Source organism: Nitrospina sp. P1_D6 (genome assembly GCF_052156615.1).
Classification (GTDB): Bacteria; Nitrospinota; Nitrospinia; order Nitrospinales; family Nitrospinaceae; genus Nitrospina.
Map to the genome: position 1 here is coordinate 1 of NZ_JBQKUN010000010.1, position 57372 is coordinate 57372.

53 protein-coding genes (1 of these 53 only partly in view) are annotated in these 57372 nt (G+C 57.8%); 28 read left to right on the plus strand and 25 right to left on the minus strand.

Annotated features, from left to right (window positions below; all coding sequences use genetic code 11):
* Window positions 1-135, minus strand: a 135-nt coding sequence (tatA, locus tag ACTRXA_RS13525; protein WP_442427768.1) for a twin-arginine translocase TatA/TatE family subunit, incomplete at its 3' end; no start/stop codon positions are given.
* A 357-nt stretch (window positions 136-492) separates the two neighbouring features.
* On the opposite strand from tatA, the gene ACTRXA_RS13530 reads away from it, so the two are divergent.
* Entirely contained in the window at window positions 493-2475 is a 1983-nt protein-coding gene (locus ACTRXA_RS13530; protein WP_442427699.1) for a tetratricopeptide repeat protein, read from the plus strand.
* A 28-nt stretch (window positions 2476-2503) separates the two neighbouring features.
* Here the strand turns inward: ACTRXA_RS13530 and rpe are convergent, their stop codons facing one another.
* Complete coding sequence (rpe, locus tag ACTRXA_RS13535) at window positions 2504-3151, minus strand: ribulose-phosphate 3-epimerase (protein WP_442427700.1); 648 nt, start codon at window positions 3149-3151, stop codon at window positions 2504-2506.
* A gap of 243 nt (window positions 3152-3394) precedes the next feature.
* On the opposite strand from rpe, the gene ACTRXA_RS13540 reads away from it, so the two are divergent.
* Together ACTRXA_RS13540 and ACTRXA_RS13545 are read left to right on the plus strand one after the other, a co-directional pair.
* Window positions 3395-5155, plus strand: coding sequence for a chloride channel protein (locus tag ACTRXA_RS13540; RefSeq protein WP_442427701.1), 1761 nt, complete (start codon window positions 3395-3397; stop codon window positions 5153-5155).
* A 7-nt stretch (window positions 5156-5162) separates the two neighbouring features.
* A complete protein-coding gene (locus tag ACTRXA_RS13545) occupies window positions 5163-6179 on the plus strand; it encodes an FAD:protein FMN transferase (RefSeq protein WP_442427702.1) in 1017 nt (338 codons plus the stop codon).
* Here the strand turns inward: ACTRXA_RS13545 and ACTRXA_RS13550 are convergent, their stop codons facing one another.
* Window positions 6180-8666, minus strand: coding sequence for a heavy metal translocating P-type ATPase (locus ACTRXA_RS13550; protein ID WP_442427703.1), 2487 nt, complete (start codon window positions 8664-8666; stop codon window positions 6180-6182).
* Window positions 8667-8775: 109 nt separating this feature from the next.
* Here ACTRXA_RS13550 and ACTRXA_RS13555 point away from each other — a divergent pair, with 109 nt between their 5' ends.
* Window positions 8776-9576 (plus strand): cyclase family protein, encoded by an 801-nt coding sequence (locus ACTRXA_RS13555; RefSeq protein WP_442427704.1) that lies wholly within the window; start codon window positions 8776-8778, stop codon window positions 9574-9576.
* Window positions 9577-9588: 12 nt separating this feature from the next.
* Here ACTRXA_RS13555 and ACTRXA_RS13560 read toward each other — a convergent pair whose 3' ends face one another.
* Complete coding sequence (locus ACTRXA_RS13560; protein WP_442427705.1) at window positions 9589-9996, minus strand: hypothetical protein; 408 nt, start codon at window positions 9994-9996, stop codon at window positions 9589-9591.
* A 287-nt stretch (window positions 9997-10283) separates the two neighbouring features.
* Between ACTRXA_RS13560 and ACTRXA_RS13565 the strand changes: the two genes are divergently transcribed.
* On the plus strand, window positions 10284-11039 hold the full coding sequence (locus ACTRXA_RS13565; protein ID WP_442427706.1) for a formylglycine-generating enzyme family protein: 756 nt from the start codon (window positions 10284-10286) through the stop codon (window positions 11037-11039).
* 31 nt (window positions 11040-11070) lie between these two features.
* On the opposite strand, the gene coaBC is transcribed toward ACTRXA_RS13565, so the two are convergent.
* Window positions 11071-12276: a bifunctional phosphopantothenoylcysteine decarboxylase/phosphopantothenate--cysteine ligase CoaBC gene (gene coaBC, locus ACTRXA_RS13570; protein ID WP_442427707.1), complete on the minus strand. Its 1206-nt coding sequence runs from the start codon at window positions 12274-12276 to the stop codon at window positions 11071-11073.
* Between the two features lie 193 nt (window positions 12277-12469).
* Between coaBC and ACTRXA_RS13575 the strand changes: the two genes are divergently transcribed.
* The 10 genes from ACTRXA_RS13575 (at window position 12470) to ACTRXA_RS13620 (ending at window position 21898) form a co-directional block, all read left to right on the plus strand.
* On the plus strand, window positions 12470-13474 hold the full coding sequence (locus ACTRXA_RS13575) for a galactose-1-phosphate uridylyltransferase (RefSeq protein WP_442427708.1): 1005 nt from the start codon (window positions 12470-12472) through the stop codon (window positions 13472-13474).
* Window position 13475: 1 nt separating this feature from the next.
* Complete coding sequence (gene glgA / locus ACTRXA_RS13580; RefSeq protein WP_442427709.1) at window positions 13476-14945, plus strand: glycogen synthase GlgA; 1470 nt, start codon at window positions 13476-13478, stop codon at window positions 14943-14945.
* Window positions 14946-14970: 25 nt separating this feature from the next.
* Complete coding sequence (locus ACTRXA_RS13585; protein WP_442427710.1) at window positions 14971-16914, plus strand: GAF domain-containing protein; 1944 nt, start codon at window positions 14971-14973, stop codon at window positions 16912-16914.
* Window positions 16915-16977: 63 nt separating this feature from the next.
* The gene (locus tag ACTRXA_RS13590) at window positions 16978-17343 is read left to right on the plus strand and encodes a response regulator (RefSeq protein WP_442427711.1); all 366 of its coding nucleotides are present in this window, start codon (window positions 16978-16980) and stop codon (window positions 17341-17343) included.
* Between the two features lie 57 nt (window positions 17344-17400).
* A complete protein-coding gene (locus tag ACTRXA_RS13595) occupies window positions 17401-18039 on the plus strand; it encodes a deoxynucleoside kinase (protein ID WP_442427712.1) in 639 nt (212 codons plus the stop codon).
* A gap of 242 nt (window positions 18040-18281) precedes the next feature.
* The gene (gene panB, locus ACTRXA_RS13600; RefSeq protein WP_442427713.1) at window positions 18282-19133 is read left to right on the plus strand and encodes a 3-methyl-2-oxobutanoate hydroxymethyltransferase; all 852 of its coding nucleotides are present in this window, start codon (window positions 18282-18284) and stop codon (window positions 19131-19133) included.
* 19 nt (window positions 19134-19152) lie between these two features.
* Window positions 19153-20019: a pantoate--beta-alanine ligase gene (panC, locus tag ACTRXA_RS13605; RefSeq protein ID WP_442427714.1), complete on the plus strand. Its 867-nt coding sequence runs from the start codon at window positions 19153-19155 to the stop codon at window positions 20017-20019.
* Window positions 20001-20390: an aspartate 1-decarboxylase gene (gene panD, locus ACTRXA_RS13610; protein ID WP_005009469.1), complete on the plus strand. Its 390-nt coding sequence runs from the start codon at window positions 20001-20003 to the stop codon at window positions 20388-20390. The genes panC and panD overlap by 19 nt, the downstream gene beginning before the upstream one ends.
* Window positions 20387-21172, plus strand: a complete 786-nt coding sequence (locus ACTRXA_RS13615) for a tetratricopeptide repeat protein (RefSeq protein WP_442427715.1) — start codon at window positions 20387-20389, stop codon at window positions 21170-21172. The genes panD and ACTRXA_RS13615 overlap by 4 nt, the downstream gene beginning before the upstream one ends.
* A gap of 204 nt (window positions 21173-21376) precedes the next feature.
* On the plus strand, window positions 21377-21898 hold the full coding sequence (locus ACTRXA_RS13620; RefSeq protein ID WP_442427716.1) for a helix-turn-helix domain-containing protein: 522 nt from the start codon (window positions 21377-21379) through the stop codon (window positions 21896-21898).
* A gap of 58 nt (window positions 21899-21956) precedes the next feature.
* On the opposite strand, the gene mutL is transcribed toward ACTRXA_RS13620, so the two are convergent.
* Window positions 21957-23888 carry a DNA mismatch repair endonuclease MutL gene (mutL, locus tag ACTRXA_RS13625; protein ID WP_442427717.1) on the minus strand — a complete coding sequence of 644 codons (1932 nt, stop codon included), beginning with the start codon at window positions 23886-23888 and terminating at the stop codon, window positions 21957-21959.
* Window positions 23889-23998: 110 nt separating this feature from the next.
* Here mutL and ACTRXA_RS13630 point away from each other — a divergent pair, with 110 nt between their 5' ends.
* Window positions 23999-24604 carry a TPR end-of-group domain-containing protein gene (locus ACTRXA_RS13630; RefSeq protein ID WP_442427718.1) on the plus strand — a complete coding sequence of 202 codons (606 nt, stop codon included), beginning with the start codon at window positions 23999-24001 and terminating at the stop codon, window positions 24602-24604.
* Window positions 24605-24637: 33 nt separating this feature from the next.
* On the opposite strand, the gene rnd is transcribed toward ACTRXA_RS13630, so the two are convergent.
* Window positions 24638-25819, minus strand: coding sequence for a ribonuclease D (gene rnd / locus ACTRXA_RS13635; RefSeq protein WP_442427719.1), 1182 nt, complete (start codon window positions 25817-25819; stop codon window positions 24638-24640).
* 156 nt (window positions 25820-25975) lie between these two features.
* Window positions 25976-26188 carry a hypothetical protein gene (locus tag ACTRXA_RS13640; protein WP_005009460.1) on the minus strand — a complete coding sequence of 71 codons (213 nt, stop codon included), beginning with the start codon at window positions 26186-26188 and terminating at the stop codon, window positions 25976-25978.
* A 476-nt stretch (window positions 26189-26664) separates the two neighbouring features.
* On the opposite strand from ACTRXA_RS13640, the gene tsaB reads away from it, so the two are divergent.
* Together tsaB and ACTRXA_RS13650 are read left to right on the plus strand one after the other, a co-directional pair.
* Entirely contained in the window at window positions 26665-27348 is a 684-nt protein-coding gene (gene tsaB / locus ACTRXA_RS13645; protein ID WP_442427720.1) for a tRNA (adenosine(37)-N6)-threonylcarbamoyltransferase complex dimerization subunit type 1 TsaB, read from the plus strand.
* A gap of 33 nt (window positions 27349-27381) precedes the next feature.
* Complete coding sequence (locus ACTRXA_RS13650; RefSeq protein ID WP_442427721.1) at window positions 27382-27609, plus strand: YdcH family protein; 228 nt, start codon at window positions 27382-27384, stop codon at window positions 27607-27609.
* Window positions 27610-27622: 13 nt separating this feature from the next.
* On the opposite strand, the gene ACTRXA_RS13655 is transcribed toward ACTRXA_RS13650, so the two are convergent.
* From ACTRXA_RS13655 to ACTRXA_RS13670, 4 genes are all read right to left on the minus strand, one after another.
* Window positions 27623-28915 (minus strand): NAD(P)/FAD-dependent oxidoreductase, encoded by a 1293-nt coding sequence (locus ACTRXA_RS13655; protein ID WP_442427722.1) that lies wholly within the window; start codon window positions 28913-28915, stop codon window positions 27623-27625.
* Between the two features lie 18 nt (window positions 28916-28933).
* On the minus strand, window positions 28934-29653 hold the full coding sequence (locus ACTRXA_RS13660) for a methyltransferase domain-containing protein (RefSeq protein WP_442427723.1): 720 nt from the start codon (window positions 29651-29653) through the stop codon (window positions 28934-28936).
* A gap of 19 nt (window positions 29654-29672) precedes the next feature.
* Window positions 29673-30170 carry an FxsA family protein gene (locus tag ACTRXA_RS13665; protein ID WP_442427724.1) on the minus strand — a complete coding sequence of 166 codons (498 nt, stop codon included), beginning with the start codon at window positions 30168-30170 and terminating at the stop codon, window positions 29673-29675.
* 76 nt (window positions 30171-30246) lie between these two features.
* Window positions 30247-31020, minus strand: a complete 774-nt coding sequence (locus ACTRXA_RS13670) for a c-type cytochrome (RefSeq protein ID WP_442427725.1) — start codon at window positions 31018-31020, stop codon at window positions 30247-30249.
* A gap of 130 nt (window positions 31021-31150) precedes the next feature.
* Here ACTRXA_RS13670 and ACTRXA_RS13675 point away from each other — a divergent pair, with 130 nt between their 5' ends.
* On the plus strand, window positions 31151-32494 hold the full coding sequence (locus ACTRXA_RS13675) for a radical SAM protein (protein ID WP_442427726.1): 1344 nt from the start codon (window positions 31151-31153) through the stop codon (window positions 32492-32494).
* A gap of 337 nt (window positions 32495-32831) precedes the next feature.
* Here ACTRXA_RS13675 and ACTRXA_RS13680 read toward each other — a convergent pair whose 3' ends face one another.
* The 4 genes from ACTRXA_RS13680 to ACTRXA_RS13695 all read right to left on the minus strand — a co-directional run bounded on the left by ACTRXA_RS13680 (window position 32832) and on the right by ACTRXA_RS13695 (window position 35266).
* Window positions 32832-33527: a hypothetical protein gene (locus ACTRXA_RS13680; RefSeq protein ID WP_442427727.1), complete on the minus strand. Its 696-nt coding sequence runs from the start codon at window positions 33525-33527 to the stop codon at window positions 32832-32834.
* A 29-nt stretch (window positions 33528-33556) separates the two neighbouring features.
* Window positions 33557-33871, minus strand: coding sequence for a hypothetical protein (locus tag ACTRXA_RS13685; RefSeq protein ID WP_442427728.1), 315 nt, complete (start codon window positions 33869-33871; stop codon window positions 33557-33559).
* A 27-nt stretch (window positions 33872-33898) separates the two neighbouring features.
* Window positions 33899-34297, minus strand: coding sequence for a hypothetical protein (locus tag ACTRXA_RS13690; RefSeq protein ID WP_442427729.1), 399 nt, complete (start codon window positions 34295-34297; stop codon window positions 33899-33901).
* 609 nt (window positions 34298-34906) lie between these two features.
* On the minus strand, window positions 34907-35266 hold the full coding sequence (locus tag ACTRXA_RS13695) for a hypothetical protein (RefSeq protein ID WP_442427730.1): 360 nt from the start codon (window positions 35264-35266) through the stop codon (window positions 34907-34909).
* A 278-nt stretch (window positions 35267-35544) separates the two neighbouring features.
* Here ACTRXA_RS13695 and cysK point away from each other — a divergent pair, with 278 nt between their 5' ends.
* From cysK to ACTRXA_RS13725, 6 genes are all read left to right on the plus strand, one after another.
* Window positions 35545-36480: a cysteine synthase A gene (gene cysK, locus ACTRXA_RS13700; protein ID WP_442427731.1), complete on the plus strand. Its 936-nt coding sequence runs from the start codon at window positions 35545-35547 to the stop codon at window positions 36478-36480.
* A 13-nt stretch (window positions 36481-36493) separates the two neighbouring features.
* Window positions 36494-37732 (plus strand): threonine synthase, encoded by a 1239-nt coding sequence (gene thrC, locus ACTRXA_RS13705; protein WP_442427732.1) that lies wholly within the window; start codon window positions 36494-36496, stop codon window positions 37730-37732.
* A 16-nt stretch (window positions 37733-37748) separates the two neighbouring features.
* Window positions 37749-38027 (plus strand): MoaD/ThiS family protein, encoded by a 279-nt coding sequence (locus ACTRXA_RS13710; protein WP_442427733.1) that lies wholly within the window; start codon window positions 37749-37751, stop codon window positions 38025-38027.
* Window positions 38028-38340: 313 nt separating this feature from the next.
* Window positions 38341-39336 carry a PLP-dependent cysteine synthase family protein gene (locus ACTRXA_RS13715; RefSeq protein WP_442427734.1) on the plus strand — a complete coding sequence of 332 codons (996 nt, stop codon included), beginning with the start codon at window positions 38341-38343 and terminating at the stop codon, window positions 39334-39336.
* Window positions 39337-39359: 23 nt separating this feature from the next.
* The gene (locus tag ACTRXA_RS13720; protein ID WP_005009439.1) at window positions 39360-39683 is read left to right on the plus strand and encodes a (2Fe-2S) ferredoxin domain-containing protein; all 324 of its coding nucleotides are present in this window, start codon (window positions 39360-39362) and stop codon (window positions 39681-39683) included.
* Window positions 39684-39726: 43 nt separating this feature from the next.
* Window positions 39727-40617 (plus strand): SDR family oxidoreductase, encoded by an 891-nt coding sequence (locus tag ACTRXA_RS13725; protein ID WP_442427735.1) that lies wholly within the window; start codon window positions 39727-39729, stop codon window positions 40615-40617.
* Between the two features lie 15 nt (window positions 40618-40632).
* Here ACTRXA_RS13725 and ACTRXA_RS13730 read toward each other — a convergent pair whose 3' ends face one another.
* Entirely contained in the window at window positions 40633-41313 is a 681-nt protein-coding gene (locus ACTRXA_RS13730) for a septal ring lytic transglycosylase RlpA family protein (protein ID WP_442427736.1), read from the minus strand.
* A 156-nt stretch (window positions 41314-41469) separates the two neighbouring features.
* Here ACTRXA_RS13730 and ACTRXA_RS13735 point away from each other — a divergent pair, with 156 nt between their 5' ends.
* Window positions 41470-43230: a DUF2339 domain-containing protein gene (locus tag ACTRXA_RS13735; protein ID WP_442427737.1), complete on the plus strand. Its 1761-nt coding sequence runs from the start codon at window positions 41470-41472 to the stop codon at window positions 43228-43230.
* A gap of 30 nt (window positions 43231-43260) precedes the next feature.
* Here ACTRXA_RS13735 and ACTRXA_RS13740 read toward each other — a convergent pair whose 3' ends face one another.
* The 5 genes from ACTRXA_RS13740 to ACTRXA_RS13760 form a co-directional block, all read right to left on the minus strand.
* On the minus strand, window positions 43261-45036 hold the full coding sequence (locus tag ACTRXA_RS13740) for an ABC transporter ATP-binding protein (protein WP_442427738.1): 1776 nt from the start codon (window positions 45034-45036) through the stop codon (window positions 43261-43263).
* Window positions 45033-46784: an ABC transporter ATP-binding protein gene (locus tag ACTRXA_RS13745; protein WP_442427739.1), complete on the minus strand. Its 1752-nt coding sequence runs from the start codon at window positions 46782-46784 to the stop codon at window positions 45033-45035. Before ACTRXA_RS13745 ends, ACTRXA_RS13740 begins: the two co-directional genes overlap by 4 nt.
* A gap of 73 nt (window positions 46785-46857) precedes the next feature.
* Window positions 46858-47580, minus strand: a complete 723-nt coding sequence (locus ACTRXA_RS13750) for a ZIP family metal transporter (RefSeq protein WP_442427740.1) — start codon at window positions 47578-47580, stop codon at window positions 46858-46860.
* A 100-nt stretch (window positions 47581-47680) separates the two neighbouring features.
* Window positions 47681-48841, minus strand: a complete 1161-nt coding sequence (locus ACTRXA_RS13755) for a HEAT repeat domain-containing protein (RefSeq protein WP_442427741.1) — start codon at window positions 48839-48841, stop codon at window positions 47681-47683.
* Window positions 48825-49733, minus strand: coding sequence for a glycosyltransferase family 2 protein (locus ACTRXA_RS13760; RefSeq protein ID WP_442427742.1), 909 nt, complete (start codon window positions 49731-49733; stop codon window positions 48825-48827). The genes ACTRXA_RS13755 and ACTRXA_RS13760 overlap by 17 nt, the downstream gene beginning before the upstream one ends.
* Before the next feature lie 263 nt (window positions 49734-49996).
* Here ACTRXA_RS13760 and ACTRXA_RS13765 point away from each other — a divergent pair, with 263 nt between their 5' ends.
* Window positions 49997-51010, plus strand: coding sequence for a polyprenyl synthetase family protein (locus ACTRXA_RS13765; protein ID WP_442427743.1), 1014 nt, complete (start codon window positions 49997-49999; stop codon window positions 51008-51010).
* Window positions 51011-51091: 81 nt separating this feature from the next.
* Entirely contained in the window at window positions 51092-51610 is a 519-nt protein-coding gene (amrA, locus tag ACTRXA_RS13770; RefSeq protein ID WP_442427744.1) for an AmmeMemoRadiSam system protein A, read from the plus strand.
* 74 nt (window positions 51611-51684) lie between these two features.
* Here the strand turns inward: amrA and ACTRXA_RS13775 are convergent, their stop codons facing one another.
* The 3 genes from ACTRXA_RS13775 to ACTRXA_RS13785 all read right to left on the minus strand — a co-directional run.
* A complete protein-coding gene (locus ACTRXA_RS13775; RefSeq protein ID WP_442427745.1) occupies window positions 51685-54399 on the minus strand; it encodes a CoA-binding protein in 2715 nt (904 codons plus the stop codon).
* A gap of 31 nt (window positions 54400-54430) precedes the next feature.
* On the minus strand, window positions 54431-55699 hold the full coding sequence (locus tag ACTRXA_RS13780; RefSeq protein ID WP_005009427.1) for an ATP citrate lyase citrate-binding domain-containing protein: 1269 nt from the start codon (window positions 55697-55699) through the stop codon (window positions 54431-54433).
* A 378-nt stretch (window positions 55700-56077) separates the two neighbouring features.
* Window positions 56078-57372, minus strand: the 3' portion of a protein-coding gene (locus ACTRXA_RS13785) for a glycosyltransferase family 87 protein (protein WP_442427746.1). 112 nt of this gene lie beyond the right edge of the window; the window shows 1295 of its 1407 coding nt (coding positions 113-1407); its start codon lies beyond the right edge, outside the window; its stop codon occupies window positions 56078-56080.

Consider the following 57372-nt stretch of genomic DNA (forward strand, 5'->3'; position numbering starts at 1 on the left):
TTCCTTCATTGACGTCTTGAAATTTTTGATACTCCGGCCGAAGGCGCTTCCAATTTCGGGCAGTTTTCCCGCGCCAAAAATAATCATAATGATGACCAGAATGATCATCAGTTCCGGAAACCCAATTCCCATCATGATTCGATTCCTCCCGTGGAGATTTAATGGTTCTGCACCGGCCACACCCTTCCCGAACCTGGGCGAGGGTTGAACCTGTTGAGTTAGCACAGTTTACATTGTTTTTACTGACACTGACAAGGACAAACCATGACCCCTGTAAGGAATTGTTCCGAAAGGCCCCCGGCAATTTTCCCCTGGATTCGTCTGAGTGTTTCCCAAGAAGAAAACAGCGGGATTTCCACCCGGTTTCCCGGCGGGGCCATTTTTTTGCCCCCCTGCACTCATAAAAAGTTGAAAGTTTGGATACAATTCAAGTAGAAAGCTAAGGTCACAACGACACATGAATCACGCATTGCCGCAGGACGCCCTGTTTCCATGAACTTTCAGGAAGAAGAATCTTTAAAGCAAATCATCCGGCAGAACCCCGGCGACCCGGACCCGCATTGCGACCTCGGTGATTATTACGTCGAACTCAGTCGGTACGAAGAAGCGGAGGCGCATTACAACCAGGCCCTCGGATACGATGCCGATTGCGCAGAAGCGTTGCTCGGTCTCGGCATCGTACGTCACCGACAGCAACGCTACCCGGACGCCGAGAAATATTACCGGGCCAGCCTGAAACTGGACACGGAAAATTCGCGCACGCTCAACAACCTGGGTAGCCTGTACCACGACCAGGAACGCTGGGAGGAAGCAGAACGCGAATATCTGAAAGCGCTGGAGATCGACCCGGACTACGCCCTGCCGCACAACAATCTCGGACTGCTGCATGCCCGCCGGCAGGATTTCGAGTCGGCTCGCACCGCTTTTGAAACCGCAATGCGGTTGGACCCGGAATACGACCAGGCCCATTACAATCTGGGCAACCTTTACTTTGATCACCAGCAATATGATTTGGCCGAAAAAGCTTATAAGGAATCCCTGCGTCTCAATCCGGATTCCGCGTTCACGCACCATGAGCTGGGCAACCTGTATCATCATCTCGGCCGGTTTGAAGAAGCGGAGCAGGAATTTCAGGAGTCTTTGTTTCTCGATCCCAAACTCGAAGCGGCCCATGTGAGCCTGGGCAACCTGTATGTCGACACCGATCGCTTGAACGATGCGGAAAGCGCCATCAACAAGGCGCTCGCCATTGATTCCAACTCCGTGGACGCCCGCCACAGTCTGGCACTCATTCATTTCCAGAGCGGTCTGTTTGAGCAGGCCGAGAAAGAGTGGCGCGCGTGCCTGCAACGGGAACCTGATAACGCTTCTTTTTACAATAATCTTGGAAACAGTCTTTCGTCAATGGAGCGGTACGAGGAGGCCATCGAAATCTACCGGAAGGCCTTTGCTCTGGAGCCGGACAATCCCCTTCCCCTGTTCAACCTGGGTTTGGTGTATGAAGATCTGGACCGCTTCCAGGAAGCGGAAGACCATTACCTGCATGCCTTGCGGTTGAACCCACAGCACCTCTCAGCCCTTGTCAACATCGCCAACCTGTACTCCAACCTGGGACGCAGTGAGGAGGCCATTCCTTATTTGAGGCAGGCGCTGGAACTGGACTCGAGACACGCCAAGGCCCATTTCGGGATGGCCTGTATTCTGGAAGACGAAGGAGATTTCCTGCAGGCGGAACAACATCTCCGCAACGTGCTGGACCAGGAACCGGACAACCAGTTCGCCTGGCGCAAGCTGGGGTCCGTTCATCTTGAATCTGGAAACCCGCAGGCGGCGCTGAGGGCATTTCTCAAGGCGTCCGAACTCGACCCGCACGAGCCGGTGCATTATTTTTATCTCGGTGTCACCCATCAGGACCTGGACGACCCGCGAAGCGCGGAGACGGCGTATCTCAAAGCCCTGCACCTGCAGCCGGACAACGCCTCGGTCTGCAACAACCTGGGCCTGCTTTATTCACAGGAAGAACGCTACGAAGAGGCGGAACGCCTGCTGCGCGAGGCTTTATTGCATGCGCCGGAGGACATCAACGCCCTGTACAACCTGGGGCTGGTGCTGGACCGCATTGGAAGGTTTGATGAGGCAGAGACCGTTTACCGGCGCGCGCTGGAGGTTTCCCCCGACGACGCGCAGATCTGGAACAATCTCGGTCTTGCCCGCTTCGCCCGCAACCGCCTGCAGGAGGCGGAAGAGGCATTGAAGGAGGCGGTGCAACGGGATCCCACCTATCCGCTCGCGCACTTCAACCTGGGACTGGTATACGAAGCGCGCATGAAAAACCAGGAAGCGGAAAATGAGTTTCAGGAAGCGACACGGCTCGATCCCACCCTGGCGGAGACACGCACCCTCGTACAACAGGCGCGCAAGCACCAGAAATCCGGCGGTTTCATCGAACGGCTGTTCCAGTTTCTGAAAAGATAAGGAAGAAAAAAGCGCTCCCTCACCCCACTCAATTGTTTCGCAGGGCGTCGATGGCTTTTTTGTAATCGGGTGCGTTGAAGATAGCGGAACCGGCGACGATCACATTCGCTCCCGCTTTTTTCACGATGTTCACGTTTTCCGGATTCACTCCCCCATCGACCTGGACATCGATGTCCGCATCCGACTGGTCCAGCGTGTTGCGGAGCAGCTGGATTTTTCCCAGCACCTGCTGGATGAATTTCTGCCCGCCGAATCCCGGATTCACCGACATCAATAGAACCATATCCACGTCCTCGATGATTTCATCGAGTGCGAACAGCGTTGTCGCAGGATTGAGAACCACCCCCGCCTTGATTCCGTGTTCCTTGATCGTTTGAACGGTGCGGTGGAGATGCGGGCACGCCTCCACGTGAACGGAGATGATATCCGCTCCGGCGGAAACGAAATCGGCAATGTACTTGTCCGCATTTTCGATCATAAGATGGCAGTCGAGCGGCAAATCTGTGACCTTGCGCAGGCATTCGACCACCGGGGGGCCGATGGTGATGTTCGGCACGAACGCGCCGTCCATGACATCGACATGAATCCAGTCCGCGCCCGCTTTCTCAACCGCTTTCACCTCTTCTCCGAGACGGCTGAAGTCGGCGGACAGAATGGAAGGTGCAATTTTCACCATAGTCACCTCAACCTATTCAATTCGTTCAACATACGTTATAGTGGAATGCCACGGCAGGCTGACCAGTAGGAATGACCGGGCGGGTTTGGGGGTCCCAAAACGGTTTTGAGCATAGCACAATGTGCATGGCCGGGCAATCGGCTTCCCCCGCCCCACGCCCTTTCCCGGGCGATCACGCTTAATTCAACCGATTTCGCGATGGCCCAGGCGGCTGACACGTAACCGGTGCAACTACCCAATTGCATGGCAGCGGAAACAACGGCATTTACCGAGCGCACGCGGCAGTTTTTTGCGAAGGAATACAACCTCCTCATCCTCGCGGCGGTCATCGGTGTGCTGGCGGGGGCGGCCTCCACACTGTTCCGCGGCATGATCGAACTTTTTGAACGCGTGTTTTCTTCTTCGGGCATTCTGAGCGGCGTGCCCGAGTCGGTGGTGCCGTGGCTCCTTCCGCTCATGCCCATGCTGGGGGGACTGATTATCGGTTGCGGCTGGAAGTGGTTGCCTAAAAGGATGGAGGAAAACGGCATCTATAAAGTGACCGAAGCGATGGCCCTCCGTGACGGCAAGGTGCCGGGAAGCACCATCGTCATGTGCGCCACCGCATCGTCGATCACGCTCGGCTCCGGCGGTTCGGCGGGACGCGTCGCGCCCACGGTTCAGATCTGCGCCGCCATCGGGTCTTTGGTTGGGCAACTGTTCCGGATGTCCACCAACCGCCTGCGCGTGTTCGTCGGTTGTGGCGCGGCGGCAGGCATCGCCGCCTCATTCAATGCGCCGCTCGCGGGCGTGATTTTCTCCATGGAAATCATCCTTGGTGAGTACGCCATCCAGTCTTTCAGCCCCATTGTCATCGCGGCCGTATTGGGAACGGTAACCGGCCGCGCGCTGCACGGCAACGAACTGACGTTTCTGACGCCGGTGCATGAGGTGGTGACGCCCTGGGAGATATTCTTTTATCTTATCCTCGGCGTACTGTGCGGACTGGCGGCGCAATTGTTCACCTGGACCTATTTCAAAATCCAGAAACGCTTTGAAGAAAAGAAAAACATCCCGGTCATCCTGAAACCCGCACTGGGCGGGTTGCTGGTCGGGCTTCTCGCCGTTGCCCTGCCACAGGTTAAAGGAAACGGATTCGACATCCTCGAGCAGGCGCTGAATGGAGAATTGATCTGGTACTTGACCTTTCTCCTCATTTTCGGCAAAACTCTGGCGACCGGGATCACTTTGGGTTCGGGAGGCATCGGCGGCATTTTTTCGCCCAGCCTGTTTGTTGGCGCCATGACGGGCGCCACGTTCGGCTTCGCGGTCCACGGCCTGCTTCCGGAATGGACCGCCACCAGCGAAACCTATGCCCTCGTCGGCATGGGGGCGACCGCGAGCGCCGTGGTCCAGGGACCTCTGACCGCCATCCTCATTCTGTTCGAGATGACCAACGACTACACCATCATACTGCCCAGCATGGTGTGTTGCATCGTCGCCGCCTACACGTCGCGCCGTTTTAACAAACATTCGCTGTACGTTCAGGCCCTGCTCAACAAAGGCGTGGATCTCAAGCAGGGTCGGCTGGTGTCGGTTCTCCGTGCCATCTATGTTCGTGATGTCATGAACAAGGAAGCGGTTATTTTTGATGAAAACACACCATTCAAGGAAATTGTCGATCGTGTGGCACAGGTGCGCGACCTGCATTACCCGGTGCTGAGTGCCGAAGGAAAACTGACCGGAATCCTCGCGTTCAGTGACATCCGCGAGGCCGTTCTCAATCCCGACGGCACGGTGAACAAAGACACGCTCACCGCAAAGGACCTCGCAACACCCAACCCGGTGACCCTGGTGCCGCACAATAATTTGAACGAAGCCCTGGAAAAGTTCACAGAACTCGACGTCGATCAGATTCCCGTTGTCGGCGTGAGCGATCCCAACCAGATTCTCGGCATGCTCGACCGTGTCGACGTGGAAGCGGTGTACAACCGTGAAAAATTAATTCAAAACATGGAAAACTGAAATGGTCATGATTCCTGCTCGCTTGTTCTTCATATGTATTTTGTTGTGCATCGCCTTGTCAGGCGCTGCCTGCTCGCAGTCCAGCACGGCCGAACCCGTGCGCCGCACCCAATTCATCATGGGCACCCTGGTGGAAATCACCGTCGTTAACGCCGACGAAAACGTGGTGCAGGCCGCGACCAGCCAGGCATTCGACGAAATGAGTCGCATCGAGAAGCTGATGAGCACCTATATCGCCGACTCGGAAATCTCGCGCATCAATGACGCGGCAGGAAAAGAGGCCGTTCCGGTATCCGAGGAGGTGCTGGAGATCATTCAGGCAGGCATCGCGTGGGGCGATAAAACCATGGGTACCTTCGACATCACCATCCACCCGCTGGTGGAGGCCTGGGATTTCGACGGCGGCGGCGAGACGGTGCCCTCACAAGCACAACTCAAAACCGCAACGCGCCTCGTCAACTTCCGCGACATACGCATCCAGGGAAACACGGTTCGGCTGGCGCGCGAAGGCATGGCGATCAACCTGGGCGGCATTGCCAAGGGGTATGCGGTGGACCGCGCCATAACGATTCTGAAAGGACTGGTGCCGAGCGGCATCATCAACGCCGGGGGCGACCTCTATGCCTTCGGCCAGCGCGAGCGCAATAAGCCGTGGGTGATCGGCCTTCAGCATCCCCGCAAACCGCAGGGCGTGCTGGCTTCGTTTGCGCTTGCTAACCAGGGAGTTGCAACCTCCGGCGATTACCAGCGCTATTTCATGAAAGGCGAGACCCGGTATCACCACATCCTCAATCCCGCAACGGGCCTGCCTGCGGAGGGACCCATCTCCGTTACGGTGATGGCCCCCACCGTGATGGACGCCGACGCCTTGTCCACGGCGGTGTTCATCATGGGAAAAGAGAAAGGGATTGAGTGGATCGAGTCGATGGACAACGCGGAAGTGATGGTGATCGATGAAACCGGAGCCGCGCACTTCAGCTCCGGTTTCAGCAAACTGCCGCAGTTCGCGATGAATGCGTTTTGATCACGTACTGCGGCTGGAGGTGAACCGTTTCAACAGCAAGGAATTGCTGACCACGGAAACGGAGCTGAACGACATCGCCGCCGCCGCGAACATCGGTTGCAGCAACACACCGTTGAAGGGATACAGCACCCCCGCCGCAATGGGAATCCCAAGCACGTTGTAGAAAAACGCCCAGAACAGGTTCTGCCGAATCTTGCTCATGGTCCGGCGGCTGAGCTCGATGGCGTCCACCACCGCGTTCAGGTCGTGCGTCATGAGCGTGATGTCGGCGGTCTCGATGGCAACGTCGGTGCCCGATCCCATGGCGATGCCTATGTTCGCCTGCGCGAGTGCGGGCGCGTCGTTGATGCCGTCACCCACCATCGCCACGAAGCGGCCTTCATCCTGGAGCCGCTTCACCTGCTGGGCCTTGTCGGCGGGCAATACCTCCGCCAGCACACGGTCGATACCGAGTTCCCCGCCCACTGCCTCGGCGGTCTTCTGGTTGTCGCCGGTGATCATCACGATCTCCAGCCCGCGCTGTTTCAAACTCTGGATGGCGGATTTCGATTCCGGCCGGACGCGGTCGGCGGCGGCAATGATCCCCACGATGCGGCCGTCGACCTGCACCAGCATGGCGGTCCTGCCTTCGCCGGCGAACGTCTCCGCTTTCTCGCGCACGGCCTCCACATCGAGTCCCGCATCCTGCATCATGCGCAGGTTGCCGAGGGCGACGTCGTGTCCGTCCACTTTGGCCTTCACACCGAATCCCGGCAGGGCCTCGAATCCTTCCGTCGACTTCAACGACACGTTTTTTTCTTTCGCGTGCTCGACGATGGCCACACCCAGTGGATGTTCGGACCCCTTCTCCAGGGACGCCGCGTACATCAACAGGGTGTCCTCGTTCAGGCCGGCGCCTTCCGCAACCCACACATCGCGCACCACCGGTTTGCCTTCGGTGAGCGTGCCGGTTTTATCGAACACGATGGTGTTGAGTTTCTGTGCCTGCTCCAGCGTCTCGCCGCCCTTTATGAGCACGCCCATCTCCGCGCCTTTCCCGGTGCCAACCATGATGGCCGTCGGCGTCGCCAGGCCCAACGCGCACGGGCAGGCGATGATCATGACCGAGATGAAAATCATCATGGCGAACAGTCCGGGTTCGGTGGGCAAAGCCGCCACCGACGGTCCCGCCAGCCACCAGAAGCCGAATGCCACCAGCGCGATGCCGATGACCACCGGCACGAAAACGCCCGCGACTTTGTCCACCAGCCTCTGCACCGGTGCCTTCGATCCCTGCGCTTCCTGCACCATGCGGATGATGTGGGCCAGAACCGAGTCCCTGCCCAGCCGCGTCGCTTTCATTTTGAAGTAGCCGGTCTTGTTGATGCTGGCGCCGATCACATCGTCGCCTTCCTTCTTTTCGACCGGAACGCTTTCTCCGGAGATCATCGACTCGTCGATCGCGGTCTGCCCTTCGGTGATGGTGCCGTCCACCGGCACCCGTTCGCCGGGGCGCACGGAGACAATGTCGCCCACCTCCACCTGGTCGATGGGGAGATCATGCTCTTCACCGTTGCGCTCGACTCGTGCCGTCCTGGCCTGCATGCCCATGAGCTTGCGGATGGCATCGGAAGTCCGTCCTTTCGCCCGCGCCTCCAGCATGCGGCCCATCAGCACGAGCGCGATGATCATCGCCGACGTATCGTAATACACCGCCAGTTCCGTGCCGAAAGATGCGGCGAGTTCAGGCAAAACGGTCACCGCGACGCTGTAGGCATAGGCCACCGTGGTGCCGACGGCGATCAGCGTGTTCATGTCGGCGTACCCGTGTTTGAGTCCGGCCCATGTGCCTTTGTAAAACTGCCAGCCTCCCCAGAACTGCACCGGCGTCGCCAGCACGAACAACAACCAGTGGAGAGTCGAGGTGTTTTCAACCCAACCGGTCATGCCCAGTGTCATGATGGCGACAGCCAATCCCAAGCTCGATGCAAACTTGAACTGCAACGCGCGGTACTCGCGCTGGTGCCTGGCCTCTTCCGCTTCCTGCGTTGCCGTCTCTGCTTCCGATTCCACATCGGGCACGGAGTAGCCGATGTCCGCCAGCGCCGTGCGGAAATCCGGCAGGCCCACTCTGGCTTCCATGTAATTCACCGTGGCGCGTTCGCTGGCGAGGTTGACGCTCACATCGACGACGCCGTCGAGTCCGCGCAGTTTCTTCTCCACGCGCCCGACGCACGAGGCGCAGGTCATGCCCTCGACGGGAAACGTTTTCTGCACCGACGGCACGTCGAACCCGATTTTCTGAATAGTGGAAATGATCGCGTCGGGCGTGGCGGTTTCCGGGTCGTAATCCACTGCCGCCCGTTCCGCCCCGAAATTGACGCTGACCTTGCTGACCCCCGGCACCTCGCCCACCTTTTTCTCAATGCGCGCGGCACAACTGGCGCAACTCATTCCCTGTATCGGTAACGAAAGGCTCTTGCTCTCTTGAGTTTTCGTATCTGGCATTTTGTCGTATCCTTTGAAAGGAAGTTGGTTCCTTTGAGATGTTGCCGCGTGTGGGTTGGATACGGTCCGTCCACAAATATTTTTTGGCCCCGGTCTGGGAGACCCCAAAATGCTTGATTTGAAACGCCGATGGTACGGAGTGCTCATTTTCATTGTACTATGGATCGCCGGGTGCGCGCAGGCGCCGTCTTCCCCGGTGTCCCCCTCCCGGCTGGCGGACCTGACCCACCCGTTCGACGAGACCACCATCTACTGGCCCACCAGCAAGCCGTTCGCCCTGTCCGAGGTGCACAAGGGACTGGTGGACGATCATTACTGGTACGAGGCCAACAATTTTGAAGCGGCGGAGCACGGCGGCACGCACATGGACGCCCCGGTGCATTTCGCAAAAGGACGCTGGACCGCCGACGCCATTCCCCTGGACCGGTTGATCGCCCCCGGTGTGATGGTGGACCTGAGTGCACAGGTCAACGGCAATGCGGATTACCTGATCTCCAGCGAAGACCTGCTACAGTGGGAGGCCCAACACGGGCGCATCGAGGCAGGATCGATCGTGCTCGTGCGGACTGGATGGGACACCCGCTGGCCGAACAAAAAACGGTACCTCGGAACCGACCAGCCGGGCGACACGGACAACCTGCATTTTCCCGGTTACAGCGAGGGTGCCGCCCGGTTTCTGACCAAAGAAAGAAACGTGGTGGCAGTGGGACTCGACACCGCGAGCCTCGATTTCGGCCAATCCAGGGAATTCAAGGCCCACCGTGTGTTCGGCGCGGCCAACGTGCCGGGATTTGAAAACCTGGCGCGGTTGGGCACCCTGCCCGCACGCGGTTTCCGCGTCATCGCGCTTCCGATGAAAATCGGCGGCGGCAGTGGCGCGCCACTCCGCATAGTGGCAGAAATTCCGTAAATGCTTTGTAATTTACTGTTTGTTGCGGAACAGGCCGCGCAGGGTGAAGACGCCGTACCCAAGAAGAAGCAGGGCGATGAGTCCGTTGGAAAAGGAATTTTCCGTGATGGAATGGGAGAAGAAGTAGACCCCGGTGAAGCTCAAAAAGATGCCCAGGCTGAAATAACCAAGCCCCTTGCCCCAGGTCATGCCCCGGTGACCTCGCTTCAGGTTTTCCCGTTTCTGGCGCAACTGGTAACGCCAGCGCAGAATGTAGTAACTCTGGCGAAGCCACGAGAAAAATCCGTTGTCCTCAACCAGGCTGGCGCTGCAATACATGCAAGCCGTGTCCGCCTGGCGATTGGGGAAGCCGCAATTGAGGCACAACCGGTAATCCTGGCGGTTATGCAGTGCAATGGGTTCTTTTTTGGGCTTGTCCACGCGGGTCCCGCAATCCGCCTGCGGCCCGAAAACCTGTCGGCACCGGAAGCATCTTTGTTTATAATGAGGTAAAGCGATTCTATACCCATTAAAATTACGTGTCAATCCTGATAGGCGGACTCCCCTCAGCCCCGGCGCGACACCCCGCAACCTTTACTGATTTGCCCGAACTTATGAAATTCAAAACAACCGCAGTATCCATAATATGCATTATCCTTATTTCAGTGATCGCCCTCCCGGTGGCCGCTGCTTTTGCTGAAACCAAAGCACCCCGGCCGCCAGAAGGCATGGTGCTCATTCCCGAGGGCGAATTCGTCATGGGGAGCATGCACTCGTTGAGGGAACTCGATCCTACCGGTATTTTTCAGAGTGACCGCCATATGCTGGGTCCGGAAGACCCGGCGCACGATGTCTATCTGAGCGCTTATTACATCGATATTCACGAAGTGACAAATGAAGAGTATTTTGAATTCATGAAAGCCAAAGAGCATGGGAAGCCCCCGCGCTACTGGAACGATCACGAATTCAATCAGCCCAAGCAACCGGTGGTGGGGATCACCTGGAAGGAGGCGCAAGCCTTTTGCCAATGGAAGGGCAAACGCCTGCCTACCGAAGCGGAATGGGAAAAGGCGGGAAAAGGAACCGCCACGATCAAATACCCGTGGGGAGACTCGGCACCGACTCCCGACAAACTGAACTTCAACAACACCGTTGGCAAAACCGCCTCCGTCGGTTCGTATGAAGCCGGCAAGTCCGTTTACGGGGTGTACGATCTTTCCGGCAATGTTGCCGAATGGGTAAAGGACTGGCACTTTGCGGAATACTATCTGTTCTCACCGAAGAAAGATCCACAAGGGCCGGATCGGGGAATGTATAAAGTCATTCGTGGCGGACATTGGCACAACAATGCGGAGGACGTGCGCCTGAGTTACAGAAACGCGACCGTGCCCACGCTCAGGCAGGACTCCGTAGGCTTCCGGTGCGCGAAAAGCGTGACGCAGAAAGAATCCCCGCAGACGACGGAAGACAATTCCGGAAAATGAAGAAAACGGTGAACAACGGCTAAGCGCCGGGCTATTTGGAAAGGTCGCGAATGCGGTCGAGCAGGATGCCCGCTATTTCCCGTTTCGGCAGGCGCGGCAGGGTTTCGATGTTGTCCGACCCACGGATCAATTGCACCTGGTTGAAGTCGGATTGAAACCCGATTCCCGGTGCGCTGATGTCATTGGCCACGATAAGGTCGAGTTGCTTGCGCTGGAGTTTGTCGAGCGCGCTCTGCACCACGTTTTCACTTTCTGCGGCGAACCCCACCACCGTCTGATGCGTTTTCTTCGCGGCCACTTCCTTTAAAATATCCGGAGTCGGTTGCAGATTGAGCAACAGAGGCTGGTCGCCGGATTTTTTGATCTTTTCCTTTTGAATGTCGGCGGGAGCGAAGTCCCCCACCGCCGCCGTCATCACCAGCACATCACAACTTTCCAAATGTTCCATTACCAGGTCGCGCATCTCCGAGGCACGCTGGCAGGAGACCACCTCCACCCCGGCGGGGGTGCCAAGCGACGTCGGGCCGCTGATGAGCGTCACCACCGCGCCCCGCTTTTGTGCTTCCTCCGCGATGGCATACCCCATCTTGCCCGAAGAATGGTTGGTGATGAAGCGTACCGGGTCGATGGGCTCGCGCGTGGGCCCGGCGGTGACCAGCACGCGGCGTCCCGCCCAGTCCTGTTTCTGCTCCAACCGTTTCCACACCGCATCGAAAATGACCTGCGGTTCGGCCAGACGGCCCAGCCCGATGACCCCGCAGGCCAGCTCGCCCGAGTCCGGTTCCACCACGTCGACGCCCCGCACTTTTAATTTGAGCAGGTTGTCCTGCACCGCTTGATTCGCCCACATTTGATCGTTCATGGCAGGTGCGACGATCACCGTGCCCGGGAACGCCGCGTATAAAGTAGAAAGCGGATCGTCGGCCAGGCCGTTGGCCATTTTGCCGATCGTGTTGGCGGTGGCGGGGGCGACGACCATCAAATCCGCATTTTCCGCTGAACGGATGTGCTCCATCGACGCCGACCGTTCCGAATCGAAAATCTTGTGGTACACCGGGCGGCCCGAAAGCGCCTCGAAGGTGAGCGGCGTGATGAACTGCTTGGCGTTTTCGGTCATCACCACGTACACCTCCGCTCCTGCCTTGGTCAGAAGGCGCAACAGTTCCACCGCCTTGTAGGCGGCGATGCCGCCGGAGACGCCCAGCACGATTTTTTTGCCTGCCATGGGAGAACTCATGTCCGCATTCCGCCCTTAAGCTATGATGATCGGTTGTGCCTCGATTATAGTTTGCAAGCCTTTGTCATTCAATTGTTTTCGGAAATCTCACCAGCGACGAAAAACCGGCGGCTAAAATTGACTTTTGAAGGGCCATTGCTTAGTATTCAGACCATTATCATGGCTGGTGAAAAAAGAAAGAACGAAACCGGATATGCCTGAATTGAGGAAGGACCCCATCGTCGACCGGTGGGTCATCATCGCCCAGGAGCGCGGCAAGCGTCCTGCGGATTTTGCCAGCCCGACGGTCAACTCCCAGGCCGGATTCTGTCCCTTTTGTCTTGGCAACGAAGGCAAGACCCCGCAGGAGATCCTGGCCCTTCGGCCGAATGGATCGGGGCCGAACGAATCCGGCTGGTCGCTCCGCGTGGTTCCCAACAAGTACCCCGCCCTCACCATCGAGGGCGGCATCGACCGCGTTGGTGAAGGGATGTACGACAAGATGAACGGCATCGGCGCCCATGAAGTGATCATCGAGGGTCCCTGCCATGAAGTGGCGCTCGAAGAACTGCCGGAACGCGCCGTGCAGGAAACGTTGTGGGCGTTCCAGCAACGCATCGTCGACCTGAAACGCGACCCGCGGTTCCGCTATATCCTGGTGTTCAAAAACCACGGCGAGGCGGCGGGAGCGACGCTCGAGCACACGCACAGCCAGCTGGTGGCGCTCCCCATCGTGCCGGAGCTGGTGCTGGAAGAACTGGACGGGGCAAGGCGGCATTATGAATACAAGGAACGCTGCATTTACTGCGACATCATCGCGCAGGAACGGGGCGACGGCCGCCGGGTAGTTATGGAGAACCATGACTTCATCGCCGTCTGTCCTTATGCCCCGCGGTTTCCTTTTGAAACCTGGATTCTGCCGAAATACCATTCCGCCCATTTTGAGCACGATTCAACGGAAGCGCTGGCAGGGGCGGCAAACATTTTAAAGGACGTGCTTTTGAAATTGCGCATGGTCTGCAATCAGCCGCCGTACAACTTCGTCCTGCACAATTCGACCGTCCAGAGTAAACACAGCACGTACTTCCACTGGCACATCGAGATCATGCCGAAGCTCACCAAGCTGGCGGGATTCGAGGCCGGAACCGGGTTTCACATCAACCCCGTGAGCCCCGAGGAGGCCGCCGATATTCTGAGGTCGTGCACCGTGCACCCGTGACATGGCGCGCCCACTGAAGATCCTGTCCGTCGCCGCCGAGGCGCATCCCTTCGCCAAGACCGGAGGATTGGGGGACGTCTGCGGCGCCCTGCCCCTGGCACACCACCGGCTGGGGCATGACGTGCGCTGCGTGCTTCCCCACTATTCCTCGATCACACCGGCACTTCACCGGAATGGGATCGAGAACACGGGACGCACCCTCTCCATACCGGTGGGCATCGCCAATCCCCAGGCCACCCTTCATTTGGCGCACCTGCAAAACAGGGTCCCGCTTTACCTTATCGGAAACGACTTTTATTTCGGGCGCAAGGGATTGTACGGTGAAGGGGGAGCCGATTACCCGGACAACGCGTCGCGCTTCTCCTTTTTTTGCCGGGCGGCACTCGAGTGGTGCAAGGCCACGCGGTTTCAGCCGGATATCATCCACTGTCACGACTGGCAGGCAGGGCTGGTGCCTGCCTATTTGAAACTCGTTTACCAGCACGATCCTTTCTTCAAAAACACGCGCACGCTGTTCACCATCCACAACCTCGGTTACCAGGGAAACTTTGATGCTTCCGCCCTGTCCACGGTTCACCTGCCTGCCGACGCGTTTCACTCGCAGGGTCTGGAGTTCCACGGCCACTTCAGTTTTCTAAAAGCGGGGCTGGTTTATTCCAACCTGTTGACCACGGTGAGCAAACGTTACCGGCAGGAGATCCTGCTGGCCGAAAACGGGTTTCAGATGGACGGAATCCTTCGGGACCGCAAGGAAGACCTTTACGGTGTTTTGAACGGCGTGGATTACGAAGAATGGAACCCGGAAAACGATCCATGGATCCCCGCGCCGTTCGATTCGGGAAACCTTAAAGGCAAAGCTCTGTGCCGGGAGGCCTTGCTTAAAGAACTGGCGTTGAAGGTTCCCGCCCGGCAACCGCTTGTGGCGATGGTGACCCGCCTGTCCTGGCAGAAAGGAATTGACCTCGTCCAGGAGGGGTTCGACCAGATCATGAAAGAAGGCGTCGGCCTCGTGCTGCTCGGCGTCGGCGATCCGCCGTTTGAGGCATTCTTCACCGCACAGGCCAAACGTCATGCCGGACGGTTCGCCTGCAGGCTGGCTTTTGACGAGGGACTGGCCCACCGCATCATTGCCGGAAGCGACCTGCTTCTCATGCCGTCGGTGTACGAGCCCTGCGGCTTGACCCAGATGTACGCGCTCCGTTACGGCACCGTGCCCGTGGCCCGCTCGGTGGGAGGACTGGCGGACACGGTGAAGAATTTCAATCCCGAATCCGGCCGCGGTACCGGTTTCAATTTTCGCCGCTTTGAATTAAAATACCTCCTGCAATCCCTCCGCAAAGCGACCGGACTGTTTGCCGACCGGACGCAATGGCGCCGCCTGATGCAGAATGGCATGTCGCAGAACCTGAGCTGGAAACGCGCCGCCACGGAATACATCCGACTTTACCGGAAAACACTCCGAGAAACCTGACCACGCCGGTCCTGGGGACATGCATATGGTGGATGACAGCATCGTAGGACTGGAAGTTCTCCGCGAGATCGCCCGCATTTCCACTTCCCCCCTCAATCTGGACGAAATCCTCGGGCAGACCATCGAAATCATCAAGAATAAAATGCGCATCGACGCCTGTTCCATTTACCTCATGGAGCAATCGTATTCCGGTGAGGTGCGGTTGAAACTGAAAGCCACCAGCGGCCTGCCCCCCTCCGCCGCCACGCGCATCTACCTGGAACCCGGCCGCGGCGTGACCGGATGGGTGGCGCAGAACAAGACGGCGCTGGCTTTGAGCGAAGCCATGCAGGACCCGCGTTTCGTTTACTTTCCCGAGATCGAGGAAGAAAAATTTCCGTCCATGCTGTCAGTGCCGCTCGTCGATCACGACCAGTGCATCGGCGTCATCAACGTGCACACCCTTGACCGTCGCCAGTTCACATTAACCGAAGTGTCCATTCTGGAAACCCTCTCCGCACAGATCACCGGGTGCATCCGCAACGCCCTCGAATACCAGAAGAGCCAGGCCCTTCTTGGCGAACAGACCCTCCTCTACACCATCAACACCGCAGTCCAGGAAACCCCCAAGCTCGACCACCGCATCTGGATTCTCATGACCGGCATCACGTTTGGCGGGGCCGGGGGATTCAACCGCGCCATCCTGTTTTTACTGGATGATAAAACGGGCCACCTTGTCGGGTACATGGGACTGGGGCCCGACTCCGCGGAAGAAGCCGGGCGCATCTGGCGCGAGCTCTCGGAGGACGGGGAGTTCACCCTCACCCGCCTGCTGGAAAATCCCCACTGGGAAAGATTTCGTGACACCCGACTCAACCATTACGCGCGATCGCTCAAGTTTCCGCTGTCTTCGGGTAATGTGCTGTCGGAAACCGCTCTCAATAAAAGGCCCTACATTGTCAACGACACGTCGAACGACGAGCTGGTGCCGGGAGACCTGGCCGAGGCCCTCGGATCGCCGAGTTTCGCAACGGTGCCGCTGATGCCCCACCGGGAAGTTCTGGGGGTGCTGCTCGTTGACAATCTGTACAACCACGCACCCATCACCGATTCCAATTTGCAACTGGTCGGCCGGCTGGCCACGCACCTGGGATGGGTCATCGAAAACTCGCGGCTGGTCAACAAGCTTCTGGAATCCAACCGCGAACTGTTGAGCACCAAGGAACAGCTGATCCAGTCCGAAAAACTGGCGGCGCTGGGAGAGTTGTCGGCGGAGGTCGCGCACGAGATCAAAAATCCACTCGTCTCCGTTGGCGGATTTGCACGCAGGCTGCGGGACCGCATCGGAGACCTGAAGGACCAGGAAAACGGTACGATGCCCCCCCTTTCCGACCTGAGAGGGTTGTACCGGTATGCAAGCATCATCGTCAATGAAACCGAACGTCTGGAGCGGTTGCTGCAGGATATTCTGCTGTACTCGAAAGCCGAAGAACTCGAAGTCGAGCCGTGCCGGTTCAACGAACTGGTGTGCGAGGTGATCGACTTTTTCGAAGTCGGGATTGAGGAAAGAAGCATCGACTTTAAAAAGAACCTCATGGACCCGGACGTGGAGCTTTACATCGACAAAAAGAAGATCAAGCAGGTCATCATGAACCTGCTGTTCAACGCCATCGAGTCGATGCCGCACGACGGCCACCTGACTGTGTCCACCTACCGGGGTCTCCGGGCCGGGCAAACAGAAGGAGACAAGGATTCGTTGACCCTGTGCATCGAGGACACCGGCGGAGGCATTCCACCGGAATTGTTCGAAAACATCTTCAATCCCTTTTTCACCACGAAGGAAACCGGCACCGGGCTGGGGTTGTCCATTTCCCGGCGCATCATTGAGGAGCATGGCGGTACCCTGCATGTCAATAACAACATCAACAAGGGTGTCACCGTTTACGTTTATTTACCGTTGCAAAAAATCAGCAATTATAATAAAACCTGATTGATCCAAAACCCGGAAAGCGGCCCGCACCGGGCTCCCTGCATTCCATAACCGTCGCAATTCATGTCCAAAAAGAAAATTCTCGTCGTCGACGACGAAGACAACATCCGCCTCCTCTACAAGGAAGAGTTGCAGGATGAAGGCTATGAAGTGGCCTGTGCCCGGAGTGCCGAAGAGGCATTGAAGATGATCGAGGGCCAGGAACCCGATCTCATCACGCTGGATATCAAGATGCCCGGGATGAACGGTATCGATTTCCTTCGCCTCCTTAAAGAGCAGAAAAAAAACATCCCCATTATCCTCTGCTCGGCGTACGGAACGTACAAACAGGATTTCCAGGTGTGGGCATCGGAAGCGTACGTGGTGAAATCGGCCGATTTACGGGAACTCAAGTTGACCATCAAGGAAGTGCTCAGTTTCGGTTCCTAGGGCAGGCGGCGTCCACCCGCGGCGCCTTTCGGGAACCCACTCTCGAACCCCAATCTCATGAACGAACCCAGGTTCATCGCAATTGAAGGCGGCATCGGCGCGGGGAAAACCACGCTCGCCAGAAGGCTGGCCCAGGAATTCGACGCCAAACTGGTGCTCGAGGTGGACGAGGACAATCCCTTCATCGACAAGTTCTACCAGGACCGCGAAGCCAACGCCTTCCAGACCCAGGTTTTTTTTTTACTGAGCCGCTTCAACCAGTACCGGGAACTCGCCCAGCGCGACCTGTTCAGCAGCGTCGTCGTCACCGACTACCTGTTCCAGCGCGACCACATCTTCGCCCAGTTGAACCTCAAGGACCACGAATACACGCTGTACCAGCAGATCTACAACCTGGTGCGTATCAAGATCCCGAAGCCGGACCTGGTGATTTTCCTGCAGGCGGACACCGACATCCTCTTCACCCGTGTGGAGAAACGCGGCCGCGACTACGAGCAGTTGATCGACTACGAGTACCTCGATTCAGTCAATCGGGCATTCAATAACTTCTTCTTTTATTACACGGAAACGCCCCTTCTCGTGGTGAACACCAATAAAATCGATATCGTTGACAAAAAAATCGATCTCAAGGAGTTGATTCAAAAGATCAATAATCATAGAATAGGTCGAGAATATTACAATCCGCTTGGATCCTGACAAGACCGGGACGGAGCGACACCGAGTAGCAAAAGGCCATACGCGGTCGGAGACCCCCTGAGAGAGGGGGCTTCAAACCAAAAAGCGTTGCAACCTTTCGACACCCGAACGCCCTCATCGTCCCCATGGTCACCACAAGACCTGGGGCGTTTCAATTTGGAGCGGTGTACCGGGTGCGCCCCCTCCCTGTCTCTGGGACCTGTCCGGTCCCCGGAATCCCGGCTTTTTTGAAGTGGGTTCCCATGAACACCGAACGCATGACCCTGCCGGCCTTGGTCGAACGCAAAAAGACCGGACGCAAAATCACCGCCGTCACCGCCTACGATTACTCCATGGCGCGCCTGCTGGATGACGTTGACATCGATCTCGTACTGGTGGGTGACTCCGTCGGCATGGTGTCACTGGGATACGACACCACGCTTCCGGTAACGATGGACGAAATGATCCACCACACCCGTGCCGTGCGCCGGGGCACCGGCCGCGCGCTGGTGGTCGGGGACATGCCGTTCATGTCGTACCACGTCTCCGACGGGGAAACCATCCGCAACGCGGGCCGCTTCATCCAGGAAGGCGGCGCCGAAGCGGTGAAACTGGAAGGCGGCCAGAAGTTCGCCGACCGCATCCGTGCCGTGGTCGATGCGGGTATCTCGGTGATGGGCCACATCGGCCTCATGCCGCAGTCGATCCACCAGTTCGGCGGCTACCGCGTGCAGGGCAAGAATTACTACGACTCGCGCCAGATCAAAAAGGACGCGCTGGCCTTGCAGAAGGCCGGGGTGTTCGCCATCGTGCTGGAAGCCATTCCGGCGGAACTGGCTGCCGAAATCACCAGTGAAGTCGACATTCCCACCATCGGGATCGGAGCGGGCAAGGATTGCGACGGACAGATCCTGGTGCTCAACGACCTCCTGGGCCTCAACCAGGAGTTCACCCCCAAATTCGTCAAGCGCTACGCCGAACTGGGGGAGGCGGTACAGGGCGCGCTCCGCGATTATGTGGACGAGGTGCAGACCGGCGCCTTCCCCACCGCCGAACACACCTACAACCTGAAACGCAAACCTCTCAGGGAGGCGGGCAACCAGGGTTCCTCCTGAATCCCCGGATGACGACATCATGGAAATCCTTCGCACCATCGCGGACATGAAAGCGTGGTCTCAAAGGGCCCGGAGCGCAGGTCGCTCCCTCGGGTTGGTCCCCACCATGGGGGCCCTGCACGAAGGGCACCTCAGTCTGGTCCAACGGTCGCTCGCCGACTCGGACCTCACCGTGGTCAGCATCTTCGTCAACCCGAAGCAGTTCGGTCCCGGCGAGGACCTCGACACCTATCCGGCCAACTGGGAGGCTGACCGCGACCTGCTGGAGCCTCTGGGGGTGGATGCGGTGTTCTTGCCAATGCGTGATCTCATGTACCCGAAAGGATTCCAGACCACGGTGACCGTCGAGGGCATCACCGACCACCTGTGCGGCAAAAGCCGTCCCGGATTCTTCCAGGGGGTGACCACGGTGGTGTTGAAATTGTTTCATATCGTCCAGCCGGATACGGCTTATTTCGGCGAAAAGGACCGCCAGCAGCTGCATGTCATCCGCCGCATGGTGAAGGACCTGGACCTGGACACGGAAATTGTGGGGTGTCCCATTGTGCGCGAGGCGGACGGGCTGGCAAAAAGCTCGCGCAACCAGTATTTGAGTGCGGCTCAGCGTGATACCGCGCTGTCCCTCAACCGCGCTCTCCAGATGGCGAGGGAGCGCGTCGAGGCGGGGGAAACCGACGTCGCCCTCCTGCGCCGGGAAATCGAATCCGTGTTCGCCCCGTACCCCGATGCGCGCATCGATTACGTATCGGTCTGCGATGCAGACACGTTTGAGGAGTTGGAAGTCATTCATGACAAGGCCCTGGTGGCCCTGGCGGTGTTCGTCGGGAAAGCCAGGTTGATCGATAACTGTTTGATTGAGAGAGTGCCATGCAAAGAACCATGCTGACCGCGAAGCTCCACCGGGCCACGGTCACCGACCGCGACATCGAGTACGAAGGAAGCATCGAGATCGATGAAAACCTGATGGACGAGGTGGACATCCTGGCCTACGAACAGGTCCATATTTACAACATCAACAACGGCAACCGCTTTCTGACCTACGTCATCCCCGGACCGCGTAATTCGGGCCGGATTTCCGTCAACGGCGCCGCCGCCCGGATGGTGGAGAGAAATGATCGCATTATAATTGCCGCTTATGGTATGATGAGCGTAAATAAGAGTAATGATTACAAACCCAAAGTTCTTCTGCTGAACGAATCCAATCAGGTCGTTGAAAGGCAGGGGGCCTTGGCCTTTTCTGAAAAAGCTTTTTCATGACGGAAATATTCTGGATCGCCTCGCTGATCTTCACCACATACATGTGCATCGACTGCATCAACCGCAAGGAGCACTTCGTCTGGATCATCGTAATGATCGTGCTGATGCCGGTGGGCGCCATTGCCTACTTCTTTGCGGTTAAAAACCGGGTTTCCGCGCCGTCCGGCAACGGAGCTGACCAACAAAGCACAAGCAGGTCCACGTTTTTCCAGCCCAGCGCACCGCGCAAGGAACTGGACACGGAAGAGACCCTGCAACTCAAGGAGTTGATCGGCAAATACGACAAGGCTTACCACTACGAAAAGCTCGGCCAGATTTACCTCGAACAGAAGAAATACGACCTGGCCATCGAGCCGTTTCAGGAGGCAGTCAAGCGCGATCCGGAAATGAACGAGGCGCGCTACGGTCTCGCCAAGTGCTACTACGGCCAGGGCCGCTTCTCCGAGGCCGCCGAGGTGCTCGAGGAGCTGGTGGAGATCGACAAGAAGTTCGATTACGGCAACGCCATCTTCGGGCTTGCCGAGTGTTACCGCCTTTCCGGGCAGGAAGACAAGGCCCTCGAAACCTACGAAGCGGTCATCAATTCCTACCATTTCTTCAAGGCGTACTACCACTACGCCAAACTGCTCGACAAGCGTGGCAAGAAGCAGGAAGCCATCGATTACATGAAAAGCATCATCGGCTCCTCGAAAGACCTTCCGGACTACAAGCTGGAAAAAGAGCGCCGCTGGATCGACGAGGCCTACAAATTCCTGCGCAAAAACGGCATCGAGCTGGCCTGAGGGTCCTTTCCAGTTTCCGCATCCGTTTGCCCTCCAAAACAGGAGATATTTCATCCCTTCATTTTTTGGGCCGAAACGGGAATGTTTTTTTGAAAAGCCCCCCTTCCTTTTTCTATACTGAAAACAGGATCAACGTACCGACGGGAACCGTTTACCAACCCGGGATTTTTCCAAAGAGGTACTATGACGGTTTTATCTGAGAACATGCGAACGATCCGGAAAAGTCTGAAATGCACGCAGATGGCTTTCGCCCAGATCATGGACATTGGCTTTCGAACCTACGTTCGATATGAATCCGGGGAACGCGATGCCCCGGTGGCGGTGCTCATCAAGCTCGCCCGGCTGGCCGATATTTCTCTCGACCGCCTGCTGACCACCCGGGTCAGCATGCAGGAGTTGACCCGGCCGGACAGCGAACTGCCGCCGGTGAAAGCGGACAACATCGAGGTTGTCGGCGGGTCGCTCAACGAAGGCCGGCTGATGTTCAAGGGCATCAAGGAAGACTTCTACATCACCGCCACGCCCAACGAGAAAAAACTGCTCGGCCATTACCGCAAGCTGACTCCGCGTTCCAGAGAAAAATGCCTGAAGGAAGTGCAGGACTGGGCGCTCAGCCGCAAACGTGCAGGCAATGGTGCGCAGACGCCTAAAAAAGTGCTGAAAGCCAAGAACACGCAGAAGCTCAAAAAGATGGTCAAGTCGATCAAAAAGATCACGGTCAAGTGACCCCCGGGCTTTTCCGGAACGATAACAGGGCGTCTCCTTTCAACAGGGGACGCTTTTTTTATTTGCGGTGAAACTGCTTGAGGATGTCTTCGATATCGAAGAGAAGCGCGATGGGGCGTCCATGCGGACAGGTGTAGGGCATCTCGGTCATCTCGAGATCGTGCAGGAGTTTTCTGATCTGGTCGAGCTCCATTGGGTGGTTGACCTTGATCGCGTTCCTGCACGACATCATGATGATGACGTCGTCATACTTGTCCTGCAGGCTGTGCTGGGCTTCGTCACGGGCCAGCGCCGCGGCGATCTCCCGGACCACGGCTTCGTGGTCGTGGGCCTTGAGTATGGCGGGCACCGACCGCAGTAAAAACCCGTTGGTGCCGAACGCTTCCATCTCCAGGCCGAGCCTGGCCAACTCCGGCAACTCTCCCGCCAGCGCCTCAGCCTCTGCCGGTGCGAACTCGATGGCCAGCGGAAACAGCAGGTTCTGAATCTCCACCTTGCGTTCCATCGCCGCCTTCTTGAACCGTTCGTACAAAACCCTCTCGTGGGCAATGTGCTGATCCACCACCAGCACGCCGCGCCGCCCCTGCATGACGATAAACGAGTTGTTGAGTTGACCCAAAGGTTCGAAGTCGGAATAGATCATGTCCGACACCGCACGTGGTTTGGTGCGGAACAGGTCGATCTCCGGCGGCAGGCTGCCGGGTGGCACGGAGCCGTGTCCCTCGCCTTTGCCGTAGAACGATTGGAGCGCCTGCCCCATCTCCTGAAACGAATGCGTCTGCTGGTAACGCGGAGGCGGTCCCGCCGGGCCGCGTTCCAGGTGCGGACGCGGCACACTGGTGTAGGTCTCTGTAGACGCTCCGTTGGCCACATGGGGGACTGCGCCTGGACCTGCCGATTCGGAAGGCGCAAAGGGCTTCTGCTCCGGAAGGCCGGATTTTTCGTTTCCGGCCAGCGCTTCCTGGATGGCTTCCATCACAAACCGGTACACCTCGCTCTGGTACGCGAACCGCACCTCCGCTTTCGCCGGATGCACGTTGACGTCAAGGAGGTCCGGGTCCATCGTGAAATACAAAAACAGGACCGGATGCTGGCCGCGCGGCAGGAGGTGGCTGTATCCCTTCTGCGTCGCCGACAGAATGACTTTGTCCCGGATGTGACGGTGGTTGATGAAGCTGAACTGGTCGTCTCGCTTGGACCGCGTGAGAATGGGACTCGAGATGTAACCCTCGATCCGGTAGCGTCCTTCTTGTTTTTCCACACGGAGCAGTTCGCGGGTGAGTTCCGGACCGAACAGCTCGGCGATGCGGTACAGCACCTGGTCCGTCGGCAGGGTGTTGACCACTGTGCGTCCGTTGTGTGAGAGCGAAAACTGGATGCCGGGATGCGCCAGAGCCTGCTGCTGCACCACTTGCGTGATGTACCCCGCCTCGGTTTGGTCGCGCCGCAAAAATTTATGTCGCGCCGGCGTGTTGAAAAACAACTGCCGTACTTCCACCGTGGTTCCCTTGGGACACGCGGTCTCCTTGACCGTAGAAGCATCACCGCCTTCGACCGTCACCTCGGTCCCGGCCTGCCCTTCCGCATGACAGGTGGTGAGCCGCACCCTCGCCACAGACGCAATGCTGGGAAGCGCTTCGCCGCGAAACCCCAGGGTGCGGATCGACACCAGGTCCCCGGGCTGGGAGATCTTGCTCGTGGCGTGCCGCGCCAGCGCCAGCCTGGCGTCATCCGGATTCATGCCGCATCCGTTGTCACGGACGGTGATCGATTCCTTGCCCGCACCCTCGACCTCGATGGCGATTCGCGTCGCCCCGGCGTCGATGGCGTTCTCGACCAGCTCTTTGACGACGGAGGCGGGGCGTTCCACTACCTCGCCGGCGGCGATCTGGTTGGCGAGGTTGTCTGGCAATATCTGGATGGTCATGGCACCGGGTCCCGGTTGGCGGGCAAGCAGTGTGGCGGCCTGTACCGCCTGCGAAGCGGACAACTTCCCGGATTTTAAACCAATCGCGGCCGATTGCAACCCCCGCCGGCCCCCTCTGAAACCCTGCCCTGTTGGGGATGCAATCGGCCCCGCAACTCAGGTATTCTAGGGGTATGAAGATTCCGCCTCACATCGTCCAGCGCTACCTGCCCGTGCTGGTGGTGGTGTTCATGGGACTCGCCCTGTGGAGCGACCAGGCTTCGTTCAACGATCCTTCACCCAGGAAAAACACTGCGCGCGAAGGCTCCGGCACAAAGACCCCGGGCGATGCCCAGCCAGGCGGTTTTTCCGAAGGTTCGAAAAACCGTGCCAGCGACGAGACCCGTATGGCCATTCACCACTACAACGAAGGCAACGGATTCCTGGGCCGCGGCGACTGGCAAGAAGCGGTCCGCAATTACAATATGGCCCTTCGCCACGACAAGCACCTGCACCCGGTGTACATCAACCTCAGCAGTGCGTACCTGAAGGGCCGGCAGTTCGACGCGGCTTTCAAGACACTCAACACCCTGAAGGAAATGGAACCGAAAAGCCCGCACCTGTATTACAACCTCGCCTGCTACCACGCCCTGCAGGACCACACCGACCAAGCGCTCGACGCTCTCAAGCAATCGGTTCAGCTGGGGTACCGGGAGTTCGACGCCATTCGGAAGGACCCCGACCTCGCGTCCCTGCGCCGGACCGATGCGTTCAAGATGTGGATGAACACGTTGGGTTGAACTGTCGTTGATAAATGTGAAGGTTTGAAGCGGTCAGGAAGGATTGGGGTTGGGTTGGGGATTGATGAGGCTCACGCGGCCCTTCTTGTTGATGATGAGCCCCTGTTCGCCTTCCAGAATCATATGCAGATCACGGCCGATGAGGTGCTTGCGCCAGCCATGAAACAGCGGATGCTCGTCCAGGTTGTCCTCCTGTTCATGAAAGCGCACGAAGGAATGAATCAATTTGCGGTCGGCCAGGATATGGGGTTCGATGCGCAACTCCTCGGAACGGATCTGCACGTAGGCCGCAAGCAACTCCTCCACGCCGCGGGTGGTGGCGTAGCTGGTGCCTTCCGGCAATTCGGGATACTCGTCTTCGGGGATGGAGCGTCCCTTCTGGATCAGTTTCACCAGCGTGTCGCCGTGGTTCTGGATTTCCTTGCCATTCATGCCGCGCAGGTCCTGCAATTGCCGGGGGGTTTCCGGGCACTGCCGGGCCATTTGCAACAGCGTCTCGTCCCGGATGATGAACTTGGCGAGGCAATCACGGCGCCGTGCTTCCTTTTCCCGCCAGGCCGCGACCTCCCGCAGAACCGCCATCTGTTTCGGCTTCAGGGTACGCACGTTTTTGACGCGCATGAACTGGGTGTGGGGATCGGGAAGCTCAAACTGACCGGGATCGGTGAGCGATTTCAGTTCCTCCTGCACCCAATCCAGCCGGTTGAGTTTTTTCAACTGGGCGACGATCTTCTCGTACACCGGGACCAGGAAACGCACGTCGTCCAGGGCATACTCGATCTGGTTGGGGCTCAGGGGACGCCGGCACCAGTCGCTGTAGGTTTCATTTTTGTGGAGACGTTTGCCGGTCGCACGTTTGACAAGCTTGGCAAACGAGATCTGCGCGCCCCAGCCTATCATCGCCGCCGCCACCTGCGTGTCGAACACGGGTTCGATGACCTCCCCCGCCAGCCGGTACAGGATTTCCAGATCCTGCTTGCCCGCGTGAAACACTTTTAAAATGTCGCGGCGCTTGAGCAGGTCGATCAGGGGATCGAGGTTGGGAACGGCAATGGGATCGATGGCGGCACAGATTCCATCGCACGCCAGCTGCACCAGCCCAAGGCGGTGGAAATAGGTTTTTTCGCGGACAAACTCCGTATCGATGGCGAGTTGGTCACAGTCCTGAAGTTGAGCGATCAGGTCGGCCAACCCGCTTTCGGTGGTTACATACATGGCATCTCGAATTTCTATCCAGGGCCCTCTGGCCCCGGCAGCCCCGGAAAACCCGGCTTAGCAAAGCCCGGTTCCATTTTCAACGAAGCATTGATTCCAACTGATTGAGGGTATTATAACGGCAGCGAACGGAGAGTGCCATTCAGCTCTTGCTTTTCAATCCACCGAATCGTCCAGCTTGAACACCGAAACCCTGCTTCCTACAGTCTGCGTGTTGAGGGATTCCTCCTCCAGTTCCTCAAACTCCACCGTCAGTTTGTGGTCCTGCGCCTGGTCGTTCTGCTTCCAGTGGTTGCGGCTGAGTTTGTTGGAAGAAATCACCTTCTTGACATTGCCCTGGGCATCCAGAATCTTGACTTGGTAGAACATGATCGTCCTCCCCTTTGAATGAAACGTTGGTTCCCCATCCCCTCACGACATTCAAAACTAATCATGTAAAAATAATAAATTCAGTTAGTTATAACCAATTTTGCAGTCTGCCTTGTAAATTAACCGCAAGCCGGATTATTGTCAAGAAAATAAACCCAATAAAATCAATAATTAAGGATGCAAAACCTGACCCGGAACCTCTTGCTCGCCCGTTTCTGTTCCCCTGTGGAAACGGCCTGGACGCCGCGTCTTCATTTTTCCGGCAACGTGAGAGACGATATTTTTTCCATTATGGAATCAACCATTTGGCCCCGCCCTTCCTCATAAACCCCCTGATTTATGCGGATTAAGCCATTTTTGGGGAGCGTTGACTTTTGCCCGCGAATGGCCTAAGTTGAAGGTGATACGGAATGCCTTTTATGGGCGGACAGAACCATGAAAAGGTTTCAACATAATTACATTGAAGAGGGAGTCCGATGAGAATTCTGGCAATCGACTCATCGACCCCGCAATGCAGCGTTGCCCTCCTTCAAGACCAAAACATCCTTCAGGAATTGACCTCACAAGGGAAACCCGCGTTTTCCAACCGGCTTCTGGAGTTGGTGAACCGCGTGTTGACCGACAACAAAGTTCGTCTTGAGGAGGTGGACGGTTTTGCCGTGACCACCGGACCGGGATCGTTCACAGGTCTGCGGGTCGGCATCAGCCTGCTGAAAGGGTTTGTGCTGGCGACGGAAAAACCGTTTCTGGGTGTCGGCACCTTCGATGCCTGGGCCGCCACCGTAGAAACGGAAAAAGAGGCCCTTTGTGCCGTGCTCGACGCCCGTAAAAAGGAAGTGTACGCCGCCCGCTTTTCCCGCGGGCAAAACCAATGGACACGTGACATGGAGGACCGGGTTCTGGCCCCGGAAGCACTGTGTGGATGTATCGAGCGGCCCACCCTGTTCGTCGGCCCCGGTGCGACCGTCTATCAGAATGTATTCCGCGAAAAACTGGGCGACTGTTTTCTCACGGAAGAAACGGCACAGGTCCGAAGCGTCGCCGCCGGTGCGGCCCTGTGGGCGGCAACGCGATTTGAACGCGAGTGCTCTTACGATCTCAATACCTTAAAGATTCAATACATCCGCAAATCCGAGGCCGAACTCAATTACAAAGGTTGACCCACATATAATTTAGAGGAAGGAGACCCACCCATGGACATCGATCCGGAAGTCCTCGAAAAAGCCAAAAGTGAAATCCCGGAATTCGAACGCCTGTTTGATGAACACACCCGTCTGAAACACCAGGTCGAGGAACTCAACAAACGTCCCTACCTGACACCGGAAGAAGAACTGGAAAAGAAAAATTTTCAGAAACAGAAACTGATCTGCAAGGACAAGTTGGAAAGCATGCTGGAGACACTGGAACCGGAAGCCAGTTGAAAAACAGCGACTGTCACCCCTCCTCCGGGAGGGGACGCTTGTCGAGCGTGGATTGAGGGGAGAGTTTGAGGGACCGCGCTCCGGCAGGCGACCGCACCCAGGCTGAGACCAATCTCAACAAAAAGGGCACGGACACCACGCGCCCGGCGGGAAGATAATCGCCGATCACCCCCACCAGCGTCGCCGCCAAAGTCGGGTTCCCGGCGAGCAGGCGCACCACGCTCCGGCAGGGGCCGGGCCGGTAAATCAGCTTCTGTAATACCCGGCTCAGCACAAACTTCTTGTGGAATTCCTGCTTCCTTCGGATGGCATACCGTTCCAGCATCCATCGCGACACATCCCCTCTTTGCAATGCAACATCCAGTGTCGCCGCCGCCAGTTCCGCACTTCGCAATCCGAGATAGATGCCTTCGCCGGTGAACGGATCAATGAACCCCATCGCATCGCCCACCAGCACCAGTCCGCCGCACGGAAGCGGATCGACCTCGAACGCCAGGGAATCCACCGTGCGCACGCCTTCGGCCGGTTCCGCACCCTCAAGCATCTCCCGACGCCGGGCGTTGCCCAGCACCACTTTACGGTATAAGGCACCGACATCCTCTCCTTTGACTCGGTCGGAATCGACCACCAGCACCACATTGACCGTACCGTCCCCGACCGGTGCCATGCCGGTGTACCCGGGACGGCTGATGTGCATGTAGCAGTAGTCGGCGGGAAGCCGTGCGTTCGTCCAGTGCGCCGCCAGCGCGACCTTGCCGCGGCGCAGCCTGGGTCCGCGCTTCAATCCCATCCGGCGAATCGACACCGAGTTCCGCCCGCCCGCATCCACCACCACCCGCGCATGCAAAGTGAACGGTTTGTTGTCCGGATCGCGCCCGGTGATACCCGTCACAACCCCGGCGTCGAACACCAGGTCGTCCACCTGGTGCTCCTGCAAAATTGCGATGCCGCGCTCCTGCATTTTCGAAAACAGGATGTGGTCGAACGACAGGCGCGGAAGCGACAGGCTGGTCATCACGCGGCCTTCATGCGGCGGGTAGTCGATGGCAAGCTCCTCCCTTTCGTAGGCGGAGATGGCAACGCCCCGCAGCCGGAGAGGATGGGTCGCCTCGATCGCCGACAGCACGCCGAGTTTTTCGAGGATGGGATCGGCGGCGGGGCTGATGAACTCGCCGCACACCTTGTCGCGGGGGAAACGCGCCCGTTCGACCACGCACACTTCATACCCTTTATCTTGCAACAGCAGGGCCGTGGCGGCGCCGGCGGGTCCCGCTCCGATCACGATCGCATCATAGGTTTTCGACATCACACTTTCCTTTGACATTCAAGCAGGCTCCGGCGGTTTGGTTTCCACCAGCGCGATGCGGTACGGAAAATGCCGGTGCACTTTGAAGTCGCGCCACCCCGCCCTGCGCGCGAGGTCGGCGATCTCTCCCGGCGTGAACGCGTTCATCACCGACACCGGCGCATCGTATCGTGTCAGCCGGTTGCTGGTGAGCAGGCGCGTGAGGATGTAGATCGACGCCCACGCCACGCGGCTCCGGTGCAGGTCGTTGACCACCACGCCCCGCCTCGACAAACGCGTGAACTGCTCGAGCAGGATCACCGCGTTTTCTTCCGAGAAATGATGCAAAGCGAGGTTGTTGATGACCACGTCGAACGCGCCGTCGGGGAACGGCATGTGCCTGGCGTCGCCCTGCACGAAACGGATTTCCGGGTAACGCCGCGTCTCTTCCTGCGCGTAACGCAGCATCTTGGCGTTGACGTCCAGCCCCACCACGCGGATGGGACGCTTCATGCGTCTTGCCAGGCGCACCAGCTCGATGGGCTGGTCCGCCGATCCCGTCGCCACATCGAGCACGGTCAACGGCACGCGTTCGGGTTGCGATTCCAGGAACGGACGCATGTGGTGCAGGAGCACCTTGTACCCGCTGAGGTACCGGTTCACGCGGCGTACGTCGTTCAGGCTGTCTTTGACTTCCTCGAACGGGGCCTGGTCGAGGTCCAGGAGTTCATCACGAAGATTGCGGGGCGGGGCGAACATGCGGGCGATCGAATCCGGCCTACCCGGCTTCGGCTTCCTTGAAGAAAAACCACTTCTCGCCTTTCGCCAGCTTGCGCTTGAACAGGCTGGCCGCGACGGCGCGGGCGATGAAGCGGGTCTGGGGGATGATGATGAGCAGGCCGAAGAAATCCGTCACCGCACCGGGCATCAGAAGCAGGTAACTGCCGAACCGCATCACCGCGCCGTTGATCACTTCCTCGGCGGGCATCTCGCGCGACTTCAGGTTCCACTGCATCTTGTCCCACCACTCCTCGCCGTAACCGCGGCCGATCACCACGCCCAGAAGCAGCGTGAACATGACCCAGGAGATAGTGTTGATGGTGCTGATCAACCCGGCAAGCCAGGACAGCGAAAACACCTCGACGACGGAGGTAAAAAGCAGGATGACGATGGTGACGGGAAAGCTCACGATATAAACTCCGGTGAACGGGATACCAACCCAGCGCGCGAATCCGGGTTGCGTTTCAATATTTTGTACGGCCAGGGTGCGGCCCAAACTGTGCGCTCATTCTAGTACAAGCCCGGTTAAAAGGCAAAACAACGGCGCAGGCCGTCTCACGGCGCAGGCCGTCTCACTGCAACGCCGCGAGGAACGCCGCCACGTTTTCCAGTTCGCCGCCGCTCACGAACTGCTCCATGTTCTGCTTGTCCGGGTTGTCCGGCGAATGGAACCCCTTGAACGCGGCTTGAAATTTTGCGCGGTCGGAACTTTTCTGATAGTCGAATGCGGTCAACAGACGCGCCCCCTTGTTGCCGCCCACCCCTTCCAGCGCGTGGCAGAACAGGCAGTTGTCGGTGAAAAAGGAGAATCCCGACTGCACCGCCTCGTCCGGTGGCAGTTTGTTGGCGATCGGCGCGTAGTAGTCGCTGAGCTTCACGAACCGAAGCGCGCGGATGTTCGCCGTCATGAACCGTTCCTGCTTCGGCGCGTCCTGCCCGTCGGGGACGATCACCAGCATCGGCGCCAGCCAGTCCGGCCGCGGGTATTGGGGATCGATATCCAGCTCCAAGGCCAGGTGCAGGTCGTGCTCGCGGATGAGCTCTGCCGGAAGCAGACCCTGGTAGTCGTCGAAGCAGTCGAGCAGAACCGCGTCGGTGGCCGCGTCGCCGAACCGTTCGATCAACCGGGTCATCGACACCACCCGGAAGCGCGAGCCGGTGTAATCCATGCCGCGGTCGAAGTAGGCGCTCGGCATCCAGCGCGACTCCATGCCCGCGAGGTCGCTTTTCACCACGCCGCCCGCCGATTCCATCCCGCCCGCCGGGGCGCCTTTTCCACAGGCCAGCCCGAACAGGGGAAGCGCGGTAACGGCCAGTATTAAAAGAATTTGGCGGAAATGGCGCATGGGGTTTGCGTATCCCTTCCATTTCAGGAATAATGTGTTAACATTTCAGTTTGCTCCCGGGCCGTCTTCGGCGACTCTGCCGCCACCGCCCGGTTTTTGAGCCATTTACCACACGTTTTGCGACTATATCATGGAATCCTCTCAGATCGATTTTTCACCGACGCCCAACAACAGCCCCTACCGGGCTTACTCCATATCCTGGAACATCACCAAACGGTGCAACCTCAATTGCGAGCACTGTTACCTGGACGCCGACTTCCGCGGCGGTTTCCGCGTGGACGAATTGACCACGCAGGAATGCTACAACGTGATCGACCAGATCGCCGAGGTCAACCCCAACGCGTTCCTGATCCTCACCGGCGGCGAGCCGCTGTTGCGCCCGGACATCTACGACATCACCCGCTACGCCGCCGACCGCAAGTTCATGGTGGTGCTCGGCACCAACGGCACCATCATCAACCGCGAGAACGCGCAGAAGATCAAGGACGCGGGCGCGCACGGCGTGGGCATCAGCATCGATTCCATGGACGCGGGCAAACATGACCAGTTCCGCGGCGTGTCGAAAGCGTGGGAGAAGTCGATGGAGGCGTTCGACATCCTGAACGACGTCGGCGTCGATTTCCTCATCCAGATGTCGGTCTCCGACATGAACTACAAGGAGATCCCGGACGTCATCGCCTTCGCCGAGAAGATCGGCGCGGTGGCCTTCAACCTCTACTTCCTCGTGTGCACCGGACGCGGCCAGGGCAACACCGACATCAGCAACGCCGCCTACGAGGAAGCGCTCAAGATCCTGTACCAGGAACAGATGAAGTACAAAGGGCGGCTCATGATCAATTCCAAGTGCGCGCCGCAGTACAAACGCGTCGTGTACGAGAACGATCCGGAGTCAGTTTACCAGCGCACCTACGCGGGCGGCTGTCCGGCGGGCACGCATTACAGCCGCATCAGCCCGGAGGGCGACCTCACCCCCTGCCCGTTCATTGCGGAATCCGTGGGCAACCTGAAATCCGACACCTTCCAGAACCTGTGGTACAACGCACCGCTGATGAACCAGCTCCGCGACCGCAAGGGCCTCGACGGCAAATGCGGTTCGTGCGAGTTTTCGGCGATGTGTTCCGGGTGCCGGGCGCGGGCGTTCGCCGAGACCGGCAACTACATGGCGGAGGACCCGTCCTGCGATTACGAACCGGGCCAGCACGGCGGCAAGGCCATCGAGCTGAAAGTCGAAGACACGCTGGGTCTGGAAGTGGAGTACCGTCAGAAATGGACGCCGGAGGCGAAGCAGAGGCTGGAACGCATCCCCTCTTTCGCGCGCGGCATGGTGGTGCAGGGCATCGAGAAGTTCGCCGCCGAACGCGGCGTGGCGCTGATCGACGAACACGTCGTGAAGAGGTCCCGCGAGGAGATGATCGAAAAACGCGGCGCCATGTTCCCCTTCCTCAAAAAGTTCATCAACTCCGAGAAGAGCTAGGCGCTCGGCCAATACCGGGCTTCGCCCGGAGGTTCTTTCTCTGAACCACAGATGAACACCGATTCACACAGATAACAGATAAGAGAGAGGACGTACTCCCCCTTCTCCGAAGGGGGCTGGGGGGCTTTTTCCTTAAGGGGTATTCCGAGTTGCGGGACGCGACGAGGAACCTGGGATGGGAGGAATGAAAACATAAATCCTTCGCTTACGCTAAGGATGACACCTCAACGGTTGCGACGTCATTCTGAGGAGCCACCGGCGACGAAGAATCTCTGTTTTGATTTTCGATCAGGCTCTAAGACACTGTTAAGAACTTGAGCCGCTACAAACATCGAAGCTAACATTCATTGAATTCGCCTAAATAAGAATCCTCTTCTCTCTTCTTATCTAAGGCAATAGCTATATTATCGCTAATTGCCTCCAAAGACCTTGACACCTCTTCAGCTTTTTCAACAAACTTTTGTATCTCCATATATTCATACTCATCAGGAATAGAGCTTTCTATACACTTCGAATCTCCCTGCTTTTTTGCTTGGAAAGAATATCTAAAGGTAGTGCCCTTGGGATCAATTTTTTGAAAAAACTTGACACATTTTTTGATTAATGCCCCATCAATTTCATATTGGATTAATGTCTCATCAAATCCATATTTAAAAATACATTCCTTATCTTCTTTAGATAAACGCTTTTTCAGTAACTGAATTCTATCCCAAATTTTTAGCGGTTCATGACAGTTAGTTGCTAAAGAAAAAATATCATTGGGGCTTTCTACCAGAGCTTGGTCAGACACATAAAAATTGAGACTTATCAAAATGTCTTTTAGCCTCAACTCGACATAATGCCTGAAGTTGAAAACTACAGGATAAATCAAGGTATTTCTTTTCCAAGTATCATCACATTGACTTGCCAGCAAACTTGCTGCCTCTTTAAAGCCATTGGCATAAGCCTCTCGAGAATAAGGCCCATGATCATTTAGCCTAGAATTTCCCGAGCCACTTGTATTCATAAAATATTCTTCAAATTGGAGATTCATAATCTAACTCCCTAATTTTGCACTTCAAACTAAAAGTTTTGATTAGGCTTTTTACCTTGAAGCTCCATGACCTTTAAAGTGATTGTTTGAATCCCTGTCATTAAATTATAACCCGTTCCATTTAACGCAGAAAAACTCCAACCCACAAAAAACAAAATTACAACAAAGCTTGCCTCAATTTGCTCCAAGCCAACCTTTAAAAATATCCAATAAAAAAAGTATCCCAAGCCTGCAACGAGAACTCCGATTACGATATTTAAAACAAAACCAGACAAAGGCCCGCTTTGGTCCTGCTGTTGCATTGTAGCCAGAATTTGTTCTGGGGTAATATCATTGGGATCCATAAAGCCCTCCAGATTTAATTATTCAGTTCATTTACGATTATGCTCCATTATCCTCTCCGCCAACCTCAGCCCTTCCCTCGCTTCCTCAACATTCGGTTTTTGTTTCAACAATTGTTCAAACTTTGCGATGGCCTGGGTGAGGGGGACGGGGTCGCGGTAGGCGAGCAGGCCGCAGGCTTTGGCCAGTTCGTACCACCACGCCGTGTCGGGCGACTCCATCTGCTTTTTCTGTTTGTAGATGGCGACCACGCGGTGGTACAGCGCGCGGGCTTCCTTCCGCAGGGGGTGGACCTCCCCCGCAGGCTTTTCTTTAAAGGTGGGGTCGGTTCCGGTTTGCGCGTGGAGGGAGGGCGAGGCCGGGCCCATCCATAACAGGGCGAGGACGAGGGCGGCGATGGAATGGAGTCGGCGCGGGTGCCAGGTCACAGCTCCCTCCCACGATGAGCTACAGCGTGAAATGGTGCGTCACGCGACCATCCCGAATTTTAGCACAGCCCCGCAAGTACGGATTCACCACAGATGAACTCGGATGGACACCGATCGGGCAAAGCGGGAAAAATAAGGAAAATTCATTGGTAACCCCTCCTGTATCCTCCCCTTGAAAAGGGGAGGGTGTATTGAACCCTCGCACTTCACCCTTTCTTCGCCGAGCGAAGGAATTCAAAGAAAAAATCCCCAGCCCCCTTCACAAAGGGGGAGCCGGGGCTATGCCCCGAAAAGAGGAAAAGTCATTGGTAACCCCGCCCTGCCCGTCACTCAGTGAGTGCCCCTTGAAAAAGGGAGGGATTTTTCCTCCTCATCCCAGCCCGTCACTCCGTGAATGCTCCCGCCAGGGGAGAAGGGACCGAGTTGCGCCCACGGATCATCGTCCGCCCGCAACGTATTAGCCCGTTTGCTCCGGGCCACGCCCGCCGGACTGCGTCCGGAGGCAACGCTTTGTATTTAGAACCTACGGGAAACCCTAGTTCGCCCGCCGAACAATAGATATTCAGCTCAACCGTGGATTGCTATTTTTTGGGTCCAGCGCCCCGCTGGTTATTTCTTGCCGTAGAGGTTGCGCATGGAGAAGGACTGGCTGTTGACGTTGGGGTTGTCCTGTTCGGCGAGGGCATTGGCGACTTCGTCGCGGTAGTTCTTCACCTGGCGGTAGAGGGGGTGGGTGATGTCGAGCTTGAGGTTGGCGAGCGCCGCGCTGAATTTTTCGCTCCCTTCCACCGACACCTCGCAGACGATCTCGCCCGACTCGCTGTCGCGGTACACGCCGGAGAGGACGAGCGGCGTCTTCTTGTTGGCTTGCAGGCCCATGGCCCGCATCAGCTCCAGCACCGGTCCGTTGCCGTAGGCCCGCAGGGGCAGGTGCTTCTTGATTTCGGTCAAAAGACTCTGTGCGCTCATAGCTTCTTGTAAATCAATAGATTAAAAGGTGGGCATTGACGCCCTTTCGGAGAATTTTAGCACAGCTTTCCGGGGGCCATCACCCCGCCCGCATAATATTCTCACAATTTTATGGATACTGGGTGGAAGGGGCCGGGCGGCGTGTTATAATCGTGCAGGTTTCATCACCCAAAAGCTATTGTAAGGAGACGGTTTAAGGACGCTTTCGAGGTGTTGACTTCGCGGCCGGATAGCCTATAATTTCCCTTTTGCTTATTTTTAGGTGACCATCCCCCAGCATGCTGGAAAAATTCAAGATCAGGTCAGAAAATACGCTGGATTTGATAGGCGGCACGCCCCTCGTTAAGCTCAACCGCGTGGTGCCCGCCAACGGCGCGGCCATCTGGGCCAAGGTGGAGTCGAACAATCCCGGCGGCAGTGTGAAGGACCGCATTGCGCTGGCGATGATCGAAGACGCGGAAAAGAAAGGGCTCATCCAGCCCGGCGCGACGATCGTCGAACCCACCAGCGGCAACACGGGCATCGGCCTGTCGCTGGTCGGCGCGTTCAAGGGCTACAACGTCATGCTGGTCATGTCCGAGAACATGAGCACCGAGCGGCGGCTGTTGCTGGAAAGCTTCGGCGCGAAGCTGGAACTCAGCCGTGCCGAGTTTGGCATGCAGGGCACCATCGAGCGCGCGGAGGAACTGGTGGCGGAGCACCCGGACTACTTCATGCCGCAACAGTTCAACAACCCGGCCAACCCGGAGATCCACCGGCAGACCACCGGACCGGAGATCATCTCCGCCATGGAAGGGGATAAAGTGGATGCCTTCGTCGCGGGCATCGGCACCGGCGGCACCATCACCGGCGCCGGCGAAGCGCTGAAAGCGCATTACAGCGACACCAAGGTCATCGGCGTCGAGCCCGCCACCAGCGCGGTGCTGTCCGGAAGGGCGGCGGGTCCGCACAAGATCCAGGGCATCGGCGCGGGATTCAAGCCCAAGGTGCTGAACCTCGACATCGTGGACGACATCCGCCCCATTTCGGACGACGATGCGTTCCATTATGTTCAGCGGCTGGCGAAGGAAGAAGGCCTGCTGACGGGCATCTCCTCCGGCGCGGCGCTGTGCGCGGCGTACCAGGTGGCGGAAAACCTGGGGCCGGACCAGAACGTGGTGGTCATTCTCCCCGATACGGGCGAACGCTATTTCAGTTTTTATCAATACTTCTAGTCAAAAGTTCTCTATGGGATACGTCAAAGGTTTACGTTGCAAAGAATGCGGTAAAGGTTACGAAAAACTGCCGGTCCACGTGTGCGAATACTGTTTCGGCCCGCTGGAGGTGGATTACGATTACGAAGGCATCAGCAAGGTCATCAGCCGGAAATCGATTCAGGACGGCCCGCCCTCCATGTGGCGGTACCAGCCGCTGTTGCCGATCGACGGCGACCCGCAGGTCGGCCGCTACACCGGCTTCACCCCGCTGATCGAGGCGAAGAACCTGGCCAGGGCGCTGGGCCTCAAAAAAGTGTACGTGAAGAACGACTCGGTGAACCACCCCACCTTCTCCTTTAAGGACCGGGTGGTTTCCGTGGCGGTGACCAAGGCGAAGGAGTTCGGTTTCGATACCGTGTCCTGCGCTTCCACCGGCAACCTCGCCAACTCGGTTTCCGCGCATGCGGCGGAAGCGGGCATGAAAAGCTGCATCTTCATCCCGGTGGGACTCGAGCAGGGCAAGGTTCTGTGCACGCAGGTGTACGGCACCCAGCTCATCTCCGTGCGCGGCAGTTACGACGACGTCAACCGCCTGTGCAGTGAGATCGCCGTGTCGCACCAGTGGGCGTTCGTCAACATCAACATCCGCGCCTACTACGGCGACGGGTCGAAATCCTACGGCTACGAGATCGCCGAACAGCTCGGCTGGCGCACGCCGGACAACGTGGTGGTGCCGGTGGCGGGCAGTTCGCTGATCACCAAGATCTGGAAAGCCTTCCACGAGTTCAAGGACCTGGGCCTCATCGACAAGGTCAACACCAAGGTGTTCGCCGCGCAGGCGACGGGATGCTCGCCGGTATCGACGGCCATCAAAAACGGCTGGGACACGCACAAACCGGTGAAACCCGACACCATCGCCAAGTCCATCGCCATCGGCAATCCGGCCGACGGGTTTTACGGCATCAAGACCGTGCGCGACAGCGGCGGCTGGGGCGAGGACGTGACCGACGAGGAAGTCATCGAAGGCATGAGACTGCTGGCGGAAACCGAAGGGGTGTTCACGGAAACCGCGGGCGGCGTCACCGTGGCGGTCACCAAAAAGCTGGTCGAGCAGGGACGCATCAAGCCCGACGAACTGACCGTGATCTGTGTCACCGGCAACGGGCTCAAAACGCTCGAGGCGCTGGACAACAAGTTCGCGGCGCCGGCGGCCATCGAACCCAACATCCACAGTTTCGAAGAAGTCTATTCCAACGGTATAACGGTATAACAAGGAGAAACGAACCATGGCGGTAAAAGTAAGGATTCCCACCCCCCTCATGAAACTCACCAACAACCAGAGTGAGGTTTCGGCCACCGGGGGAACCATCGCGGAGCTGTTCAACGACCTGGAGTCCCAGTTCGGCGGGATCAAGGAGCGCATCTGCGAGGAGAACGGAACGCCGCGCCGCTTCATCAATATTTACCTGAATGAGGAAGATATCCGGTTCCTGGACGGGGAAAACACCCAGATCAAGGATGGTGACGAGGTGTCCATCATCCCCGCCATCGCCGGAGGCAACTGAACCGTTCGAAAGTTGGAGTCCGGTTCAAATGGCCGGCAACTTTCGGGTTGGAAAGAGCATCAAAGTGGTGAAGGACACCGGCCCCGGCAACCGGGCGGGGTGTCCCGCGGAAAACGTGTTGGAAACCGGGTGTTGCGGAACGAAGGGGGAAACGGGTTGTCCACCACTCTGTATCTGGTGAACGGCCTGTTCAATATGAGTTCTTTGATTCCCAACGGTTTTTTGGCACCTGGTATTTTAACAACCCCGTTTATACAAAAAACCCGGACCGGGTTCCCGGTCCAACCGGGTTTTGATATACAATTAAATTGTTATGTCTAAGCTCAAGCTATCCGAGGAAGTGCTGGCCCCTTCCTGTCCGGTGATCATGGACGAGTCGGTCTTGAAGAAGATCGGCAACACCCCGCTGATCCCCATTCAGAACCTGACGCGGGACTTCCCTGACGTGGAAATCTACGCCAAGGCCGAATGGCGGAACGCCGGCGGTTCCGTGAAATCGCGCCCCGCCCTGCAGATGATTGAGGACGGTGAGGCCTCCGGCAAGCTGACCAAGGGCAAGGTCATCCTCGACTCCACTTCCGGCAACACCGGTATCGCTTACGCCCTCATCGGCAAGATCAAGGGCTACCGCGTGAAGCTGGTCATGCCCGCCAACGTCAGCAAGGAACGCAAGGGCATGATGGCCGACTTCTACGGCGCGGAGATCGTCACCTCCAGCCCGTTCGAAGGCTCCGACGGCGCGATTCTTCTGGCGCGGGAAATTCTCGAGCGCGACCCCGACGCCTACTTCATGCCGGACCAGTACAACAACGATTCCAACTGGCGCGCGCATTACCTGCACACGGCCAACGAAATCTGGAAACAGACCGACGGCCGCATCACGCATTTCTGCGCGGGCATCGGCACCGGTGGCACCATCATGGGCAACACCCGCCGCCTGCGCGAACTGAACCCGGAGATCAAATGCCACCCCATCGAACCGGCGGAGGAACTGCACGGCATCGAGGGCCTCAAGCACATGGCCTCGTCCATCGTGCCCGGCATATATAAAGAAGAAGAACTCGACAGCAAGATCAGCGTCGCCACGGAAGAAGCCTACGACATGGTCGAAACGCTGGAAAAAGAGGAGGGCATTCTGGTCGGCCACTCCTCTGCGGGGGCCATGGTGGGGGCCCTCAAACTCGCCGCGCAGATCAAGAAGGGCGTCATCGTCACCGTTTTCCCCGACAGTTGCGACACCAATTACATCAACTTCGGCAAATTCAAGGAACACTCCGAAACCCATTCCACCACCAAGCCGGACAGTTGATCCCCTTTTCCCCGGAATAATCCATGGGCCGATTCACCCGCCACGTATTTATCTGCAACAACCAGCGCAAGGAAGACGACCCGCGCGGCTGTTGCCAGTCACGCGGTGCGATGGATCTCCTCGACCACATCAAGAAACGCGTTCATGACAGCGGCCTGAAAGGCAAAATCCGCATCAACAAGGCCGGGTGCCTGGACGCCTGCCAGTACGGCCCGTCCATGGTGGTCTACCCGGACGACGTCTGGTACTCCCCTCAAACGGTGGAAGACATGGAAGAAATCTTCACCGAGCACCTGCAGAACGGCCGCGTTGTCGAGCGGCTGGTCATCGACTTCTCCCGCAAATAACGATTGGGCTTGTGCCCGTCCCCGGTTGACTTATACTTGGGGCATGGTTTCCAACCTCCTCATCGTCGGCGGAACGGGAACGCTCGGCCGCCCGGTTGCGCACAAATTCCTGAAAGAAGGCTGCAACGTCCGCGTCCTCACCCGCAACCTGGAACGGGCGCGCGAGGTGCTGGGGGACGGGTTCGACCTGCGCCAGGGCGACGTGGAAAACCCGGCAACGCTCGACCCAGCCATGGAAGGTTGCGACGGCGTCCACATCAACCTGCAGGGCGGCAACAACGATCGTCAACTGGAAGCCATTGAGTACCGGGGAACGCTCAACATCCTCAAAGTGGCCGAAAAAGCGGGAGTGAAGCGGCTCTCCACCATTTCCTTCGCAGTGGACCTGGAAAACTACCCACACATCCCCTACGCAACGATCAAGCGTCGCGTGGAAAACGTAATTGCGGAATGCTCCATCCCGCACACCATCTTCCGCGCCACCCACTTCATGGAATCCCTGCCGCTGTACTTTCGCGATCACACGCCGTGCCTCATCGGCGATCAACCGCACCACTACCACTGGGTGGCGGCGGACGACTACGCCCGCATGGTGTTCAACGCGTACCGACTGGAGGAAGCGATTGGGCGGCAGTTCGACATCTTCGGCCCCGAAGCGATGACCATGGAGGAAGCGCTCCTCCGATACTGCTCCGCCATGCACGGGAAGCAGGAAATCACCCGCATCCCCATCTGGGCGATGAAGGTCATGGGTTATCTGCTGTTCGACCGCCGTATCCGCTTCGTCGCGGAGTTGATGGAGTTTCTGGGCCAGGCCGGGGAAAACGGAAACCCCATCGAGGCCAACCGGCTGCTCGGCGCCCCCACCCTTACCCTGGAGCAATGGTGCGAAAAACGAAAGGCCGAACGACGGGGAGAACCTGTGGAAGGGTGAGTTTCCGCAAGGCCGTTACAGGTCGACCGTTTCCACCTTCACGCGGACAGTTCCCTTGCCGTCGAATCCAAGCCGCTTTGCCGCGCCGTGACTGAGGTCGATGATGCGCGAACCCGACCGGGGATTGTGGGCGCTGGGAAAGGGACCGCGGTCGTTGACGCGCACGATGATAGACCGTCCGTTTTCGAGATTGGTCACGCGCACGTTGGTGGGCAGCGGCAGGAACTTGTGCGCGGCGGAAAGGCCGTCGGGATTGAACGCCTCGCCGTTGGCGGTCATGTGGCCGTCGTCCTGGTCGTACGTCTCCTGCCCGTACCAGGATGCGATACCGACCTCGGTGTACGTCTTCGCCTGCTCGACACTCATGGGGTAATACTTCTTGCCCTTCACCGTGTACGGTGCGTTTTTGACGCGGCCCAGGCGGATGGCCTCTTTCACCGGCAGGCCGTCGATGGTGTCGATCTCGTCGTTCATCAGCGGCCAGTCGAGCGGCGCGGTGACGACGTCGAAAGTGAACTCGCCGATCTTGTACGTCGCCTTGCCGGTGTAGTACACCACCTTCACCGCGTTCTTGCCGATATAATAGACGCCCTTGACCGTCCCCTTCACCACCTGGTAGGTGCCCTCGATGACCGTGCAGGCGGACAACCCCATCAGCACCGCCCCCATCACCCAAAACCGCCCCATGCGCTTCATGCCGCATCCCCAACAATTCATAACTGATTGAAAATTATAGAGTAATTACCTTGCCCGCGCAACCTCCCGGCGGTCTCTTTCACCCCGCCGCGCCCAAATTGACAATAACGGGACCATCCCTTAACTTGGAATCAGGACAATCAACAGGCGTCATCCATGGCCGAAGACAATCAGAAGAAGCTGCTGGATATCATCAAACGACTGGATCAGCGGGTCGCGGACCTCAACCGGCGCGTGCAGAAGCTGGAAGCGCAACTGGACGATCCGTGGTTCCGACCTGAGGATCTGGGTTCTGAAGAGACCCCTCCCCCTTTCACTTCCTCACAAACCGGAACCCCACCTCCCCCCACGCTGCCCAGGAAGGACGAGGTCTCGCAGGGCGAGTTCTGGCTGAACAAAATCGGCATCGCCCTGCTCCTGATGGGCCTCGCGTTTCTGTTCAAGTATTCACTCGACCAGGACTGGATGACACCGCCGGTGCGCATCCTGATGGGCGGCCTGCTGGGCGGCATCCTGTTGGCGCTCGGTATTTATCTCCGGGAAAGCCGGGAAATCCTGAGTCCCGTTTTGCAGGGCGGCGGGTTGGCGACGTTTTACATGACGGTGTTCGCCGCGTTTCAACTCTATGCGTTGATCCCGCACCTGTACGCGTTTTCCGTCATGGTGGGCATCACCCTGTTCGCCTTCACTCTGGCGGTCAGGCAGTATGAATTCGCACTGGCACTGGTTGCGGTGACGGGGGGGTTGAGCACGCCGTTCCTTCTGCACCAGGAAGCAGGCAGCCTGCCGGGCCTCGTGCTCTACACCTGCCTCGTGCTGGCAGGCTCCATGGCGGTTTATTATTTTCGCCCGTGGCGGTCGCTCCTCTGGTACAGCTGGGCCGGAGGATGGGTGGTGCTCGGTATTGCGGAGGGAGAACTTCCGGCCTTCAAGGTGGAACGCGTTTTCCAGTTCTGGAGTGTGGAGGGCGGCGTGCTGTTCGCCTTCGCGTTGTTCTGGATCGTCCCGCTTCTCACCAAGCAACGGCAGTGGTATCCGTCCACCACCGAAAAACCCGCCGGGCCCAAAACCGTCTTCGAAAACACGTTCGCCGAACACAACGCGCCGGTCACGGCGCTCATGGTGTTTTCCGGTATCCTGGCCTGGCTTGTGTCGTACCTGATCTGGGATCTGCCGGATGAAAGGTGGGGGCAGATTCTCCTGGCTTTCTGCCTGCCGTTTTTCGGCGTCGCGTTTGCTTTGTGGCGGCGGGGACCCCCGTTGGAGCCGGTGGCCCTGCACGCTACGATGGGGGTGTTTCTACTCACGCTCGCCCTGTGGCACCTGTTCGACAACAACCTTCTCTTCTTCGCATTCGGTGTTGAGGCCACTGCCTTGCACTGGTTCGGCAAGCGCACACGCGAACACGTGGTGACTTACACCGGCACGGTATTCCTGATGCTCCTCACCATCTGGCTGTGCACGCGTATTCTGGGCCGGGCTCCGGAGACGGCTGTCCTGAACTGGCGCGCCGGGGCGGACCTCGCTTTCCTCCTTCTCGCGGCGTACTGGTCCACCCTCTTGCCCAGGAAAGAAGAATCGCAGGCCTACCTGCTGGTGGCCTACGTGGGCTGGATCGGCTGGTTATGGCGGGAGTTGAATGTCCTGCCGCACGGAAGCGCCTGGGTTTCGATCGGCTGGGGCTTGACCGGCGCGATATTATTGCTTGCCGGGGTGCGCACGAAGCAGATCAACGCTTTCCGCGTGGGACTGGGCACGCTGGTGCTGGTGGCGGTGAAGCTCACCCTGTTCGACCTGTCCCACCTTTCCGCTTTGTGGCGCATCCTGATTTTCATGGGATTCGGCGCGGCGTTTCTGTGGATCAGTTACTGGATGAAATCGCCGTGGACCCAGCCCGCTTCCGGCAAGGCGACGTGACCGCAATTCGGAGACGCGCCCCCAATCCCCTCACGCGCTTTTGGTCAGGTCGGATTGCAGTTTGAGCAGGTTGTAGTAGGTGCCCTTCTGCTGGATCAATTCCCGCCGCGTGCCGAACTCGACGACCCTTCCATGACGCAGCACCAGCACCTTGTCCACGTGCTGCAACGTGGACAGACGGTGTGCGATGACGATCGAGGTCCGTCCATGGATGAGCTTCCGGATGGCGTCCTGGATTTTCTTTTCAGTCTCGGTATCGACGTTGGAGGTGGCCTCGTCCAAAATCAAAATGCGCGGATTGAACGCCAGCGCCCGTGCAAAGGACAGCAGTTGCTTCTGCCCCAGCGACAGGCTGTTGCCGCCCTCCATCAGTGCCTGCTCGTACTTGTGCGGCAGGTTGTCGATGAAGTGGTGCGAGTGCACGGCGTGGGCGATGGATTCGATCTCCTCAACACCCAGCTCGGTGTTGCCCAGGCGGATGTTGTCCATCACGTTCCGGGCGAACAGGAACACGTCCTGTTGCACCAGTGCCATCTGGCTGCGAAGCGCGTACTTGTCCACTTCGGTGAGCGGCGTGCCATCGACCTTGATAGTCCCTTTCTGAATGTCATAAAAACGATAGAGTGTGTTGACGATGGTGGTCTTGCCGGACCCGGTCGCCCCGACGATAGCGAGGCTCTCCCCCGGCTCAAGGGAAAACGACACGTCCTGCAATACGTAGTCCTCGTTTTTGTATGCGAACCACACGTTCTCGAACTCCACCCGGCCCTCTATTTTTTTTAGAGGTTTCGGTTGCGCGGGATTGGGCAGGTCTTCTTCGGTATCGAGCAACTCGAAAATTCGCTCGGAGGACGCCATCGCCGTCTGGATGATGTTGAATTTTTCAGCGAGGTCGCGGATCGGTTCGAAAAACTTGTGCAGGTACTGCAAAAACGCCACCAGCACGCCGAGTTCCACCTCGTTCTGCACGAAGCGGCCGCCGCCGTACCAGATGACGAGGCCCATGCCGATAGCGCTGAACACGTCGATCGACGGCAGGTACACAGAATTGTAAAACAACGACCGCAGGTCTTCCCTCAGCTTCGACCCGCTGACATCGGTGAATTGCTTTCTGCGATTTTTTTCCTGGTTGAACATCTGCACCGTGTTCATTCCCGAAAGATTTTCTTCCAGAAGCGTATTGAGGGTCGTCTGGTGCGCGCGGTTCTTGCGAAGCGCGTCGCGGGCGCGGGTCCGGTAGGCGTTGGTCGCCAGGTACAGGAACGGAAACACCACGCACACCACCAGCATCAGCCGCCAGTCGAGGTACGCCAGCATGAAGAAGATGCCGACCAGCGTGAACAGGTCGCTGAACACGAGGATGAGGCCGGATGTCAGCATTTCATTCAGCACTTCAATGTCGTTCACGGTACGGGTGATCATTTTGCCGATGGGATTGCGGTCGAAAAAGCGGAACGACATTTTGTGGAGGTGACCGAACACCTGCGTGCGCAGGTCATACATCACCTGCTGTCCGATGAACTGGATGGTGTAGTACTGGAAAAACTGGCAGACGAACGCGGCAAGAAGGACCACCAGGTAGATGAGCGCGATCTGGTCGAGGCCGGAATAATCGCCGATCCTGATGTGTTCGTCGATGGCGATCTTGGTGAGGTAGGGTCCGGCCAGGTTGAGAAGCGATACGGAAAGCAGCAGGCCCACCGACACCAAGACCAGCATGCGGTAGGGGCGCAGGTAGCCCAGGATCCGCGTGAACAGCGGCCAGTCGTAATAGCGGTCGTCGAGACTCTCTTCCCATTCGTTCATTTCAGAAGGATCTCCATTTCGCGCGCCAGCGCCTGGTTGCTGTAAATGCGGCGGTACACACCGTCCTGTTTCTGCATCAACTGGGCGTGCACGCCTTCCTCCAGAATCTTTCCTTCGCCCATCACCACCACGCGGTCCACCTGCCGTGCGAGAGACAGGCGGTGCGTGACGATCAACGTCGTCGTACCCTCAATAACTGAACGAATGTTATTAAGAATGATGGATTCAGTTTCCACATCGAGGCTGGAGAAGGCGTCATCTAGAATCAGGATGCGCGGCTTGCGGATCAGTGCCCTCGCAAGCGCGATGCGTTGTTTCTGCCCGCCGGAAACCGACACGCCCCGTTCGCCCACCACGGTGTCGAGTCCCTGGGGAAACCGTTCGAGGTCCGGGGTCAGGTGCACGCAATGCACCATGGCTTCGATTTCCCCTTCCGACGCCTCCGGCCGGGCCAGCGCGATGTTGTTACGGATGGTGGTGGAAAACAGAAACGGTTCCTGCTCGACGTAACCGATTTGGCGGCGCAGAACGGATGCAGGGATTTCGGAGAGCGGTTTGCCGTCCAGAAAAATACTTCCCTGCGGCGCGTCGAAGACCCTCGGGAGCAGTTGCATGAAGGTCGATTTCCCGGCACCGATCATTCCGATGAACGCAACGCTGGTGCCCGCCTCGATTTTCAGGTCGATGCCGTCCAGGGCCTTTGCCTCGCTGTCCGGATACGAGAACGCCAGACGACGCACCTCAATACTGCCGCGAATGTCGAACGGTCCCTCTTCCTTTTCCGACTGCACGAGAGCCGAGCGCGAATCGAGAATGTGCTGGATGCGGCGCATGGCGGTGACGCCCTTCTGCCACAGGTTGATGACGTAGCCGATGGCCATCATCGGCCACGAAAGCATCATGAGATACCCGTTGAACGCAACGAAGGACCCCAGGGTGAGGGTGCCGTCGATCACCTCCTTGCCGCCGACCCACAGCGTGATCATCGCCGCGATGCCGATAACGAACACCAGGGACGGCGTGAACAGGCCGAACATTTTGGCCAGGCTCATGTTCTTGTCGATGTGGTCGCGGTTCAGACGGTCGAACCGGTTGATCTCGTTTTGTTCCTGCACGAACGCGTGGAGCACGCGGATGCCCGCCAGGTTCTCCTGCACCATGCTGGTGATGCGCGACAGGTTTTCCTGGATGCTCTGGTGGCGGATGCTGATGGCGCGGATGAACGTGAAAAACAGAATCGAGATGAGAGGCAGGGGCAGTAGCGCGTACAGCGTGAGTTTCGGGTTGATGTAGATCATGAGTGCGAGGCAACCGATGATGACCACCACCGCGTCCAGCACCACCAGCAGGCCAAGGCCGAGGAAATCCTTCACCGCGCGCAGGTCATTGGTGGCACGGGACATGAGGTCGCCCACTTCATGTTTCTGGAAGAACGTGCGGTCGAGGGTGAGGAAGTGCGCGAACAGGTGGTTGAGGATGTCGATTTCCATCTTGCGCGAGGGACCGAACAGGTAGCGCCGCCAGCCGTAACGCGCCACCGCCTGCACCGCCGCCGCGAGGAGCAACCATCCAGCGTACCCGATGAGCTGGCTCTGCGCCGGGTCGTTCGGCAGGAGGTCGATCACCTGCTTGAGGAGCCATGGGATCACCATCCCGACCAGGTCCGTCACCAACAGTGCGAAAATGCCGATCAGCATTTCCCGCTTGTATGGCTTCATGTATTGAATGAATGTGCGGACGTGTTCCATAGAATCGCAATCCGGTCAAAGCCGGCCGGGCTGGAATTGTGAGGAATGCGGATTCCGCCGCCTCATCGAAAATTCAGGCGGTACCCATGGAAAGAAACATGGCGACAAGACCCAGAGAAAGGCAGATCAGGTTATTCAGCTTTTTTTCATCTCCTTCGTGAACGGTAGGAAGCAGGTCGCCGATGCTGATATACAAAAATGTGCCCGCGGAGACACCCAGGGCAAACCCAATGGGATAGGGATTGAATTCCTCCAGCACAAACGTGGACAGGATGGCGGCCGCCGGAGTGATCAAAGCAAAGACCACCATGTAGGCCAGAACTTTACGGCTGGAAAATTCGCCACCCTTCATCAAAATACTGCTCAAGGCCAGTGCAGCCGGGAATTTATGAATCGTTACCGCAAGCAGGATGACCACGCTCATGTTCAGCATGCTGGCCGCGCCGATGGCCACCCCGTCAAGAATGCTGTGGAAACCGATTCCCACATATGCCGCGATCCCGATTTTATGGTAGTCGCAGTGGCCTTCCTCACAAGGGTGCACCATGATGAACTTTTCCATCACGTAGATGGCAAGAAATCCGAGAATCACCGGAAACCCGATCTGGCGTCCCAGAACTTCCGTGATTTCCGGAATCATATGGAAGAAGACCGCGCCCAGCAGGATTCCCGCGCAAAAACTGATCAGCATGCGGAAAGTCTTTTGCGACCATTCCTTGATGGTGGGAATCCAGCCGCCGATCATGGTAACAGCGAAGATGAACAGCAGAAACAAATACAGGCCCGAATTGTCCATATATTAGCTCATGGTCCGGCATGCCGGAATTTCAAGAGGGTTTCAAAGGTATACAGTCTTGGATGTCAAAAACGGCGGCGCGATCCGGATTATTTCCATATTATCCGTGTTTTTCTCCCATAACGCGGATCAGGTTACCGGCGGCGTAGGCGCGGATCACCGCCTGCGGATCGTTGAGCATGGGCAGGAGCAATTGGAATGCCTCCGCCCCACCCATCATGCCGGTGGCACGGACGGCGGCGGTTCGCACGCGGACGACGGGATCATTCAAAACCTGCTTCAATAACCGGACGCGTTCGGGGAGAGCGGTCTTTCCCAGGACCCGCGCGGTCATGCTGCGCATGCCGAAATCGGGGCTGGACAAAAGGTCCGAAAATACCCGACGGCAGTCCTTGCTGTCCAGGCGGAACAGGGACAATGCGGCGGACAACCGCACCACCGGGTCGGCATCATTGCAGAACGGTTTCAATTCCTTCAACACCGCCACGGGAGGCAGATACCCCATGGCCAGCAACGCCCGGCTCCGCACCGACGCGTGCGGGCTGAGACTGAGGCGAATGAGCGGACGCAGAAGGACAATGTCCGCCTTGTCCCCGATCGCTTTAAGCGCGTTGACCACGACGTCCGGTTCCTCCGAATCCAGGAGCGCCGCGAGATGTTGCAGGGATTTTTCATCGCCGATCTGGCCCAGGTAGCTGATGGCCTGGTAACGCTGAACCGCGTCACCCGCACCAAGTGCATCCACGAGATGTGCGTAGTATTCCGGTTCTCCCAGCCTGTACAACGCGTAGGCCGCAGCCAGGCGCACCATGCGATCGGGTGCGTTCAATTGTTTGCGGATTACGGGAAGCGATTCTTTGTCACCCAGATCTGCGACCATTTTAAGCGCCTCCGACCGAACCCATATGTTGGAATCCCCCAACAGACGCCGGGCTGCAGGAAGAGCGGCTTCTGTCGACATCTTTTCCAGTGCCTGCAGGGCAAACTGCCGCGTGGTGGGGTAAAAGTCCCGGGTCCCTTCAACCACGAGGTCCGTCAGGTCTGCATCGAGCGATTCCCCCGCAGCACGGATGGTGCCACTGCGTACAAATGCCTCCTCGCTTTGATAGGTCATGCGGAGGATCTTGCGGCATTCTTCGCGCAGTTTTTCCACCAGCGCTTTTGGCGCGACACCTCCTTCTCCCGCAGCGAATGCCAACGGGAGGAAGGCCATGCCAATGAGCAGGGGCAACATCGCAAAAATATTAATTCGATTCCACATTCAGTAAAAAATCCGGGTCAAAGAACGGCTGCGCGGCATCGCCTTCCTCACCCAGCCAGGCGACATAGTGCTGCTTCGCCGCCAAAAAGGTTTCGGCCTCATCCGGCTTTTCACGGTTCCGGTACCCCGCCTCCAGAATGCCGCATTTTTCGATCAGCATTTCCAGCACGCCGCGGCGGGTTTCCCCCTGCGGTTTCTGCCGGACCAGAAGTTTTTCCAGCGCGTACACGCGAAACCGGTCCATGCCCCAGTGACGCGCCGAAAGCTGGTCCTCATGGCCGCCGAATTTCACAATGAGAGCTTCCTCAAGAAACTGAACCGGGTACAGATACGTGAGCCGAAGCCACAGATCATAATCCTCGCAGGCCGGCATGGCCTCGTCGAAACCGCCAATACGGCTCAACACCTCCCGTTTCAGCATGATCGATGAGGGGCTGATAATACATAATGGCAGGCAGTGTTGGAAGATATACCCGGAATATTTCCGGTGTTTTTTAGCCGGGTTCACCCGCACACCTTTGCGGATCCAGATTTCATCGGTATAGCATGCCGGGCAGCCGGGGTGGGTCTGCATCCATTCCCACTGCCGCTCCAGCTTGGTTTCCACCCAGTGGTCGTCCGAATCCAGAAAGCAGATGTATTGTCCCTTTGCCCGGCGAAGCCCCGCATTGCGGGCGACGGACACCCCCCGGTTTCTCTCCAGTCGAATATAATGGGCCCCTTCGAACATTTTAACCAGCTGTTCCGTGCCGTCGGTGGAAGCATCGTCCACAACAATCAGTTCGTAGCTTGAAAATTTCTGCCGACGCACCGAAGCCAGGGTTTCTTCCAGACACCAGGCACGATTGAAGGTGGGAACGATGACGGAAATCTGCGGGTCTCTTTCATTCATGAAAACCTAAACAAAACTTTTTCGTTAACCTGTTGCTTAAAAAAGCATTCTCCAAATTTTGAGACGCCTGTGCAAATAATGGAATTTTACGGGATTGCGGATACCCATAAAAACCTTGACAAATCAGGGATTTTCCCATATTACTACGGGCTTTGCGAACCATTTTTCGAAATGTTTTTGCGGCCATTATTTGGTGGTGCCGCTGCGGCGGTTCACAGTACAATCGGTTTAATATTACAAATCATCTGAGTTGATCCAGCGCCATGGGCTTTCGCGAAGTTACGGAATTTTTCAGAGAAGACCTGTTGAAAGTCGAGCAATGTTTGCGGGACAATTTTGAGTCTTCGCTTCCGATTGTGACCGATATCGGCGACTACATCATGAACGCGGGGGGCAAGCGCATCCGCCCCCTGCTGTTGCTGTTGAGTTCGCGCCTGTGTGGCATGCCCTCCAATGAACGTGTGATCAAACACTGCTGTGTGATCGAGTACATTCACGCCGCCACCCTGCTCCATGACGACGTGGTGGACGAAACCACCGTGCGACGCGGCAATGAAACGGTCAATTCCAAGTGGGGCAGCGACGCGAGCATCCTGGTGGGAGACTACATGATCGCCCGGGCCCTGGTTCTGCTTTCCGACGACATTCAGGCCGACATCTTCCGGGCATTCGGCCAGGGTTCGAAACTTCTTGTTGAGGGTGGACTGCTCGAATACTCCAACGCCCGCGACATTCTGGTCACCGAAGAACACATTCTGGAAGTGGCGCACAAAAAAACCGCATCGATCATGTCACTCAGCTGCCAGATCGGGGCCCTTCTGGCCGAGGCAGGCAAATCCAACGAAGAAGCCATGGTGGATTTCGGCAACCATTTCGGCATCGCTTTCCAATTGATGGACGATGCCATGGATTATGACGCACCGCCTGAGGTGCTGGGCAAACCGCAGGGAACGGATTTCAAGGAAGGGCATGTCACCCTGCCCCTCCTGCACCTGTACCAGCATTCCGATAAAAGCCTCAAGCGCGAGATCGAGGATTTCATTCAAAACGAAAGCCTTACGCACAAGGAGCTGGATTACGTCCTGGAACGCATGCGCGAGACAAAATCCCTCGAATACACTATGGACAAGGCGCGTTCCCACATGGCCGAAGCCAAAAAAATCCTCTTCTCCCTCAAGTTTCCCTGTCCCGAATACCTGGAACTGATGGTCGCGATTGCCGACCACATCATTGACCGTTACACTCCCTCCAATCCGTCACTCACGCCGATTTCCTGACAGGGGCCGACGTCCCGGTTGCGTAATCGAGAGACCGTCCCTACATTGATGCTATAACTGTTTCCTTTCCTGAGGTTCCCTATGGAAACCATGAAGCAGGGGCTCCCTTATCTTGCGCGTAAAGCCGTGTCTCACTACCTGCGTCATCAGGAACCCCTTCCTTGCCCCAGCTCCTTACCGGATACCCTGACCCAGCGTGCCGGCGCTTTTGTATCCATAAAGAAAAACGGAACCCTGCGGGGCTGCATAGGCACCCTGGAACCCCAACAGGGCACCCTGGCGGCGGAAATTATTGAAAACGCCGTAAAAGCAGCCACCAAGGACCCAAGGTTCGATCCCGTCACCCAGGAAGAAATGGACCACCTCACGTTTTCCATCGACGTGCTGTCGCCGCTCGAGCGGGTGACCGATCTTTCCATGCTGGACCCGAAACAGTACGGACTCGTGATCCGTAACGACAAAAAACAGGGGGTGCTGTTACCCGACCTGGATGGCGTTCCGACGGTGGCGGAGCAGGTCCGCCTTTGCCGAATAAAAGGCGGCTTCACCGATGAGGATGATCAGGAATGCTTCCGGTTCCGCGTTCAGCGGTTCCGCTGAATCCGTTTACCAAAAAAACAGGGCAGCCCGGAAATCCGGACTGCCCTGAATTGTTGTAGCTGGTAGAAACGCCGTCAGCCGACGTAAGCAACCTTACTGGCCGGGGTGCGGGTGTCCATGTTGCGTCCCCGGTTGGTGTGGTCGTCCACTTCGGCGGCACAGCCGATCATGCGACCGAACAGGAAGGCTGCAAAGCTGGCGGTCTCGATGTCCGACTCCTTGATCGTGCCCTTCTGGTAATCCGCCCAAACCATCTTGAGCAGGATCACCGCGATCACCGCGTCGATGTTCACGCAGTAGACGTTGTTCGTGACCTTGGCCTTGAACAGCCCTTCCACCAGGTGATGGTAGAAGTCGAGGAACACGTTGTTCAGGCCCTTGTCCTTGAACAGCTTCTGCACGTATTCCTCGCGCGGGTCCACGTTCACGTCCTTGCCCTTGAACACCGGATGATTGACACACGGGATCTTGGCGTACTCGAGGTTGCCCAGTTCCTTCTGTTCCTTTTTGTACTTGCCGTACCCCGCAGCATAGTCCGTCGCCAGCTTGGCGAGGTCGATGCCGTGGTTGGCGTCGGCCGGGTCCTTGAGGCCGGAGCCCTTGAACTGTTCGATCAGGAACGCCGCCGCTTCATACCCGTTGCCGCCGTGGGCGAAGCCGGTGTGCGTCAGGAAACCGACCATGCTCTTGTTGACCTGCACCCGGTCCGGCTGTTCCGGCCCGTCCGCGCTCACCGCACCCTTCGATCCCTGGGCGGAGATGGTGCCCGGGCCGTTGGTGATGATGAGGCCCAGAAGAACCTGGAACTCGAACAGCTCGCCGTCCGCCGGCTCCCGGCCCATGAGCGCCAGGAACGCGGTTTTGGTGAAGCTTGACTTGGTGACGATGTCGTCCAGCTTGACGCCGCAGAAACTGTCCGCCGTGTGCTTGTCGGTACCGGCGGTGCAACCGACCATGGTGCTGAAGATGCGGCTGTACCACGGAAGCGTCTGCAGGGTGTGGCGCGTCAGCTTTTTCGACCTCAGACCGCGCCACGCGAGAGTGGCCCAGATGCCTGCGACGATGGCATCGACGCTGACCTTGCCGTTTTCCTGTTTGGCGAAATCCTGCAGGAAGTTCAGGAACACGGACTGGCCCTGAAGCTTGGCCACCGCATCCATGATCTTGTCGGAACAATCATCTCCGGTGCCCAGGAACGCATCCTTGAACTTGCCCGCTTCTTTCAACTGGGCGCTGTAGTCGAAGGACTGTTCCGGATCGTTCATATCAGTCAGCTTGAACAACTCCAGCAGGCCGGAAGCCGCGTCCAGCGATTTCTGCACGGTCTTCCTGCCGATGATCGACACCGCCGCCGACAACACCGTGTTGGGGGAGTTGCCCGCGTCACGAGACGCCTGCGCCGCCGCCAGTGCCGGGTGGTTGTGATGCCCGACGTGGGCATTGAGCGCCAGGTTGGCGAGCGCGCGACCGTACTCGGACGGATAGTTCTTGGTCAACGCAAACGCGAGGTTCTCTTCCAGGGACTTCGTGGATGCATCCAGGATGGACACCCCGTGAATCTGCGAGACCTGCGTTTTCGGATCCATGCGCGACGCGCCGCTGGCGTCTTTCAACGTCTCGCGGCGAATCATCGCACCGACCTGCACGCGAAGCGCCTCGATCTGTTTGTTGTACGGATCGATCGCCTCGACCACCGGCACGTCCAGCTCTTTCGGCAGTTTGGCGCTGTTGTTGTTGCCGAACCAGCACTTGAGGGAGAGGCTGCCCTTCGGCTCGAAATCCGGCTTTTCGCCGCGCAGTTCCATGACCTTGGTCAGCGCTTCCGGAATGTGGGCGATGTTGGTCACCAGTGCGCCTTTTTTGGAGAACTTCGGGTTTTCCGGGGAATAGATCCCGTCCACTCCGAAGTAGTCCATGAACCAATTCTCCTTGGCCACGGCATCGTCGCCCGAACCGGCCAGCGAACCCGCATGGCCGCAGGACTTGGTGAGTTTCGCTTTCCAGCGACCCACCACGCAGGCGATGATCGGCTTGTCGGATTCGACGCCCTTCTCGTAATACCCGCCCGGCTCGCAGTAGATAATGGCCGCCTTGGAACGATCGTCGTTGTTGAAGCCGTGAATGAACTCATGCGGGCCGAAATGGATGTACACGTCCTTGCCGCTGGACACCGACGTCGTCGTGCCCCAGCCCGCAGTGGACAGGTAAACGGCGATGGTGGTGGTGAAGTTGCCGGAGTTGGAAAAGATCGCAACCGATCCCTTGATGAGCGATTCCTCCGGATGACTGCCGCCCAGCGCGCCGCCTATGCGCACATGGTTCCAGGAATCGGCCAGACCCAAGCAGTTCGCGCCGAACAGGTCCACTCCGTTGGCCTGGCAGATGGCGCGCATGATGCGCGAGTCTTTCACCGACACCTTCTCGGTGAGAACGATGACTTTTTTGAGGTCCGGGTTCTGGCGTACCGCTTCGGCCACGCCGTCTTTCACACCGGACGGAGGCAGGTACACGACCGCGGTGTTGAACTTGTGGCCCGCCGCCATGCCTTCCTTGATGGAGTTGTAAACGGGAATGTTCCCTTCCTTCGTGGGCAGGGCCTTGCCGGATTTGCCCGGACCGGTGCCGAACACCACGTTGCCTCCGGAGTAAACGTGGCTGATGGGGGTGACCCCGGAGCTTTCCTTACCCAATATATTCAAAACAACGACCCGGTCATCCTTGGTCGCCAAATCCGCCAGAGAATTGATCCCGACGTAATAGGGAAAATCGCCTATTCCTTGCTTATGCATGAGTCTTAAACCTCCCGGTTGGATAACTCGTTTACTTGATATTCAGAGCTTTTTTGATTTCTTCCTTGCCGCCGTTTTTCATCCAGTCGTTGACGGCCCTGGCGTAATTGATGACCTCGGACATCGCGCTGTCGTGACCGAAGAAACGGTACGGCAGGCCCAGCGAATCCAGCGTGTCCCGCAGGTAGCCCATTCCCTTGATGAGGTTGGGACCGCCCCGGCCCACCACGACGAACAGGGGTTTGGGACCGTAGTTCTGGAAATACCACTTGATGCCGTCGGCCATCGCCCGGAACGTTTCGTAAATGTCCGTGTTGTTGGCTTTGCCGCCGATGATGAAGAGCACGTTCGACTGCTCCATCCAGTATTTGAACGTGATCCGGGAGATGTCGTGCATCTTCTCGTAAGGCGGGTTGCCGCCGAAGTCGGAAGAAATCGTCGCGTCTTCGCCCAGCAGTTCGGTGACCATCGCATTCGCGCCGCCGCCGAAGGTGGGCGCGGTGATGGACCCTTTGTCATTGATGACATAAACATCGCTCTGCCCCTGGTAGGTGCGGAGCTGGTTGATCTCCTGCTCGAAATCCGAATCGTCCGAGGCGAACAGGTCGGTCGGCAGATGCAGGCGCTTCCACGCAGGATCGTCCTGATCGAACGCGCATTTGAAGTCGCACGCCACCGGGGTGAGGCGTCCACCCGCGGTGCTCATGCGGATCGGGTTCAGTTCCAGCATCAGCATGCCGTAGTTGTTGTACAGATCCCACAGCTTAGGCAGGTGCTGAACCAGCGGGCTGATGATCTGCGGCGGAGCGCCGAGACTCATCAGGGCATTCGATACGTGAAAGGCTTTCAATCCGGTAAGCGGATCGAACGGCACCACTGCGATCTTGTCCTCGGGCAACTCTTCGATGTCCACACCACCGTGGTGAGTGATGGTCATCGTCGGCGCGCGGTAGATGGTGTTGTCGGAGATGGAAAAGTAAACCTCGATGTCCGCCGGAACGCCGCCTTCGAAGGTGACGCCGTTGGCTTTCGTCACGGCATTGCCATCCTGGTGCGTGGCGAAGTAGAGACGTTCTTTTTCTTTCAACGCGTCGTGAATGTTGTTGACGCGGCCGAGGAGGCCGGATTTCCCTTTTTTGCCGACACCACCTTTGAACACGGGCTTGATGAACACCTGCCCGTGCTTGCTGATCATTTCCTTGATTTCATCAACGCTGATTTCAGGGCCCCGCACATCGGACCGGGGGAATTCCACCAGGTCCAGCAACTTACGGCCCCAAAGCATTCCGGTGATTTGCATTTTTTATTTCTCCTGCGTCAGGATTACGGTTTGGTCGTATTCAAAAATTGACAAACTTATATTGGGTTCGTTTTCAAACACAGATTGGGTTTTTAAGGAACAATTTCAGGTAGTTCCGCTCGCTTTATCAACGATTTTGGAATAAGGAGTGGGAACTCAAAATTGGAGCATCATATTGTAAAAAAATTAATCATTTTGTCAATCCCTCGAAGCTCCTTTAACCCTTTATTTTTTCAAAACTTCGGGTTCCCTCCCCGGCGGGACGACGGGGGCCTCGGCCCACCTTCCCCACCGGCCTTACCACCCCTTCTAGAATTGCTTGAAATATTTATGTTTTGCGAGAATCCGGGGGACCCCAGGGCCCGCCGGCAGGGGGTTTTATCCCGTGGGGCGTCCGGAATCCACCACTACGGCTGCCGGGAGGCGGGGTGACAGCAGGCGGGCGACGGCGAGCACATACCAGACGGTGGTGCCGATGCCCAACACCCCCAGCCTTCCCGTCACCGGAAGCAGGGCATAATGCAGGAGCGACAGCGCTACGGGAATCACCGCCATCCGCTTCGCCCATTGGATTTCACCCCGCTGGTACAGCCATAACGGAACGAAGACCAACGCCGGCAGTTGCAGCATGTAATAGTGCCCGCGGGCGACGGGGGAGACGATCAAGGCCGCCACGCAGGCGAGCCCGAACAGGAGCGAACGGTTCAGAACGCTGTCGGATTTTGTCAGCCGAATTGCCAGTGGAAACAGGGCCAGAACCAGCCCCACTCTTACGATCAACACCGTCGTTTGAACCCAGCCGGCGTCCATGGGCATGGGACCGGATTTTTTCAGGTGCACGTTTTTATCCGGCGGCCCGCCGAAAAACACGTGCGCCGTCCAGTTGCCCAGCCGGTACACGGCGTTGCTGAAACTCTGGTTGCGCATGGTGTAGGGGTTGTCGAGGTTGTTGGCGGCGTCGAACTCCACCGACTGGTTGCCCACCTTCGAATACCATGTGTTCAGGTGTTTGAGATTGGCATTCCAGCCCACGAGGCCGGCAGGCAGGATCAGGAAAAACAGCAGGAGCCCCGCCACGCTGCCCGCCATCACGCCGAAGAATCCCGGCCGGGCGGCGGTACGCGATTCCTTCCGCAACCACGCCACTCCCGCCTGAAAGGCGACAAAACTCACCGGCACGATGGGGGTGACCTTCAGCACCACCGCCACCGTCATCGCCACGCCGCCCAAAAACGGACGCACCCAGCCGCGGTTTTCCATCACCAACCGGAATCCGAGAAGAAGAAAGTACGTTTTGGCGATTCCGATCTGCCCCCTCTGCATGCAATTCAGCATGGGGAATAACACCGCCACCGACGCGCAACCGCCGACCAGCAGCAAATACGGTTTCAGTTTTTCAAGATGCAGACTGCGGTCCCGGAAGGCCAGTCCCAATAGGCGCACGGATTCCTCATAACAGCCCCACAGCATGGCGACGCTCAGGGCGAACCAGATCAATCCCTGCCAGTGCGTCGGCAATCCATGCACAGGCGCCACCACAAGCGCGAGCATGGGCGGATACAGGTATTTCCAACCGCGCGGGTTGGTCACTTCGTACGGGTCGCGCCCGTCGAAGAAGGCCGCACCCGCTTCACTGTAAACGGTGAAGTCGGTGCGGTGCTTGTGCGGCTGGT

Bases quoted from the DNA above. Each gene is read 5' to 3' on its own strand.
- panC (WP_442427714.1), top strand. From the start codon at position 19,153: ATGGAAATCCTTCGCACCATCGCGGACATGAAAGCGTGGTCTCAAAGG.
- tsaB (WP_442427720.1), top strand. From the start codon at position 26,665: ATGAGAATTCTGGCAATCGACTCATCGACCCCGCAATGCAGCGTTGCC.
- amrA (WP_442427744.1), top strand. From the start codon at position 51,092: ATGGAAACCATGAAGCAGGGGCTCCCTTATCTTGCGCGTAAAGCCGTG.
- ACTRXA_RS13540 (WP_442427701.1), top strand. From the start codon at position 3,395: ATGGCAGCGGAAACAACGGCATTTACCGAGCGCACGCGGCAGTTTTTT.
- ACTRXA_RS13675 (WP_442427726.1), top strand. From the start codon at position 31,151: ATGGAATCCTCTCAGATCGATTTTTCACCGACGCCCAACAACAGCCCC.
- glgA (WP_442427709.1), top strand. From the start codon at position 13,476: ATGGCGCGCCCACTGAAGATCCTGTCCGTCGCCGCCGAGGCGCATCCC.
- ACTRXA_RS13710 (WP_442427733.1), top strand. From the start codon at position 37,749: ATGGCGGTAAAAGTAAGGATTCCCACCCCCCTCATGAAACTCACCAAC.
- ACTRXA_RS13680 (WP_442427727.1), bottom strand. From the start codon at position 33,527: ATGAATCTCCAATTTGAAGAATATTTTATGAATACAAGTGGCTCGGGA.
- ACTRXA_RS13660 (WP_442427723.1), bottom strand. From the start codon at position 29,653: ATGTTCGCCCCGCCCCGCAATCTTCGTGATGAACTCCTGGACCTCGAC.
- ACTRXA_RS13550 (WP_442427703.1), bottom strand. From the start codon at position 8,666: ATGCCAGATACGAAAACTCAAGAGAGCAAGAGCCTTTCGTTACCGATA.
- coaBC (WP_442427707.1), bottom strand. From the start codon at position 12,276: ATGAGTTCTCCCATGGCAGGCAAAAAAATCGTGCTGGGCGTCTCCGGC.
- ACTRXA_RS13720 (WP_005009439.1), top strand. From the start codon at position 39,360: ATGGGCCGATTCACCCGCCACGTATTTATCTGCAACAACCAGCGCAAG.
- ACTRXA_RS13740 (WP_442427738.1), bottom strand. From the start codon at position 45,036: ATGAACGAATGGGAAGAGAGTCTCGACGACCGCTATTACGACTGGCCG.
- ACTRXA_RS13780 (WP_005009427.1), bottom strand. From the start codon at position 55,699: ATGCAAATCACCGGAATGCTTTGGGGCCGTAAGTTGCTGGACCTGGTG.
- ACTRXA_RS13730 (WP_442427736.1), bottom strand. From the start codon at position 41,313: ATGAAGCGCATGGGGCGGTTTTGGGTGATGGGGGCGGTGCTGATGGGG.
- ACTRXA_RS13530 (WP_442427699.1), top strand. From the start codon at position 493: ATGAACTTTCAGGAAGAAGAATCTTTAAAGCAAATCATCCGGCAGAAC.
- ACTRXA_RS13565 (WP_442427706.1), top strand. From the start codon at position 10,284: ATGGTGCTCATTCCCGAGGGCGAATTCGTCATGGGGAGCATGCACTCG.
- ACTRXA_RS13630 (WP_442427718.1), top strand. From the start codon at position 23,999: ATGAAGATTCCGCCTCACATCGTCCAGCGCTACCTGCCCGTGCTGGTG.
- ACTRXA_RS13545 (WP_442427702.1), top strand. From the start codon at position 5,163: ATGATTCCTGCTCGCTTGTTCTTCATATGTATTTTGTTGTGCATCGCC.
- ACTRXA_RS13685 (WP_442427728.1), bottom strand. From the start codon at position 33,871: ATGGATCCCAATGATATTACCCCAGAACAAATTCTGGCTACAATGCAA.
- ACTRXA_RS13670 (WP_442427725.1), bottom strand. From the start codon at position 31,020: ATGCGCCATTTCCGCCAAATTCTTTTAATACTGGCCGTTACCGCGCTT.
- ACTRXA_RS13745 (WP_442427739.1), bottom strand. From the start codon at position 46,784: ATGGAACACGTCCGCACATTCATTCAATACATGAAGCCATACAAGCGG.
- ACTRXA_RS13715 (WP_442427734.1), top strand. From the start codon at position 38,341: ATGTCTAAGCTCAAGCTATCCGAGGAAGTGCTGGCCCCTTCCTGTCCG.
- ACTRXA_RS13755 (WP_442427741.1), bottom strand. From the start codon at position 48,841: ATGTGGAATCGAATTAATATTTTTGCGATGTTGCCCCTGCTCATTGGC.
- ACTRXA_RS13590 (WP_442427711.1), top strand. From the start codon at position 16,978: ATGTCCAAAAAGAAAATTCTCGTCGTCGACGACGAAGACAACATCCGC.
- rnd (WP_442427719.1), bottom strand. From the start codon at position 25,819: ATGTATGTAACCACCGAAAGCGGGTTGGCCGACCTGATCGCTCAACTT.
- ACTRXA_RS13750 (WP_442427740.1), bottom strand. From the start codon at position 47,580: ATGGACAATTCGGGCCTGTATTTGTTTCTGCTGTTCATCTTCGCTGTT.
- thrC (WP_442427732.1), top strand. From the start codon at position 36,494: ATGGGATACGTCAAAGGTTTACGTTGCAAAGAATGCGGTAAAGGTTAC.
- ACTRXA_RS13695 (WP_442427730.1), bottom strand. From the start codon at position 35,266: ATGAGCGCACAGAGTCTTTTGACCGAAATCAAGAAGCACCTGCCCCTG.
- ACTRXA_RS13555 (WP_442427704.1), top strand. From the start codon at position 8,776: ATGCTTGATTTGAAACGCCGATGGTACGGAGTGCTCATTTTCATTGTA.
- ACTRXA_RS13585 (WP_442427710.1), top strand. From the start codon at position 14,971: ATGGTGGATGACAGCATCGTAGGACTGGAAGTTCTCCGCGAGATCGCC.
- ACTRXA_RS13595 (WP_442427712.1), top strand. From the start codon at position 17,401: ATGAACGAACCCAGGTTCATCGCAATTGAAGGCGGCATCGGCGCGGGG.
- ACTRXA_RS13760 (WP_442427742.1), bottom strand. From the start codon at position 49,733: ATGAATGAAAGAGACCCGCAGATTTCCGTCATCGTTCCCACCTTCAAT.
- ACTRXA_RS13775 (WP_442427745.1), bottom strand. From the start codon at position 54,399: ATGCATAAGCAAGGAATAGGCGATTTTCCCTATTACGTCGGGATCAAT.
- ACTRXA_RS13575 (WP_442427708.1), top strand. From the start codon at position 12,470: ATGCCTGAATTGAGGAAGGACCCCATCGTCGACCGGTGGGTCATCATC.
- ACTRXA_RS13620 (WP_442427716.1), top strand. From the start codon at position 21,377: ATGCGAACGATCCGGAAAAGTCTGAAATGCACGCAGATGGCTTTCGCC.
- rpe (WP_442427700.1), bottom strand. From the start codon at position 3,151: ATGGTGAAAATTGCACCTTCCATTCTGTCCGCCGACTTCAGCCGTCTC.
- ACTRXA_RS13735 (WP_442427737.1), top strand. From the start codon at position 41,470: ATGGCCGAAGACAATCAGAAGAAGCTGCTGGATATCATCAAACGACTG.
- ACTRXA_RS13650 (WP_442427721.1), top strand. From the start codon at position 27,382: ATGGACATCGATCCGGAAGTCCTCGAAAAAGCCAAAAGTGAAATCCCG.
- ACTRXA_RS13615 (WP_442427715.1), top strand. From the start codon at position 20,387: ATGACGGAAATATTCTGGATCGCCTCGCTGATCTTCACCACATACATG.
- ACTRXA_RS13640 (WP_005009460.1), bottom strand. From the start codon at position 26,188: ATGTTCTACCAAGTCAAGATTCTGGATGCCCAGGGCAATGTCAAGAAG.
- panD (WP_005009469.1), top strand. From the start codon at position 20,001: ATGCAAAGAACCATGCTGACCGCGAAGCTCCACCGGGCCACGGTCACC.
- cysK (WP_442427731.1), top strand. From the start codon at position 35,545: ATGCTGGAAAAATTCAAGATCAGGTCAGAAAATACGCTGGATTTGATA.
- ACTRXA_RS13765 (WP_442427743.1), top strand. From the start codon at position 49,997: ATGGGCTTTCGCGAAGTTACGGAATTTTTCAGAGAAGACCTGTTGAAA.
- ACTRXA_RS13725 (WP_442427735.1), top strand. From the start codon at position 39,727: ATGGTTTCCAACCTCCTCATCGTCGGCGGAACGGGAACGCTCGGCCGC.
- panB (WP_442427713.1), top strand. From the start codon at position 18,282: ATGAACACCGAACGCATGACCCTGCCGGCCTTGGTCGAACGCAAAAAG.
- ACTRXA_RS13655 (WP_442427722.1), bottom strand. From the start codon at position 28,915: ATGTCGAAAACCTATGATGCGATCGTGATCGGAGCGGGACCCGCCGGC.